This window comes from Ruegeria sp. YKSF57, from assembly GCF_059612585.1.
Genome location: NZ_JBXWQW010000009.1, coordinates 57,672 through 103,916 on the forward strand (window position 1 = coordinate 57,672; position 46,245 = coordinate 103,916).

At 61.5% G+C, this 46,245-nt stretch carries 49 protein-coding genes (1 of these 49 cut by a window edge); 22 read left to right on the top strand and 27 right to left on the bottom strand.

The annotated features are described in order from the left end of the window. From paaZ to AC2FLX_RS05680, 5 genes are all read right to left on the bottom strand, one after another. Positions 1-191, bottom strand: partial view of a phenylacetic acid degradation bifunctional protein PaaZ gene (paaZ, locus tag AC2FLX_RS05660; RefSeq protein ID WP_496810249.1) — the beginning only. The gene continues 1,840 nt to the left of window position 1, outside the view; the window shows 191 of its 2,031 coding nt (coding positions 1-191); it begins with the start codon at positions 189-191; its stop codon lies off the left edge, out of view. 134 nt (positions 192-325) lie between these two features. Next, positions 326-1,678 carry a TRAP transporter large permease gene (locus AC2FLX_RS05665; RefSeq protein ID WP_480747988.1) on the bottom strand — a complete coding sequence of 451 codons (1,353 nt, stop codon included), beginning with the start codon at positions 1,676-1,678 and terminating at the stop codon, positions 326-328. Next, the gene (locus AC2FLX_RS05670) at positions 1,675-2,181 is read right to left on the bottom strand and encodes a TRAP transporter small permease (protein ID WP_480747987.1); all 507 of its coding nucleotides are present in this window, start codon (positions 2,179-2,181) and stop codon (positions 1,675-1,677) included. Before AC2FLX_RS05670 ends, AC2FLX_RS05665 begins: the two co-directional genes overlap by 4 nt. 53 nt (positions 2,182-2,234) lie before the next feature. Then, positions 2,235-3,254 carry a TRAP transporter substrate-binding protein gene (locus tag AC2FLX_RS05675; protein ID WP_496745864.1) on the bottom strand — a complete coding sequence of 340 codons (1,020 nt, stop codon included), beginning with the start codon at positions 3,252-3,254 and terminating at the stop codon, positions 2,235-2,237. Positions 3,255-3,315: 61 nt separating this feature from the next. After that, entirely contained in the window at positions 3,316-5,361 is a 2,046-nt protein-coding gene (locus tag AC2FLX_RS05680; RefSeq protein ID WP_496810248.1) for an FAD-dependent oxidoreductase, read from the bottom strand. 103 nt (positions 5,362-5,464) lie between these two features. Between AC2FLX_RS05680 and paaG the strand changes: the two genes are divergently transcribed. The 5 genes from paaG to AC2FLX_RS05705 all read left to right on the top strand — a co-directional run bounded on the left by paaG (position 5,465) and on the right by AC2FLX_RS05705 (position 8,902). After that, positions 5,465-6,250, top strand: a complete 786-nt coding sequence (paaG, locus tag AC2FLX_RS05685) for a 2-(1,2-epoxy-1,2-dihydrophenyl)acetyl-CoA isomerase PaaG (protein ID WP_496810247.1) — start codon at positions 5,465-5,467, stop codon at positions 6,248-6,250. A 2-nt stretch (positions 6,251-6,252) separates the two neighbouring features. Beyond that, positions 6,253-6,681, top strand: a complete 429-nt coding sequence (gene paaI / locus AC2FLX_RS05690; protein WP_480747983.1) for a hydroxyphenylacetyl-CoA thioesterase PaaI — start codon at positions 6,253-6,255, stop codon at positions 6,679-6,681. Positions 6,682-6,696: 15 nt separating this feature from the next. Continuing rightward, entirely contained in the window at positions 6,697-8,007 is a 1,311-nt protein-coding gene (gene paaK / locus AC2FLX_RS05695) for a phenylacetate--CoA ligase PaaK (RefSeq protein WP_480747982.1), read from the top strand. 3 nt (positions 8,008-8,010) lie between these two features. Further along, a complete protein-coding gene (locus tag AC2FLX_RS05700; RefSeq protein ID WP_480747981.1) occupies positions 8,011-8,607 on the top strand; it encodes a TetR/AcrR family transcriptional regulator in 597 nt (198 codons plus the stop codon). An 82-nt stretch (positions 8,608-8,689) separates the two neighbouring features. Further along, positions 8,690-8,902, top strand: a complete 213-nt coding sequence (locus AC2FLX_RS05705) for a hypothetical protein (RefSeq protein WP_496810246.1) — start codon at positions 8,690-8,692, stop codon at positions 8,900-8,902. 59 nt (positions 8,903-8,961) lie between these two features. Here AC2FLX_RS05705 and AC2FLX_RS05710 read toward each other — a convergent pair whose 3' ends face one another. The 14 genes from AC2FLX_RS05710 to AC2FLX_RS05775 all read right to left on the bottom strand — a co-directional run bounded on the left by AC2FLX_RS05710 (position 8,962) and on the right by AC2FLX_RS05775 (position 20,432). After that, on the bottom strand, positions 8,962-9,720 hold the full coding sequence (locus AC2FLX_RS05710; protein WP_496745858.1) for a Phenylacetic acid catabolic protein: 759 nt from the start codon (positions 9,718-9,720) through the stop codon (positions 8,962-8,964). 12 nt (positions 9,721-9,732) lie between these two features. Next, positions 9,733-10,806, bottom strand: coding sequence for a 1,2-phenylacetyl-CoA epoxidase subunit PaaE (gene paaE, locus AC2FLX_RS05715; RefSeq protein WP_480747978.1), 1,074 nt, complete (start codon positions 10,804-10,806; stop codon positions 9,733-9,735). Positions 10,807-10,816: 10 nt separating this feature from the next. After that, positions 10,817-11,278 carry a 1,2-phenylacetyl-CoA epoxidase subunit PaaD gene (paaD, locus tag AC2FLX_RS05720; RefSeq protein WP_480747977.1) on the bottom strand — a complete coding sequence of 154 codons (462 nt, stop codon included), beginning with the start codon at positions 11,276-11,278 and terminating at the stop codon, positions 10,817-10,819. A gap of 6 nt (positions 11,279-11,284) precedes the next feature. After that, positions 11,285-12,046 carry a 1,2-phenylacetyl-CoA epoxidase subunit PaaC gene (gene paaC, locus AC2FLX_RS05725; protein ID WP_496806987.1) on the bottom strand — a complete coding sequence of 254 codons (762 nt, stop codon included), beginning with the start codon at positions 12,044-12,046 and terminating at the stop codon, positions 11,285-11,287. Continuing rightward, positions 12,046-12,330, bottom strand: coding sequence for a 1,2-phenylacetyl-CoA epoxidase subunit PaaB (paaB, locus tag AC2FLX_RS05730; protein ID WP_480747975.1), 285 nt, complete (start codon positions 12,328-12,330; stop codon positions 12,046-12,048). Before paaB ends, paaC begins: the two co-directional genes overlap by 1 nt. Before the next feature lie 84 nt (positions 12,331-12,414). Beyond that, the gene (gene paaA, locus AC2FLX_RS05735; RefSeq protein WP_480747974.1) at positions 12,415-13,407 is read right to left on the bottom strand and encodes a 1,2-phenylacetyl-CoA epoxidase subunit PaaA; all 993 of its coding nucleotides are present in this window, start codon (positions 13,405-13,407) and stop codon (positions 12,415-12,417) included. A 15-nt stretch (positions 13,408-13,422) separates the two neighbouring features. Then, positions 13,423-14,625, bottom strand: a complete 1,203-nt coding sequence (gene pcaF / locus AC2FLX_RS05740; protein ID WP_480747973.1) for a 3-oxoadipyl-CoA thiolase — start codon at positions 14,623-14,625, stop codon at positions 13,423-13,425. Positions 14,626-14,820: 195 nt separating this feature from the next. Beyond that, on the bottom strand, positions 14,821-15,213 hold the full coding sequence (locus AC2FLX_RS05745; RefSeq protein WP_496810039.1) for a carboxymuconolactone decarboxylase family protein: 393 nt from the start codon (positions 15,211-15,213) through the stop codon (positions 14,821-14,823). Next, positions 15,206-16,186 carry a Coenzyme F420 hydrogenase/dehydrogenase, beta subunit C-terminal domain gene (locus AC2FLX_RS05750; protein WP_496810038.1) on the bottom strand — a complete coding sequence of 327 codons (981 nt, stop codon included), beginning with the start codon at positions 16,184-16,186 and terminating at the stop codon, positions 15,206-15,208. The genes AC2FLX_RS05745 and AC2FLX_RS05750 overlap by 8 nt, the downstream gene beginning before the upstream one ends. Before the next feature lie 248 nt (positions 16,187-16,434). Beyond that, positions 16,435-17,175 (bottom strand): sulfotransferase-like domain-containing protein, encoded by a 741-nt coding sequence (locus tag AC2FLX_RS05755; RefSeq protein WP_496810037.1) that lies wholly within the window; start codon positions 17,173-17,175, stop codon positions 16,435-16,437. 54 nt (positions 17,176-17,229) lie between these two features. Further along, positions 17,230-18,048: an aspartate racemase/maleate isomerase family protein gene (locus tag AC2FLX_RS05760; protein ID WP_496810036.1), complete on the bottom strand. Its 819-nt coding sequence runs from the start codon at positions 18,046-18,048 to the stop codon at positions 17,230-17,232. A gap of 5 nt (positions 18,049-18,053) precedes the next feature. Continuing rightward, on the bottom strand, positions 18,054-18,467 hold the full coding sequence (locus AC2FLX_RS05765; protein ID WP_496810035.1) for a GFA family protein: 414 nt from the start codon (positions 18,465-18,467) through the stop codon (positions 18,054-18,056). After that, positions 18,460-19,548 (bottom strand): aromatic ring-hydroxylating oxygenase subunit alpha, encoded by a 1,089-nt coding sequence (locus AC2FLX_RS05770; RefSeq protein WP_496810034.1) that lies wholly within the window; start codon positions 19,546-19,548, stop codon positions 18,460-18,462. The genes AC2FLX_RS05765 and AC2FLX_RS05770 overlap by 8 nt, the downstream gene beginning before the upstream one ends. Further along, on the bottom strand, positions 19,545-20,432 hold the full coding sequence (locus AC2FLX_RS05775) for a MurR/RpiR family transcriptional regulator (RefSeq protein WP_480747966.1): 888 nt from the start codon (positions 20,430-20,432) through the stop codon (positions 19,545-19,547). The genes AC2FLX_RS05770 and AC2FLX_RS05775 overlap by 4 nt, the downstream gene beginning before the upstream one ends. Before the next feature lie 68 nt (positions 20,433-20,500). On the opposite strand from AC2FLX_RS05775, the gene AC2FLX_RS05780 reads away from it, so the two are divergent. From AC2FLX_RS05780 to AC2FLX_RS05810, 7 genes are all read left to right on the top strand, one after another. Then, a complete protein-coding gene (locus tag AC2FLX_RS05780; protein WP_496810033.1) occupies positions 20,501-22,954 on the top strand; it encodes an FAD-dependent oxidoreductase in 2,454 nt (817 codons plus the stop codon). A gap of 94 nt (positions 22,955-23,048) precedes the next feature. Continuing rightward, positions 23,049-24,131 carry an alcohol dehydrogenase family protein gene (locus AC2FLX_RS05785; protein ID WP_496810032.1) on the top strand — a complete coding sequence of 361 codons (1,083 nt, stop codon included), beginning with the start codon at positions 23,049-23,051 and terminating at the stop codon, positions 24,129-24,131. Further along, on the top strand, positions 24,128-24,709 hold the full coding sequence (locus AC2FLX_RS05790) for a dimethylsulfonioproprionate lyase family protein (protein ID WP_496810031.1): 582 nt from the start codon (positions 24,128-24,130) through the stop codon (positions 24,707-24,709). Before AC2FLX_RS05785 ends, AC2FLX_RS05790 begins: the two co-directional genes overlap by 4 nt. Next, a complete protein-coding gene (locus AC2FLX_RS05795) occupies positions 24,706-25,815 on the top strand; it encodes a mandelate racemase/muconate lactonizing enzyme family protein (RefSeq protein WP_496810030.1) in 1,110 nt (369 codons plus the stop codon). The genes AC2FLX_RS05790 and AC2FLX_RS05795 overlap by 4 nt, the downstream gene beginning before the upstream one ends. Positions 25,816-25,909: 94 nt before the next feature. Continuing rightward, entirely contained in the window at positions 25,910-27,025 is a 1,116-nt protein-coding gene (locus AC2FLX_RS05800; RefSeq protein WP_496748018.1) for a mandelate racemase/muconate lactonizing enzyme family protein, read from the top strand. A 124-nt stretch (positions 27,026-27,149) separates the two neighbouring features. Then, positions 27,150-28,253: a mandelate racemase/muconate lactonizing enzyme family protein gene (locus tag AC2FLX_RS05805; RefSeq protein WP_496810029.1), complete on the top strand. Its 1,104-nt coding sequence runs from the start codon at positions 27,150-27,152 to the stop codon at positions 28,251-28,253. A 10-nt stretch (positions 28,254-28,263) separates the two neighbouring features. Then, the gene (locus AC2FLX_RS05810; protein ID WP_496810028.1) at positions 28,264-29,544 is read left to right on the top strand and encodes an aspartate aminotransferase family protein; all 1,281 of its coding nucleotides are present in this window, start codon (positions 28,264-28,266) and stop codon (positions 29,542-29,544) included. A 6-nt stretch (positions 29,545-29,550) separates the two neighbouring features. On the opposite strand, the gene AC2FLX_RS05815 is transcribed toward AC2FLX_RS05810, so the two are convergent. Next, positions 29,551-29,769: a DUF1127 domain-containing protein gene (locus AC2FLX_RS05815; protein WP_480747958.1), complete on the bottom strand. Its 219-nt coding sequence runs from the start codon at positions 29,767-29,769 to the stop codon at positions 29,551-29,553. 256 nt (positions 29,770-30,025) lie between these two features. Between AC2FLX_RS05815 and AC2FLX_RS05820 the strand changes: the two genes are divergently transcribed. Beyond that, positions 30,026-30,865 (top strand): c-type cytochrome, encoded by an 840-nt coding sequence (locus tag AC2FLX_RS05820; RefSeq protein ID WP_496810027.1) that lies wholly within the window; start codon positions 30,026-30,028, stop codon positions 30,863-30,865. Between the two features lie 12 nt (positions 30,866-30,877). Here the strand turns inward: AC2FLX_RS05820 and AC2FLX_RS05825 are convergent, their stop codons facing one another. The 3 genes from AC2FLX_RS05825 to AC2FLX_RS05835 form a co-directional block, all read right to left on the bottom strand. Next, entirely contained in the window at positions 30,878-31,273 is a 396-nt protein-coding gene (locus AC2FLX_RS05825; protein WP_496810026.1) for a carboxymuconolactone decarboxylase family protein, read from the bottom strand. A gap of 3 nt (positions 31,274-31,276) precedes the next feature. Beyond that, positions 31,277-32,095: a cyclase family protein gene (locus tag AC2FLX_RS05830; protein WP_496810025.1), complete on the bottom strand. Its 819-nt coding sequence runs from the start codon at positions 32,093-32,095 to the stop codon at positions 31,277-31,279. 106 nt (positions 32,096-32,201) lie between these two features. Next, complete coding sequence (locus AC2FLX_RS05835) at positions 32,202-32,921, bottom strand: type 1 glutamine amidotransferase (protein ID WP_496810024.1); 720 nt, start codon at positions 32,919-32,921, stop codon at positions 32,202-32,204. A 262-nt stretch (positions 32,922-33,183) separates the two neighbouring features. On the opposite strand from AC2FLX_RS05835, the gene AC2FLX_RS05840 reads away from it, so the two are divergent. The 7 genes from AC2FLX_RS05840 (at position 33,184) to AC2FLX_RS05870 (ending at position 42,028) form a co-directional block, all read left to right on the top strand. Then, the gene (locus AC2FLX_RS05840) at positions 33,184-35,280 is read left to right on the top strand and encodes a 3-hydroxyacyl-CoA dehydrogenase NAD-binding domain-containing protein (protein ID WP_496810023.1); all 2,097 of its coding nucleotides are present in this window, start codon (positions 33,184-33,186) and stop codon (positions 35,278-35,280) included. After that, positions 35,280-36,455, top strand: a complete 1,176-nt coding sequence (locus AC2FLX_RS05845) for an acetyl-CoA C-acyltransferase (RefSeq protein WP_496810022.1) — start codon at positions 35,280-35,282, stop codon at positions 36,453-36,455. The genes AC2FLX_RS05840 and AC2FLX_RS05845 overlap by 1 nt, the downstream gene beginning before the upstream one ends. Positions 36,456-36,531: 76 nt before the next feature. After that, positions 36,532-37,722, top strand: coding sequence for an acyl-CoA dehydrogenase family protein (locus AC2FLX_RS05850; RefSeq protein ID WP_496810021.1), 1,191 nt, complete (start codon positions 36,532-36,534; stop codon positions 37,720-37,722). Positions 37,723-37,727: 5 nt separating this feature from the next. Continuing rightward, entirely contained in the window at positions 37,728-38,855 is a 1,128-nt protein-coding gene (locus AC2FLX_RS05855) for an acyl-CoA dehydrogenase family protein (RefSeq protein WP_496810020.1), read from the top strand. Beyond that, complete coding sequence (locus AC2FLX_RS05860) at positions 38,836-39,261, top strand: PaaI family thioesterase (RefSeq protein ID WP_496810019.1); 426 nt, start codon at positions 38,836-38,838, stop codon at positions 39,259-39,261. Before AC2FLX_RS05855 ends, AC2FLX_RS05860 begins: the two co-directional genes overlap by 20 nt. A 33-nt stretch (positions 39,262-39,294) precedes the next feature. After that, entirely contained in the window at positions 39,295-40,785 is a 1,491-nt protein-coding gene (locus AC2FLX_RS05865; RefSeq protein WP_496810018.1) for a class I adenylate-forming enzyme family protein, read from the top strand. A gap of 145 nt (positions 40,786-40,930) precedes the next feature. After that, entirely contained in the window at positions 40,931-42,028 is a 1,098-nt protein-coding gene (locus tag AC2FLX_RS05870) for a leucine-rich repeat domain-containing protein (RefSeq protein ID WP_496810017.1), read from the top strand. Positions 42,029-42,484: 456 nt separating this feature from the next. Here AC2FLX_RS05870 and rpe read toward each other — a convergent pair whose 3' ends face one another. Continuing rightward, the gene (gene rpe / locus AC2FLX_RS05875; RefSeq protein ID WP_496746376.1) at positions 42,485-43,174 is read right to left on the bottom strand and encodes a ribulose-phosphate 3-epimerase; all 690 of its coding nucleotides are present in this window, start codon (positions 43,172-43,174) and stop codon (positions 42,485-42,487) included. 183 nt (positions 43,175-43,357) lie between these two features. Here rpe and fosX point away from each other — a divergent pair, with 183 nt between their 5' ends. Both fosX and AC2FLX_RS05885 read left to right on the top strand, forming a co-directional pair. Continuing rightward, positions 43,358-43,777 carry a FosX/FosE/FosI family fosfomycin resistance hydrolase gene (fosX, locus tag AC2FLX_RS05880; RefSeq protein WP_496810016.1) on the top strand — a complete coding sequence of 140 codons (420 nt, stop codon included), beginning with the start codon at positions 43,358-43,360 and terminating at the stop codon, positions 43,775-43,777. Beyond that, entirely contained in the window at positions 43,774-44,619 is an 846-nt protein-coding gene (locus AC2FLX_RS05885) for an EamA family transporter (protein WP_496810015.1), read from the top strand. Before fosX ends, AC2FLX_RS05885 begins: the two co-directional genes overlap by 4 nt. 26 nt (positions 44,620-44,645) lie before the next feature. On the opposite strand, the gene AC2FLX_RS05890 is transcribed toward AC2FLX_RS05885, so the two are convergent. The 3 genes from AC2FLX_RS05890 to AC2FLX_RS05900 form a co-directional block, all read right to left on the bottom strand. After that, positions 44,646-45,326, bottom strand: coding sequence for a DUF1045 domain-containing protein (locus AC2FLX_RS05890; RefSeq protein ID WP_496810014.1), 681 nt, complete (start codon positions 45,324-45,326; stop codon positions 44,646-44,648). Positions 45,327-45,338: 12 nt separating this feature from the next. Beyond that, positions 45,339-45,815, bottom strand: a complete 477-nt coding sequence (locus AC2FLX_RS05895; RefSeq protein WP_496810013.1) for a class I SAM-dependent methyltransferase — start codon at positions 45,813-45,815, stop codon at positions 45,339-45,341. 18 nt (positions 45,816-45,833) lie between these two features. Then, positions 45,834-46,245: polysaccharide deacetylase family protein (locus tag AC2FLX_RS05900; RefSeq protein WP_496875391.1), on the bottom strand; the 412-nt coding region annotated here is incomplete at its 5' end.

The following is a 46,245-nucleotide window of genomic DNA, read 5'->3' on the forward strand; positions in this document are numbered from 1 at the left end:
TGGAACGTCATCTTTCGTAGGGCCGGGCCACCCTTGCTGCGGGCGTAGTCCAGCATTGCCTGCACATCCAGGGCCGAGTTTCCTGCAGTTGCGATTGGTTCACCAGTGATGGCCGAAGCGATGATGCGTGCGCCCGCACCGGGAGCCACCCAATCTCCGGCGGCAAAACTGGAAATCTGTTGCAAGCTCATGGGACTCTCCTGTTCCTGTCACGCGGCTACGGCGGCGTATTGATTACTATATAATTAACCGAACGATCGGTCAATAAATTGTTGTTTGTACCATACTCGAATGGCGTAGGCGAAAGCTCCGGCCAACGGAAATGTCAGTGACCTAGTGCGCCCATCTGCTGAGGCAGATACAGAACCACGATGGGGACCAGAACGATCAGGGCCAGACGAAAGATATCCGCCACCCAAAAAGGCGTCACGCCACGGAAAATCGTGCCGGTCGAGACGTCGCCGACAACCCCTTTCAGGATGAAAACGTTCAGTCCGACCGGTGGGGTGATCAGTGATATCTCGGTCACAACCACAACGACAATGCCAAACCAGATTGGATCATAACCCAGCGAAGTCACCAGTGGAAAAAAGATAGGCACGGTCAGCAACAACATCGACAGGGATTCAAACACGCAGCCCAGGATGATGTATATGCCCAGGATCATCAGGATCACGACGAAAGGCGATACGTCATAGGCAGTAACTAACCCTATGAGGGCTTCGGGAAGACCCGCGAGGTTGATGAAGTTTGAGAAGATCTGCGCCCCGATCAGAACCGAAAACAGGGCCGCCGCTGTGAAGGTGGTTTCTTTCAACACCTCAAAGGTGGAGCCGACGGTCAAACCGCCACGGAACAAGGCGATCAGAAATGCTCCTGCGGCCCCCATTCCCGCCGCTTCGGTCGGCGAAAAAGTCAGGTTCAGGGGGTGGAAGTCAAAGGCCCCGTACAAGCCGCCAATAACAAGGAAGAACAGCAGCAAGACAGCCCAGACAGACCCAAGCGCGCGGAGCCGTTCGCCCCAGCCGGCGCGTTCGCCTGCGGGGCCGGCCTCGGGGTTGCGCCACACGGTCCAACGCACGGCAAACAGGTAGAACAGGATGCCCAGAAGCCCCGGAATGATCCCTGCCATGAACAGTTTTCCTATCGAGGTTTCGGTCAGAAGCCCATAGATCACAAGGATGACCGAGGGCGGTATCAGGATACCCAAGGTGCCGCCCGCCGCGATGGAGGCGGTGCTCAATTCATCCGAATAACCATAGCGGCGCATCTGCGGCATGGCGACCTTGGACATGGTGGCTGCGGTGGCCAGTGATGATCCGCAGATGGCCGAAAAGCCACCACAGGCCGCAACGGTTGCCATGGCGATACCGCCGCGCATGTGGCCAAGAAAAGCATTGGACACTGCGTAGAGCTCGCGCGCCATTCCGCCCTTGTTCACGAAAAGACCCATGAGGATGAACAATGGAACCACAGAAAGACCATAGTCCTGGGCGGTGTCCGTGATCTGACGACCAACCATCGACATCGCGGCCTTGAGGCCGCGTTCGTCAAAGATCGAGCCGCCGCGCTCGTAAGCGAAGCCCAGCGTCCCGACCAAACCCATCGCGAAAACAATAGGCAGGCGCACGAGCACCAGAATCAGGACCAGTGCAAATCCGATCAGTGCTGCGGTCATTGGGTGTGCTCCGAGAGGTAGTGAGGTGCGAAGAAGTGCAGAAGGCCGGTAACGATCATCACAACTCCGGTGATTGCCACCGAGATCGTGATGAACCAGCCAACGATGTAGGTCGGAATGGCCAGGTATTCGGTCACATCCCCATAGTCGCGCGCGCGCTCGGCCAGGATCCAGACACGTTGCGCGGGCCAGTACATCATGATGCCGCTCGCCAGATAGATGATGCCATCACGTATGCGATCAAGCCGGAACCGGTGAAAAAAACTGTCTGTCAGATCCACGGCGATCTGGCCGTTGGTTACCGAGATGATTGGCAACACGGAAAACACCAGAACAGCCATAAAGATGCGGGTAAGTTCAGTGGCGGCTTCGATGGGCGAATTGAACACCGAGCGCAGGATCACGTCGCAGAAGGTCATCACCATCAGGATGAACAGGGCGATGCTGGCCACTATCACCGGCAGGATGCTGGCTCGGCGCACAAGGTGAATAAGGGATGTCATGAATGGTCTCCCGGAGGTTCAGGGGCGGCCGACTGCCGCCCCCGGTGATGGGCTTAGTTGCCCGCCATTTCCGACTTGATCATGTCATAGGCGGCCTGCGCATCTACGCCGGTTGCGTCGACTTCGGCGATGACCTTTGCGCGGATGTCTTCGGCAATCGCCGCGAATTTCTCAAGGTCTGCATCCGAGGCAGCGTTGATTGCATTGCCCTCGGCAGCTTCGGTTTCCTCGCGGCCAATGGCGTCGATCTCATCCCAGATCTTGCCGATCTCGCGGCTCAGCGGCTCGCCGAACACCTTCTCTTCCAATACGGCCTGAATATCTTCAGGCAGATCTGCAAAAGTGTCTTCGTTCATGATGAAGGCGAAGGAACCACGGTAAAGTCCGCCGGGCATTTCATAGACGTTTTGCGCGACTTCGGTCAGCTTGAAACCTTTGCGGGATTCGAAGGGCATAACAACGCCATCGGCCGCTTTCGATGCAAGTGTTTCATAGACCTTTGGGGCTGGAACCTGAATGCCGGTCGCGCCTAACGCCGTACCGACATCGCCACCGACACCGCCGGGAATACGGACCTTGAGGCCCGAGAACTGGTCAAGGCCGGTCACGGACGAGTTGGAATGGAGTTGGGCGGGACCATGCGTGTGCAGGGCGATCACCTTGACGCCGCGATGCTCGTCTGCGGCCTTCAAGTACTTGTCATATGTGCGCCAATAGGCAACCGAAGCCGCCTCGGCCGAGCCTTCGTATCCGGGCAGTTCGATCAGCTTGGTGACGACGAACCGCCCCGGCTGATAACCGTGGAAAATGATCGAGGCATCGGCGGCGCCATCCTGGATCAGGTCCATCTGCGCGGGCGGTGGTGCGATGCCAAGCTTCAGCTCGGCGGTCACCTGGCCGTCGGTTGCCTCTTCGACCATCTCGACAAACTTGGGCCACATCATTGCGTTGATGCCGTGGGTCGGCGGCGCCCAGCTGGAAATGGTCAGCGTATAGTCCGCCGCCATCGCCACGGTGCCGCTTACCGCCAGCGCGGCCGAAGCCAACAGGGATGAGAGCTTGGTGAATTTCATGACTGGATTTCCTCCTCCAAAACGTGAGTCATAAATGCGTTAATGGTCCTTTTTGTAACCATCAACAGGTTAAGTTGTTCTGCATCGGATCGGCGAGTTGCCACGAATTCGGGCTTTCGATTTCGAGCTTTCGCATGATTGCGGCCATGTGTTCCGGGCCATTTTTCGCGGCCAGATGCATCGGCCCGCCGCGCCAGCGCGGAAAGCCGTAGCCGTGCAATTGAACCATATCCACGTCTTCCGGGCGTTCGGCGATTCCTTCCTGCACGATCAGCGCGCCCTCGTTGGCCAGCACAGCCAGAAGCCGATCTGCAATGTCTTTTGGGGTGAACTTTCGGCGAGTGATGCCACGCTGTGTGGAATTGGCTTCGATCAGGGTTTCAACCTCAGGGTCGCGTTGGGGGAAACGTGACCCATCGTCATATTTGTACCACCCTTCACCGGTTCTTTGGCCAAACCGCCCCATCTCGCAAAGCGTATCAGCGATGGTCTCATAGCGCTCACGCGGGTTACGGGCGGGGGCTTGCCGTTTCCGATTGGCCCAGGCGATTTGCAATCCCGTCAGATCCTGCAACTCGAATGGCCCCATCGGCAGGCCCTCCGCCCGCATGGCAGCGTCGACCTCGTGAGGCAGGGCACCATCGGCCAGCAGGTATTCAGCCTCGCGCCGGTATGCTGCAAGCATTCGGTTCCCGATGAAGCCGTCGCAGATATCAGAAAGGACCGCAATCTTGCGCAGTTTCTTGGCAAATGCAAAACCAGTTGCAAGTACCTCTGATGCGGTATCAGGCGTCTTGACGATTTCCAGCAGTTTCATCACATGCGCAGGGCTGAAGAAATGCAGCCCCAAACAGCGGGCCGGGTTGGCGACGCTGTCGAAGATCAGGGTCGGATCAAGGTAGGACGTATTGGTAGCCAGAATGGCGTCTTTCGACATCGCCATTGAGAGTTGCGAGAACACGCCGCGTTTTGTGTCGAGATCTTCGAACACTGCCTCTATCGCTAGATCGGCGTCGGCTGCATCGGTATAATCACTGGTCGTGTTCAGTTTCCCGAGCATTTCTTGATACTGTTCGGAACTGGTTTTTCCCCGTTTGACGCCCCCTTCGATCAGGCCGGATACGCGATCGCGGGCGGCCAGGGCAGCCTCTGTATCGCGCTCGATCAGGGTGACCGAATACCCGCCACTTAGGCAGGCAGTGGCGATACCAGCGCCCATCAAACCGCCGCCGACAATTGCGATCTGGTTCAGGTCACGTGGGGTAACGCCGTCGATCGCTTTGGGTTTGCTGACAATCCTTTCGGCAAAAAAAGCGTACCGAAGTGCACGGCTCTCATCGGATTGGCGAAGTCTGAGATGCAGCGCCCGTTCCTTAGGCTGACCTTCGGAAAAAGGCCGCGCGACCCACTGCAGCGCTTCCAGGTTCAGGACGGGTGACTTCTGCCCCTTGGCGGCTTTTGAAAGACTGGCGACGGTCGCCTCATAGGTGTCGCGATCCAATGTGTCGGATTTACGCAGGCTGACAATTTCGGGCCGGTTCTGAAGGGTTCGGGTGAACTCCACAGCAGCTTGACGCAGGTCTCCCGACACAATCTGGTCAATTCCGCCCAAAGCGAGCATCTCTTCCGCGTCAAATATTTTACCCCTGCACGCCATGTCGATCGCAGCCTGCATCCCGATCAGGCGCGGGGTGCGCTGGGTACCGCCTGCACCGGGGATGAGGCCGACATTAACTTCCGGCAAGCCAAACTTCGTGCCCTCGGAAGCGATACGCCATGCGCAGGCCATTGCTATCTCAAAGCCGCCTCCAAGGACGTTTCCGTGCATGACGGCGACAAATGGGGTTTTACTGTCCTCAAATAACTGGACTACATCGGGCAAATGCGGTTCCTCTGCAGGGCGATCGAATTCCGACATGTCGCCCCCGGCGATGAATGTGCGGCCCGCGCAGATCAAAATGGCCACGCGCGCGCCCTGCACATCAACAACCGCTTTCTTCAATCCCGCTCGAACGGCGGTCGAAGTGGCATTCACCGGTGGATTGTCAATTTCCACCCAAGCGATGTCACCTTTGCGTTCTACCGAGATCACCGGTTTGTCAGACATATCCTTGCCCCGATTGGCTGGGAATCGTTTCGTGAAGAATTTATTGACCAACCGTTCGGTTTATGCAAGAACATTGTTGAAATAATCGCAAAGCGAGCTGGTGATGACCGATACGATTCTTACCCAAAGCCATGGGAATTGGGTTGAAATCACTCTCAACCGTCCCGACAGGCTGAACAGTTTTACCGATGAGATGCACAATGCGCTTCGATCCGCATTGGAAACGTCGCGCGACAATGGTGCGCGTGCGATACTGTTGACTGGGGCGGGGCGCGGGTTTTGCGCAGGGCAGGATTTGGGGGATCGTGATCCTTCGAAAATGGATGGTCCTCCCGATCTCGGCAACACGGTTCGCACGTTCTATGCGCCGCTGGTCCGCCTGATCCGGGCGCTGGATTTTCCGGTCATCTGCGCGGTGAACGGGGTAGCCGCGGGGGCTGGCGCCAATATCGCGCTTGCCTGCGACATTGTTATGGCAGCTGAAAGTGCAAAATTCATCCAGTCGTTTTCTAAGGTCGGCCTGATCCCTGACACCGGCGGTTCTTGGCACCTACCTCGCCTGTTGGGCGAAGCTCGAGCTAAGGGGTTGGCGCTGACGGCGCAACCGTTACCGGCAAAGCAAGCCGAAGATTGGGGCTTGATCTGGAAGGCATTGCCGGACGATCAACTCATGACCGAAGCACGTGCAATGGCCGAGCAGTTCGCTAATGGTCCGACCCTTGGTCTGGGGTTGACAAAACAGTCGATCCAGGCCGCTGCGGTCAATACGTTGACGGACCATCTTGAGCTGGAAGCGGATGCCATGAAAACCTGCGGTGAAAGCGCCGATTATGCCGAGGGCGTCACAGCTTTCCTCGAAAAACGCGCGCCGAGATTTCAAGGTAGGTGAATATGACTCCCAAAGAACGCGCAGAAGAATCGGCAGCGATGATGTGGGCCGAAGATAATGCCTCGAAATGGGCAGGGATAGAAATCACTCATATCGATGAAGGTACCGCGACGGCGGAATTGACGGTCGAGGCGCATCACTGCAACGGGCATAAGATATGTCATGGTGGCGTGACGTTTCTGCTGGCGGACAGCGCGTTTGCGTTCGCCTGCAACAGCCGAAATCAGTCCACCGTCGCGCAGCACAACGTGATCAGCTACATCGCGCCGGGGCGATTGGGCGACCGGCTGACAGCGATCGCAACCGAAGTGAGCCTGACAGGGCGTAACGGAATTTATGACATCACTGTGACAAATCAGGACGGCCGAAAGATTGCGGAGTTTCGAGGTATGTCCCGCGCGATCAACGGCACTTTGTTTGACGAAGAGTAAGGCGAGGAGGATACCATGAAGGACCTGACCCCCAACAAGGCTGATCTGGACCCGATCGAGATTGCCTCGATCGATGAAATCCGTGCCCTGCAGCTGGACCGGTTGAAATGGTCCGTCCGCCACGCCTATGACAACGTGCCGATGTACAAGAATCGGTTCGACGAGGCCGGGGTGCATCCGGATGACCTGCAAAGCCTGAGCGACTTGGCCAAGTTCCCGTTCACATACAAGAACGATCTGCGCGACAACTATCCGTTTGGCCTGTTCGCCGTGCCGCGCGAACAAATCATCCGGTTGCACGCGTCATCGGGTACGACGGGCAAGCCGACCGTCGTGGGCTATACGCAGAATGACATCGACAACTGGGCAGATCTGGTGGCTCGGTCCTTGCGGGCCAGCGGTCTGCGTCGCGGTGACATGGTGCACAACGCTTACGGCTATGGCCTGTTCACAGGCGGTCTGGGCGCGCATTACGGGATCGAGCGTCTGGGAGCGACGGTGGTTCCGATGTCGGGCGGGCAGACCGAGAAACAGGTTGGCCTGATCACTGATTTCAAGCCCGACGGGATCATGGTGACGCCGTCCTATATGCTCAACATTCTCGAACAATACAGGAAGGTTGGCATGGATCCCCGCGAAAGCTCGCTGAAGGTGGGTGTGTTCGGGGCCGAACCTTGGACTGACGCGATGCGCAAAGAGGTTGAACAGGCCTTCGACATGCATGCGGTCGATATTTACGGCCTGTCCGAGATCATGGGTCCGGGAGTGGCGAATGAATGCGTAGAGACCAAGGACGGTCCCGTGATCTGGGAAGATCACTTCTTTCCAGAAATCATCAACCCCGAAACCGGCGAGGTTTGTGACGATGGCGAGATGGGAGAACTGGTGTTCACAACGTTGACCAAGGAAGGTTTGCCGATGATCCGCTATCGCACCCGCGATCTGACCCGGCTTTTGCCGGGGACCGCACGGTCGATGCGGCGGATGGAAAAGATCACCGGTCGCTCCGACGACATGATCATTCTACGCGGGGTCAACGTGTTCCCCAGCCAGGTCGAAGAACAGGTGATGGCCACCGGCGGGATCTCTCCGCATTACCAGATCGAGCTTTACAAGGCCGGTCGCATGGACGCGATGCGCGTTTTTGTCGAAGCGTTGCCCGGGGCTGCGGACGAGTTGAGCAAGACCGCCGCCGCCCGCATGCTGACCAAGCGGATCAAGGACATTGTTGGCGTTTCCACCGAGATTATTGTAGGGGAACCCGGTGATGTCGAACGCTCTCAGGGCAAGGCCAAGCGCGTTGTCGACAACCGCGACAAGGAGTGAGGTTTGGCCCGTACAATAGCGAAAGACCACGATCAGAAGCGCGAGCAGATCTTGAAATCTGCCGCGCGTGTCTTTGCGCGCGAAGGATTCGACCGCGCTTCGATGACCCAGCTTGCGCGCGAATGCGGAATATCTAAGGCGAATATCTATCACTACTACGACAGCAAGGATGCGATCCTGTTCGACATTCTTGAGACCTACCTGCGCGAGTTGCGCGACCTGATCTGCGGGATCGAGTTGGACGGGTTGAGCAAGCCGGATCGGCTGCACAGGGTGGTTCGTGAAATACTGCTGGCCTATCAGGGCGTCGATGACGAGCACAGGGTTCAGACCAGCGGAATGTCAGCCTTGCCCATCGAGCAGCAGAAGTTGCTGCGCGGCTATCAGCGCGACATGATTGTCTTCGTGAGCAACATCATCAGTGACATCGCGCCTGAAGTTTTCAATGGCGATCCGGGCAAGCTGCGGTCTGCGACGATGTCTGTGTTTGGCATGCTGAACTGGTACTACATGTGGAACTCGGGTGCGGATAGCTCCGCTCGGGAAGATTATGCGCACATGGTCAGCACGCTGACTCTGCATGGCTTGCAGGGCCTCTGATACATCACATTGGTATGAACAGCGCCTAAAGAGGTTTGGGTTTTGGCGCGTTTCCTGCTTTGTTCGGGGCAGGAGAAACACCATGCAGAAACCGGAAAGCTTCGAAAAATTCTATTTCGCCAAAGTCGGAATGGGAGAGGCCTGCGGTTGCGCCGAACGCGTAATCGATGTCTACGAGTTCAACCGTCAGGGTGGAACCGCGCTGAAGCCAGAGCGTCTTGCAGCACGGCGCAAACGCTGGTCATTCAGATCGTTCGCATTGAAATATGGCTTGATCGGTCGACCGGCCAAGTAACCACGGCGGTGCCCAAGAACGCGGTGTGGCCGGCAGGTTTGCCGCCGACCGAACTGTTATCAGGGGCGGTTGAGGCCAAGCGTTTCAAGGATGCTCGCCGCCTCGGCTTCCCAACGCGTACGCAGTTCCGCGTTAGTGGATTTGCGCAAACCCATATCCTTTAGGCTGCTGGCTTTCTGAGAGGTGCCAGTACCAAAGCTGGCTGCAACCCGAGGCCACCAATAGTCGGCCGATGCCTGCATCTCCGAGGCGTGGCCGTCTTCGATCAGTTTCACCGCGCCTTCCATCGCCAACTCGCCATGATGCGCCTCGATGGGTGCGATCACGCGGAACGCTTCGGCCAGTGGCTGATACGAGATCAGCGAAAACTCGGCAAGCTGAACGGCCACCGCGCGGCTCATCAGCAGGTTCATCATCACGGCGTCCACCCAGCCTTCGATGGGATAGTTGAACACAGCCAGACGCATGTCGTGCTCGGACCGTGTTGCACCGATGTCTGCTGCCCGGTCCAGCCGCGCCGTCCATGGGTGATGGTTGGCATAGCGCTCGGCATCGGCCCCGAACTCGCCCATGATCCGCAAAACACGGTCGGCATTGTCGGTCTTTTCCAGAACGATCTTTGCAGCCGCAATCCGTTCCTTGATCCCCGGTCCCCGGTTTATCACGTCGGCAAAACCTGCAGCCCCCGCCAGTTCGCTGTCCACGAATGTCGCCATCAGTTTCATCAACTCAGCGCGGTAGCGTGGCGGCACGTTGGTCGGGTTGGTCAGCACTCCGCCAGCCGCGAGATAGCTTTCAATCGTCATGTCTTCGGCCATTGTCTCTCTCCCTCACTGGTCATAGTCGACGACGACGCTGTCTGTCAGCGGATAGGCCTGGCAACTCAGAACATACCCTTTCTCGACTTCGTAATCTTCGAGCGCGTGGTTTGCGATCATCTCGACCTCGCCTTCGATCACGCGGCAGCGGCAGGTCGAACAGACGCCGGCCTTGCAGGCATATGGCGCGTCCATCCGGTTTTCCAGTGCCGCGTCAAGGATCGACAGATCCTTGGGCATGGTGATGGTCTGGGTCGCGCCATCCAGCGTTATGGCGGCTTTGGTCTGGTTCGCGCTGGTTGCGGCCTCGGCGGAAACCACCTTGCGCCTGGCGCGACCGGGCTGGGCGCTGGCGAACAGTTCGAACTTGATCTGACCGTCGGTCAGCCCGTGCGCCCGCAGCGCGGCTGCGATGCCCAGCATCATCGGCTCGGGACCGCAGATATAAGCCATGTCGGTGTTTTCGATGTCGATCCAATGCTTGAACAGCTCGGCGCATTTCTCTTGCGTTACCAGGCCAGTGAACAGATCGATTTCCTGTGCGTCCGATTCGAGAATGTGGATCACGTTCAGACGACCCATATAGAGGTTTTTGAGATCCTCCAGTTCTTCTCGAAACATAATCGTGTTCACACCCTTGTTGGCATAGACCAGCGTGAACTGCGATCTGGGTTCCCGCGCCAGAGTGGTCTTGAGAATTGACAGCACCGGCGTGATGCCCGAGCCACCGGCAAAGCCGACATATTGCCTCTCGGCAGCGGCATCGAGTGGCGTAAAGAACCCGCCCATCGGAGGCATTGCCTGCAGCGTGTCGCCAACCTTCATTTCTTCATTGGCCCAGGTCGAAAACGCCCCACCATCGACGCGCTTGATGCCCACTTGAAGGATGCCTTCATCCTTGCCCGCACAGATCGAGTACGACCGGCGCAGTTCCTCGCCATCGAAATCCCGGCGGAAGGTCAGGTATTGGCCTTGGGTAAAATCGAACTCCTCCGCCGAGCCGTTCACCGGTTTCAGCGTTACCACGACAGCGTCGCGGATGGTCTTGTGGATGTCTGTGACTTCCAGATCGTGAAAGCGCGCCATCGGCTCCTCCTCAGATGCACTTGAAATAGTCAAAGGGTTCCAGGCAGTCTGTGCAGCGCCAATGCGCCTTGCACGGGGTCGAGCCGAACTGGCTGACCTTTTCCACCGCCTTGCTGCCGCAATGGGGACAGCGTTCCGGCCCCCCCGCCGGTTGCGGCGGGGCAATGCCATATTCTTCAAGCTTGGCACGACCCTTGTCGGTCAGCCAATCAGTTGTCCACGCGGGCGAAATTCTGGTTTGCAACCTGATTTTGTCGATGCCGTGGTCACGCAGGGTGGTTTCGATATCCATGCTGATCACGGATGTCGCCGGGCAACCCGAGTAGGTGGGCGTCACGGAAACGGTCAGCGTGTCGCCGTCCCATTCAACATCGCGCACGATGCCCAGATCGACGACCGAGATCACCGGAATTTCAGGGTCAGGAACGGCGTCAAGCCATTCCCACACCTGTTCTGTCGAGGCCCGCACCATCGGCCTTTACCAGCTTGCGCCGGGATAGGCGCGTTGCAGCCACTGCATCTCGGTCAGCAGGTGGCCCAAATGCTCGGTATGCATACGCCCGTCGCGTCCACCCTTTCGGGCAAAGCGGCTATCCGGGATTGTCAGGGTCGCTTCGCCCAATACGCGCTCAACCAGCGCATCGAATTCTTCGCGCAGGCTGGCGGGGTCGGGTGCAATACCCGCAGCTACCATCTCGGCATCCACGTCATCGCTGGCGAACATCTCGCCGACATAAGGCCAGAGGTAATCCAGCGCCTCCTGCATCCGGGCGTGACTTTCTTCGGTACCGTCGCCAAGACCGACAACCGTGTCGCCCGAGCGTTCGAGGTGATAGGCAACCTCTTTGCTAGCCTTTGCGGCGATTGCCGCGACACGTTCGTCCGACGATGTCATCAGACGGCCCAGAATGATCGAGTGCCACGCATCGAACAGGAACTGGCGCATCAGGGTGCGACCGAAATCACCGTTCGGCACCTCGACCATCAGGACATTTCGGAAGTCCCAGGCGTCGCGCAGAAAGGCCAGATTGTCGGCAGTCTTTCCCTCGCCCTGAATCTCGCCCGCAAGGCCCAGCCACATCTGGGTCTGGCCGATCAGGTCCAGCGCGGTATTGGCCAGCGCGATGTCTTCTTCCAGTACCGGTGCGTGGCCACACCACTCGCTGACGCGGTGGCCAAGGATCAGGGTATTGTCCCCCATCCTCAGCAGGAATTGCAGAAAGGCTTCGTCGCGGGTCATCACATCGCCCCCACTTCATCGGGGATGTCAAAGAAAGTCGGGTGGCGATAAATCTTCGATTCCGACGGCTCGAACAGCGGACCCTTGTCGCCGGGCGCAGTGGCGCTGATATGCCGAGCCTCGACCACCCAGATCGAAACGCCTTCGTTACGGCGAGTATAGACGTCGCGGGCGTTCTTGATTGCCATTTCTGCGTCCGGCGCGTGCAGGCTGCCTACGTGACGGTGGCTCATGCCGTGCTGGCCGCGAATGAAGATTTCCCACAGGGGCCATTCGTTTTTCATGATCAATTCTCCTCCTGGCTGGGCGCGGGGTGTGAAACCGGTGGCTGAAAACCGGGCGCCTCGCGCTGCAGATCGTCCATTTCGTTACTCGGCTGCCACCTTGGCGGCAGCTTTCTTGCGGGCATGTGCCAGCAACCCATCGCGGACCCACTCGCCATCGTCCCAGGCCTTACGGCGCGCAGCCATGCGATCGACGTTGCAGGGGCCGTTGCCCTTGAGCACGTCGAAGAATTCGGACCAGTCGGGGTCAGAAAAATCGTAGTGGCCACGTTCTTCGTTCCACTTGATGTTCGAATCCGGCAGGTCGAGGCCCAGATATTCGATCTGGGGAACGGTCTGATCCACGAACTGTTGGCGCAACTCGTCGTTGGTCTTGACCTTGATCTTCCAGGCCATCGATTGCTCGGAATGCACCGACTCCTTGTCGGAGGGACCGAACATCATCAGTGCCGGGAACCACAGACGGTTGACCGCGTCCTGCGCCATCTTCTTTTGCTCGGGCGTACCAAAAGCCATCGCCATGATCGCGGAATACCCCTGACGCGCGTGAAAGCTCTCTTCCTTGCAGATGCGGACCATCGCGCGGCTGTAGGGGCCATAGGACGTACGCTGCAGCGCCACCTGATTGATGATCGCCGCGCCGTCGACAAGCCAGCCCACAGCGCCGATATCGGCCCAGTTCAGTGTGGGGTAATTAAAGATCGACGAGTATTTCATCCGACCCTCGTGCAGCAGTCGGATCAGTTCGTCCCGGCTTTCGCCCAGGGTCTCGGCGGCGGAGTAGAGGTAGAGGCCGTGGCCCGCCTCGTCCTGCACCTTGGCCAGCAGGATCGCCTTGCGCTCCAGCGTTGGCGCGCGGGTGATCCAGTTGCCTTCTGGCAACTGGCCCACGACCTCGGAATGAGCGTGCTGGCCAATCTGACGGATCAGAGTACGGCGGTAATCATCCGGCATCCAATCCCGCGGTTCGATCTTGATGTCGTTGTCGATCTTGTCCTGAAAGGCGCGTTCCTGTTCGGACATTTCCTCGCGCGATTTCACCCCTGACGAGGCGGTCTTGATCATCTGTGCATACATCTGGGCTCTCCTCCCTTACACACGTTCAAGTATCAGGGCCGCGCCCTGACCAACTCCGACGCACATGGTGCACAGCGCATAGCGCCCGCCGGTGCGTTTCAACTGATAGGCGGCGGTCATCACCAAACGCGCGCCTGACATGCCCAAGGGGTGACCGATTGCAATGGCCCCGCCGTTGGGATTGACATGGGGTGCGTCATCGGCCACGCCAAGCGCCCGCAAGGTGGCAAGACCTTGCGATGCAAAGGCTTCATTCAATTCTATCACATCCATCTGCTCGATGGTGAGTCCTGCGCGGGCCAGAATCTTACGGCTTGCAGGTACTGGGCCGATGCCCATGACACGCGGTTCCACACCCGCTACCGACATGCCGACGACACGCGCGATCGGGGTCAGTCCGTTCTTGGTCGCTGTGGCTTCGTTGGCCAGCAGGATCGCCGCGGCACCATCGTTGACACCCGAGGCGTTGCCAGCCGTTACCGTCTTGTCGGGGCCGTTGACGCCCTTGAGGCCGGACAGTTTTTCCGCGCTCGTACCGGGGCGGGGATGTTCGTCGGTATCCACAACGATCAGTTCACCCTTGCGCTGCGGAATGGTGACCGGGGTGATTTCCTCCCGGAACACCCCGGCCTCATGCGCCGCGGCCCAGCGGGCCTGGCTGCGTGCGGCAAATTCATCCTGATCTGCACGGCTGATCTGATAATCTTCGGCAACGTTGTCGGCGGTTTGCGGCATCGAGTCGGTTCCGTACATCTCGTGCATCTTCCGGTTCACGAACCGCCAGCCGATAGTGGTGTCGTAGACCGCGTTTGACCGGGTAAAGGCGCTGGTCGCCTTTGGCATGACGAATGGAGCGCGCGACATGCTTTCGACACCGCCGGCCACCGCCATGTCATAGTCGCCTGCCTTGATCGCACGGGCCGCCATGCCAACCGCGTCCATACCGCTGGCGCACAAGCGGTTGATCGTGGTGCCGGGTACATCGACAGGAAGCCCCGCCAGCAGCGCCGCCATGCGGGCGACGTTGCGATTGCTTTCACCGGCCTGGTTGGCATCGCCATAGATCACGTCATCAAGGCTGGCCCAATCCACCTGCGGGTTGCGCGCCTTCAGGGCTGCCAGTGGGATGGCGGCCAGATCGTCGGTGCGAACCTGGGACAGAGCGCCACCATAGCGCCCGATCGGGGTACGTTGAGCGTCGCAGATGAAAGCGTCCATGCGTCAGAAACTCCAGTCTTACGTAGGTCGTCATTAAGTGACCGCTTGGTCGGGTAATACGCCTGGAAATGATTCGCGGCAAGAGAAATGTAACGTGTTTACAGCTTTTTTGAGAATTCGGTAACATGTCAGTGGAAGCAAACAGAAAAGGCCTGCCTGACGGCAGGCCTTGTGAATCTTGGGTATTCCCTTGACTCAAGCCATTTCGGCTTCGCCCAGCACCTTGCGTGCCACGCGGAAACATTCCAAGGCCTGTGGGACACCACAGTATATGCCTACGACATGGATGATTGCCCGAATCTCGTCCCTGGTGACGCCGTTGTTGATCGCGCCTTTGCAGTGGATTTCCCATTCGTGCATCTTGCCCAAGGCTCCGATCATGGACAGGTTCATCATTGACCGGGTCTTGGCGTCGATGACATCGTCACCCCAGCCAAAGCCCCAGCACCACGCGGTCATCGCTTCCTGAAAGGGGCGGGTGAAGTCATCTGCGGCGGCGAGGTTCTTTTCCACATACTCCGCGCCCAGCGTCGCTTTGCGTTGTTCCAACCCCTTCAGGAACAGGTCTTCGTCAAACATGTCATTCATTCGTCGTCTCCGTATTGTGCAACATGGTCTCGGCAAACCGGCCCGTGCGGGTGCGGTGTTCGGCACCATGTTCCTCGGCTTCACTCCCGGCGTCCAGAGTGTCGATGCGCAGGCCGGCGTGGCGATAGACCGGCACGTCGGCCTTGCTCATTCCGCGCAGACGGGCGGCAATCGCGTGTTTCTTACTGACTTGATGGGGTTGAAAGTTGTCGAAGTCGCGTGGTGTAAGGCGTTGATCTTTAACAAGATCACCATCCGTAATCGCAGCATCGAACAGGTCTTGTCCACGCTCGGTCCTGCAGATCACACCGTTGAAACCGGCATCCTCTCCGGTTGGAGACCCTCCGGGCCAGATATCGGCAGCAGCCAAGTCAGCTGCCTCGCCAATGGCGTCCGGGCACAGTTTGCAGCGGGTCTGAATGCCCCATCCGGCTTCGTCCGCCCACATATCCAGATAGGTTTTCTCGAACGCGCGTCCGTCCTTGGTTTCGATCCGGGTCGGCCCCGGATTGCCATAGCCGCGATAGCGGAACAGGGTCAGGTCGTCTTCGGTCAATCCGTATTCGTTCAGTAGGGTTTGGCTTTTTCTCAGATCCGAGGCGCCGCCGCAGACCATGACCAGCATCGCGACCAGCATTTTGTCAATTCTCGGGTCGGTTTTCACACGCTCCCGGATAGCACCCGCGTCACAAGTTTTTGCAATGATTGCAAATGGTTGCTGCCTGTCCAGTGCGATATTCAAGCCGGCCAGAGTGTCGCTGGGACCATAGCGGGAACCGGCGCGTGCGACGACGGCTTCGGGCGTCTCGCTGATCACCCATTTGCTGCGCATCGGGGCGTCCGGGTCGGCGGCGCAATGCAGGATGAACCGGGCGCGTCCTGTTCGCAAAAGCCATGAACCAAGGGCGGTTAGTACACCCCCCGTGGCGGCGCGAAACCTTGTGTCAGGATTACCGGCCCATGCGCGGGTCATAGAGGTATAACCGCCCCAGATCGCGTCCTGATATGGCGCGTCAGAACCGTCTGCGCTGCAGGTTGCGCCGGGGCAGGCGGTGAGAATTTCGTGATCTTTTTCAATACCTTACGCCATCTGTACAGGCCGCAATCTGCCTTCTGGTGTCATCGCCATGACCCACCGTTCCGGTGCGATGGACTGGCATAGGCCGCAGCCGATGCAGAGGCCGGTTTCGACCACTTCGCGGATGGATTTTGGGTGTCGCATCAGGCGGTTAGCCGGTGATTGTACAAGTGGTCATAGTGCGGCTTCATCCGGCGATGCACCTGTTTGACCCGGTCGGGGGCGTCGTTGATGGAGATATGCTTGCGGGGTTGCGGTGTCAGGCCGGTGGACTTGGCCAGATTGCCGTGGAACGAGCCGCCGTCCCACCAGCTGTGAGCCGAGGGATCGCCGCCCGCCTTCCATGTCAGGGCTTTTTCGATGAATGGTATCCCCATGGAATTACAGAACTTTTCCGTAATCGCATGTGGGTTTTCCAGCAGGTCGTCGCTGTCGATCACCGGGGGCGGGGCGCCGTTCAGGGCGGTCAGCAGGTCGAACAGGGCGCGCTGTTCGGGAAAACCGACCTCGCCCTCGGCAAAGTCCGGCCATTGCTTGTACATCGAGGTGATCGTCTTGGCCGGGTCACGGATCAGGAAGGCGTGAGTGAAGTGCGAGAGAAACTCGGCATCCCACATGTGATTGATATAGTGAGGAAAAACCTTGATGAAAACCGGACCTTTGCGGGCGCGGTCCTGAACGTCTTCCCAGACGCTTTCGAGGGTCAGGCCCGGTGTCGTCTTGTCGCCGGGCTGGAAGCGGTGCCACAAAGGTTCGTCGCCCTGATACCATGCTTCGCCAAACGGTTCGTGCAGGCAATCCAGATCGCCGCGCTGGCGCATCATCCATTCAAAGGCGGTCGAGGTTGAGCGGGGGACGGCCCAGAGGGCAATGATTTTGTGCATTTTGTACCGGTTCCAAAGGCTATGGTGAGCGAAATGTACAAGTCGTTCTGGCGGTCAAAGCCGCCTGAGCAACCGCCCGCGCGGCATCTCGGGCGCGATTCCGAGCGACTTGAAGATGCGCCAGTAAAGCGCGATGTCGTGGCCGATCACCGGTTTGCCGAGCGCCGATTCCAGCTTGTCCGCCAGATGCAGCGGGCGTTGCGGCAAACCGCCAGGGCCCGTTCGGAAATTGCACATTCCGTTAATCAGGATCGCGTCTGCCTGCGGGGCCTTGTCGGCGACATATTCGAAACTTTTGAGGGCCAGATCACCGTCGAACACCCAGCGGTATGAATTGACCTCTTCCTGACTGGCGAACCAGCCCTGATCGTGAAAATTGCCGGCCCAGAGGACATCGAACCCGGCCTCGCGCAGGAACCCGACGGTACCCTGCCACCATTCCGGCCAGTGATAGGCGGCGTTCAGCGCCACCTTTTCCACGTTCATCTCGCGCAGCGCCTCGACCATGGCGTATCCGGCCATGTGAAAGCGGGTGCCGTATTTGTCGGAGAGGTCCTGACAATGCTGGCGCACGCCTTCGACGCCCAGACCGCAGGCATGCACCCAGTTTGAACCCACCTGGCCGCAGACATCAGCGCCGTTGCGGGACATGCAGTGGACGAAATCTTCCATCATGCCGAAGTTCCGTTTGCGTTGGTCCAGCCCGTGCACATAGTCGGGGACATGCAGCATCCAGCCATGCACGCCGACAGTTTCGGGGCACATGCGCAGGAAGTCCGAGGGTGCCGCGTCATAGTCGAAGGGCGGGCTGGTGAAGCCCACCTGATGTGGGAACAGTTTGTGTTCGGGCTGCCACTCGGCGGGCATCAGCATGGGGTCTACTCCTGGTCGGCGGGCTCGGCCTGAAAGCTCTGGTGCTTGGGGATGTTATCGGCCAGATGCAGCCATGGAACGGCGCTGGCCATGACGACATGGGCGTCGGGGGTGTAGCCGGAGGCGTCAGTCAACGTCGCCGCGTGGATGTGGATCTCTCCGGGCCATTTGTCGGACCGGAAATAGAGGCGCGCGCCGCATTTGGGGCAGAAGCCGCGATGGGTGCCGGGCGAGCTTCCATAGTGGTTGATCGCACCGGTCCATGTGACGGTTTCCGGGGGGAGGCCGACAAACGTGGTGAAGGGGGATGAGGTGGCTTTCTGGCAGTCGCCGCAATGGCAGGACAGGCGGCGGGTGACCCGGCCGGACGAGGACCAGTTGACCGCGCCGCACATGCATTTGCCACTGAAGTCAGCCATCCACGGCCTCGCGCATCCATTGTTGCAGGCGGGCGATGGAGTGTTCCGACATCACGCCGCAAGCCGGGTCAAGGACCAGCGGGCCGGGGCGGTATCCCTTGGATTTCAGGCCCCTATGCACTGATTCCACCAGTCGGATGTCTTCTTCGACCGTGGTTTGGCGATCCTGTATCGCCAGCCGCCGGATCACCTCGCTGTCGATGCCGCCTTCGGTGTACCAGCCGCGCCAGACGGTGCAGTGATCCACGTCTGTCGCGCGCCAGTGATAGGTGTTCAGCACGTTGCCGGGATAGCATTGAAACGAGAACATCGGCCACAGGAACCACGACCGGTAATCGCCCGCATGCGGCACGCTGAGGTCGATGGGATAGGTCATCGCCTCGAGGCTTTGGCATTCGGTGGTGTGGCGCAGGACATAGCCGGTTTCGGTCGGCTGGATATCATAGGTTTCGGGTTTGATCACACCGGTGGCGAAGGTCGGGTGGTTGGTGGGGCAATGGTAGCATTCGGAATAGTTTTCGACCGAGACCTTCCAGTTGCAGTTTTCGGGGATTTCCACCCATTCCAGCGGGGCAAGCGCATCCACCTGGGGGACGAATTCGCGCAGTTCGTCGCGCACGCCGGGGTACCAGTCGTCCATCGGTGCGGCGTCGTTGTCGAGATTGACGAAGATGAAGCCGTTGAAATCCTCGGTGCGTACCGATGTCAGGCAGATCTTTTCCCTGTCGAACCCCGGCACCGCCTTGGTGTTGGGGCCTGCGCGCAGCTCGCCGGTCAGCTCGTAAGTCCAGGCGTGATAGGGGCAGACGACGACGCGGGTGGTGCCGGTGCCGGTCACCATCTCGTGCGCGCGGTGCTGGCAGACATTGTAGAAAGTGCGGATTTCCCCGTCGCGTCCACGGATGCAGAACAGGCTTTGCCGGGCGATTTCAAAGGTGAAATAGTCGCCCGGATTGGGAATGTCGCTGACATGCCCGGCATATTGCCAGGTGCGTGCCAGCAGGCCGTTCATTTCCTGCTCGAATATGGCCGGGTCGGTGTAATAATGCGCCGCCAGCGAGTGGGTCAGGGGGGCGTTCATTCGGGCTCCTCCGCGTAGATGCCGAGTTGATGTCTGCGTTTGTGAAAGCGTTCGACGCGTTCGACGATTTCGTCGCTGGAGACCGCGATCACGAAGGACAGAAGCGTTTCCAGCAGCGCGATGGTCGAGACGGACGAGGGGAAGAATTGCGGCGTGTCGGCGGCCACGACAAAGCCGTGATGGGCGTTCAGGACAACGGGGCTGGCCGGGCTGTCGGAAATGCCCACGACGGTCATGCCCTGTTCGCGGGCCAGCTTCACCGCCTCGATCACCTCGGTGCGGTAGGGTTTGCAGGTCATCGCGATCAGCACGTCCTGTTCGTCCGCCCAGGCCAGATCGTCGACCGGGGTCGAGCCGGGCCGGGGAATGGCGTGAAACTGTTTCATGCCGGTCGAGGCGAGGTAGGTGAAGTTGCGGGCATTGGCGTTGTTGACGCCAACGCCGAGGGTGAAGACCTGCCGGCAGTTCCAGATGGTTTCGGCGGCGGTGTGCAGGCGTTCGGCGCTGATGCCGGCAAAGGTTTCCTCGATATTGCGGATCGCCGCGCCGATCATGTCGGCGTAAAGGCCGCCCAACTCGCCCGACTTGCCGATGTCCTGCAGCCAGCGGGCGCGGTCGGGGAATGTCGCGGTGCCCCGGCGAATCGCCTCGCGGAAGGGGGCGCGGAAATCTTCGTAGCCGTCAAAGCCCACCTGGCGGGCCATGCGCACGAATGTGTTGGGTTTGACATTGGCGGCTTCGGCGATCTCGCGCACCGTCGAAACCCCAACGTCTGAGGGGTTTTCCAGGACGTAACGCGCCGCTTTCTGCGCCTCGGGTGTCAGGGTGTCCCACTCTTCGGTGAGGCGGTCCAGGACAGAAGATGATACATTTGTGTCATTCATGATTGACGATGGTACATTTGTGGAATTAGCCTGTCGAGCAGAAACGCGACTCGTGAAGTGGAAAAATCATGTCTCAGCAAACCCTGCCCGCCCATGCGCGCGTGGTGATCGTCGGCGGCGGTGTCATGGGGGTCGGTCTGGCCTATCATTTGGCGCATGAAGGATGGACCGATGTTGTCCTGCTGGAAAAGGCCGAGCTGACCAGCGGCAGTACCTGGCATGCGGCGGGGCAGATCACCCATTCGACCAGTTCCTTTGGTCTGGGAAAATGCGTCGATTACAATATCGGGCTTTATTCCGGCAAGCTGGAGGCCGAGACGGGTCAGGCGGTGACATGGCATGGCTGCGGCTCGTTCCGGCTGGCCTACACGCAGGACGAGATGGACTGGCTGCGCCACACCCTGTCGGTGGGCCGTTCGCTGGGCTTCAACATCGAACTGGTGGTGCCGGAGCGGGTGGCCGAACTGCACCCGTTCTACAATCTTGACGGGGTTCTGGGTGCGCTGCACACGCCCGATGACGGTCATGTGGACCCGACAAATGTCACCATGGCGATGGCGGCGGGGGCGCGGCAGTTGGGTGCCCGGATCGTCCGCCATTGCCGCGCCACCAACATCACGCAGGACCGGAACGGCGAGTGGGTGGTCGAGACCGAGAAGGGGACCATCCGCTGCGAGCATGTGGTCAATGCCGGTGGCACCTATGCCCGGCAGATGGGTGAATGGTCGGGGCTGCAACTGCCGATGACCTCGATGACGCACCATTATTTCGTGACCGAGCCGGTGCCGGAATTCGAGAACCTCGACCACGAACTGCCGGTGATCCGCGATGACAGGAAGGTCTCGGGCTATATCCGGATGGAGCAGAAACGCGGGCTGATCGGGATCTACGAAAAGGAGAACTCGAACTCGGTCTGGCATGACCATTGCCCGTGGGACTATGAAAACTGGCTGTTCGATGCCGATTACGACCGGGTGATGCCGTGGCTTGAGGAAAGCCTGAACCGGATGCCGATCTTTGCCAATCTGGGCATCCAGCGCGAGGTGCATGGCGCGATTTCCCACCCACCCGATGGCAACCCGCTGATCGGGCCTGCGCCGGGGGTGAAAAACTATTGGTGCTGCTGCGGCACCCAGATTGGCATCGGCTGGGGCCCGGGTCTGAGCCGTGAACTGGCGCGGTGGATGGTGCATGGCGCGGCCGATATCTCGATGCGCGACTATGACCCGCGCCGTTTTGGGTCCTATTCCACCAAGGAGTGGCAGGTGACCAAGGCGCATGAGGATTACAAGCTGCGCCACGAGATCCCGTTCCCACATTTCAATCGGTTGGCGGGGCGTCCGATCAAACCCTCGCCCCTGTACCAGCGGCTGAAGGAAAAAGGCGCGGTTTACGAGGAGGTCTATGGTCACGAGCGTCCACGCTGGTTCGCGCGCGACGGGGTGGAACAGCGCGATCATTACTCGTTCTGCCGAACCGTGGTGCACGACATGGTTGCCGCTGAATGCAAAGCGGTGCGCGAGGCGGTGGGGATCATGGATATTTCGGCCTTTACCAAGGTCGAGGTGACGGGGCCCGACGCCGAGGCACTGCTGGACCGGCTGGTTGCCAACCGCCTGCCACAGAAGACGGGCGGCATCGCCCTGACCCATATGCTGAACCGCCGGGGCCGGATCGAGCTGGAAACGACGGTCGTCAAGTTGGGCGAGGGGCGGTACTATCTGGTTTGCGCGGCGTTCTTCGAGCAGCGCCTGCTGGATCATCTGAACCATCAGCGCGCGAAGGAAGACGTCGATATCATCCTGCGCTCGAACGATTGGGCCGCGCTGACGCTCAACGGGCCGCGCGCCCGTCAGGTACTGGCCGCCTGCACCGATGCCGACCTGTCCAATGCGGGCTTCAAATGGCTGACCGCGCAGGAAATCACTGTTGCCGGGCACCGGCTCTGGGCTTTCCGCATGTCCTATGCCGGGGAGCTGGGTTGGGAGTTGCACATCCCCCGTGACAGCGCACTGGCGGTTTACGATGCGCTTTGGGCGGCAGGCGGGCCGCATGGCATTGCCGATTACGGGTCTTTCGCGATGAACGCGCTGAGGATGGAAAAGGCGTTCAAGGGTGCGGGCGAGTTGACCAACGAGGTAACGCTGGCCGAGGCCGACGTGTTGCGGTTTGCGCGTGCCGACAAGAACTATCTGGGCAGGGACAGGACCCTGAACACCGACCTGCCCTGGGTCTGCGCCTATCTCGAGATCGAGCCGAACGGCATCGAGGACGGTCATGGCGGCGAGGCGGTGCTGCTGGACGGCAAGGTTGTTGGCTCGACCGCTTCGGTTGCCTTCGGCCATACGGTCGGCAAGATCCTGGCCTTTGCCTATGTCAAGCCGCACGCCAACGTGCCGGGCACGGACGTACAGGTCGTGATTGCCGGCAAGCCCCGTCAGGGTCGCATCCTGGGCGAACCCGCCTATGACCCGCAAAGCCTGCGCCCCCGCGCCGATGCCGTGATGGAGCATGCGGGATGACCCCGTCGTTTCATCTTTTTGCAGATACTCCGGGGGGTGACCGGGAACGGGACGGGGGCCAGCGCCCCCCTCTGCCCGCGACAGGAGCGCTGCGATGACCATCCCGGCAACGATGAAAGCCATGGTGCTTACCGGGCACGGAGGCCTGGACAGATACGAATGGCACGAGGACTGGCCCACGCCGGAGCCGGGGCCGATGGAGGTGCTGATCAGGGTCGGGGCCTGCGGGCTGAACAATACCGACGTCAACACCCGCACCGGCTGGTACTCCAAGGCGGTGGACGAGGCCACCACGGGCGGTGCCTATGCCGAGGTGGACGATGACGACAGCACCTGGGGCGGCGCGCCGCTGACCTTTCCACGCATTCAGGGCGCGGACGCGGTCGGCACCGTGGTGGCCACCGGCGCAGGGGCCGATCCCGGCCTGATCGGCAGGCGCGTCATGGTGGCTGGCTGGCTGCGCGACTGGGACGACCCGATGAACCGCGACAAGGCGGGGTATTTCGGCTCGGAATGCGATGGCGGGTTCGCGGAATACACCAAGGCGGATATGCGTGGCGTTGCCCCGATCGAGTCGGATCTGAGCGATGCGGAACTGGCGACCTTCATCTGTTCCTATGTCACCGCCGAGGGCATGATCGACCGGGCAGGGGTGGGGGCGGGCGATACCGTGCTGATCCCCGGCGCGTCCGGAGGGGTTGGCGGCGCGCTGATCCAGCTGTCGAAACTGCGTGGCGCGCGGGTGATCGCCATGGCCTCGGAGGCCAAGCACGGCGAGGTGGCCCTGCTGGGGCCGGACCGCATCCTGCCCCGCAGCCCCGACAACCTGAAGGCAGCCCTGGCGGGGGAAAAGGTGACTGTGGTCGCAGATGTGGTCGGTGGCCCGATCTGGCCCAGGCTGATCGACGTGCTGGCGCGCGGCGGGCGTTATACCTGTTCCGGCGCGATTGCCGGGCCGCTGGTCGAACTGGACTTGCGGACATTCTATCTGCGTGACCTGACCTTTACCGGCTCGACCGTGAACCGGCCCGAGAACTTTACCGACGTGGTGAGATATATCGAGCAGGGCAGGATCATACCCGTGCTGGCCGCCACCTATGCGTTGCGCGATCTGCGCGCGGCGCAACAGGCCTTTATCGACAAGACCCATACCGGCAACATCGTGGTGATCCCATGACATCGCTTGACGACGTGCTCGAAGCCGCCCGCCTGCTGCATCAGAGTCATCCCTCCCTTGCCGCCTATGCGCCCTGGCCGGATGACCTGATCCCCAGCGGATTGCAGCCGCGCCATATTCCGGCGGTGCCTCTGGTGTCGGAATTTCCCCGGTCCGGCGCGCCACAGACGCAGGCGCTGGTCAATGCGGTGAAAGGTGCCGCGCATCTGGCGCATTGGAGGCGGGTCTATACCGAGGCGGAGGTCGGTGCCGACTTTCGCAACCGGTACGGTTTTTACGAACTTTTCGGTCCGACCGGGCATTTCCACAGCCAGAGCCTGTGCGGCTACATCGCGTTCTGGGGCGAGGGGCTGCACTATGACTGGCACAGCCACGAGGCAGAGGAACTGTACCTGGTTCTGGGCGGCGAGGCGCTGTTCAAGGTCGAAGGTGACGAGGCGGTGACCGGGCCGGGGCAGACACGGTTTCACCAAAGCTGGCAAAGCCATGCGATGATCACGACCGACCATCCGATCCTGACCTTTGTGCTATGGCGCGGCGAGGGCATGGCCGGGCCGCTGAGGATGGACGTGGCATGAAGATCACCCGCATCCGCGTCTATCAGACCGGCCTGCCCTATGTGGGCGGGGCCTATGTCTGGGGTGCGGGCAATGCGATCGAAACCGCCGTGGCCTCGGTCGTGGTGATCGACACCGATGCCGGCCTGCAGGGCTGCGGCGAATTCACCCCCTGCGGCGAGAATTACATGGTCGCCCATTCTCAGGGCGTTCCCGCGCTGGCCCGTCTGGTGGCGGCGAACCTGCTGGGGCAAAACCCGTGCAACGTGGCGGGGATCGAGCGGCGGATGGATCATCTGGTGCAGGGGCATGGCTATGCCAAGGCGCCCTTTGACGCGGCGTGCTGGGACATCCTGGCGCAATCGCTGAATGCGCCGCTGCATGCGGTCTGGGGGGGCAGGCTGACCGACGGTGCGCCGATGTACCGCGTCGCGCCGCAAAAGGGCACCCGGGACACCATTGCCGAGATGGAACGCTACCGCGCGCAGGGATACCGCCAGTTCCAGATCAAGGTGGGCGGCGACTGGGCCGCCGACATCGACCGCATCCGCGCGACCGTGCCGCTGCTGGAACCGGGTGAAAAGGCCATGGCCGATGCCAATCAGGGCTGGCGGGTGGATGACGCGCTGCGTGTGGCGCGGGCGACGCGCGATCTGGACTACATCTTCGAGCAGCCCTGCCGAACCTATGAGGAATGCCTGCAGGTCCGGGCCCGGATCGACCTGCCGATGAAGCTGGATGAATGCGTGACCGGCATGGCCGTCGCACAGCGCATCGTGGCCGACCGCGCCGCCGAGCTGGTCTGCCTGAAGATCTCGAACCTGGGTGGTCTCAGCAAGGCGCGCCGCGTGCGCGACTATCTGGTTGAAAACCGAATTCCCGTTGTGGCCGAGGATACCTGGGGTGGCGAGATCGCCAGCGCCGCGCTTGCGCATTTCGCCGCCACCACACCGCCCGAGTATCTGCACAACACCACCGACCTGATGAACTACAACACCCGCTCGACCGGCATCGGCGGCCCAGAGGCGCGCGACGGCAAACTCTACGCGACAGACGAGCCGGGGCTGGGAGTCGTGCCCGATTTCGACGCGCTTGGTGCGCCCATCGCCGATTTCCATGCGCCATGATGCTTCATCTTTTCAGAAATACTCCGGGGGTGAATGGCCCGGAACGGGCCAGAAGGGGCAGCGCCCCGATGTCCCGCCAACCAGAGAGACCGGCATGAAGATTACCCGCATCACCGTCTATCACGTCAATCTGCCGCTCGAGCATCCCTATTGGCTCTCCGGCGGGCGGCTGAAATTCGAGGTGCTGGACGCCACCCTGGTCAAACTCGAAACCGACGAGGGCCTCACCGGCTGGGGCGAAGGAACGCCTTGGGGGCACACCTATGTGCCGGCGCACGGGCCTGGCATCCGGGCAGGGATCGAGACGATGGCGCCATTCCTTCTCGGGCTTGATCCGCGCCGCGTGCTCGAGGTCGAGCGGGCGATGGATCTGGCCCTACCCGGGCATCTGTATGCAAAATCGCCGATCGACATGGCCTGCTGGGACATTGCCGGGCAGGCGGCGGGGCTGCCGATTGCCGATCTGATGGGCGGCGGGTCGCGGACGCCCGCACCGATTGCCTCGTCGGTGGGCGCCAAGACCGTCGAGGAAACCCGCGAGGTCATGGACCGTTACCGGCAGCGCGGCTACCATGTGCATTCGGTCAAGGTGGGCGGCGACGCCGAACGCGATATCGAACGCATCCGCGACGTCGAGGCGCACCGCCCGCGCGGCGAGCGCATCCTCTATGACGTCAACCGCGCCTGGACCCGGCAACAGGCGCTGCGCGTGATGAAGGCAACCGAGGATCTGGGCGTGATGTTCGAACAGCCCGGCGAGACGCTGGACGATATCGCCGCCATCCGCAGCAAACATGCGGCCCCGGTCAGCGTGGATGAATGCCTTGTCACCCTGCAGGACGCCGCCCGTGTCGCGCGTGATGGTCTGGCCGAGGTGTTCGGCATCAAGCTCAACCGTGTCGGCGGGCTGACCAAGGCCGCCCGCATCCGGGATATCGCGCTGGCCCATGGCATCGACATGTTCGTGATGGCGACGGGGGGCTCGGTTCTGGCCGATACCGAGGCGCTGCACCTGGCCGCCACCATCCCCGACCACAACCTGCTGGGCATCTGGGCCTGCCAGGACATGCTGACGCTGGACATTGCAGGCGGGCGCGGCCCGCGCAATATCGACGGACACCTGCACCTGCCCGAGATCCCGGGTCTGGGCGTTCACCCCGACGAAAAGACGCTTGGCCGACCCCTCGCCGTTTTTGAGGAAAAACCATGATCCGCGGCTACATCTGGCCCCAAATATCCTGGGGGGTGAATTGGCCGCAGGCCAAGAGGGGGGCAAAGCCCCCCTTTCCCCCGACGGCGCGCATCGCGCGGCGCAAAACCTGCAAGGTTCTGTCATGAAGCTTACACGCATATCCCTGTGGCATGTGCCGCTCACCAGTCATCAGGCTTATTACATGGCCGATGGCAAGACCTGCGACACCGTCGAAACCGTGGTGCTGGCGCTGGATACCGATACCGGCCTGACCGGCTGGGGCGAGGTCTGCCCGATCCCGCATTATTTGCCGGCTTACGCGCGCGGCGTGGCGCCCGTGGTTCAGGAAATGGCGGAAGTGTTGCTGGGGGCCGACCCGGTGGGGCCCGAGGCGCTGATGGCGCGGCTCGACAAACACCTGCAGGGCCACGCCTATGCCAAATCGGCGCTGGACATTGCGCTGTGGGATCTGACCGGGCAGGCGGCGGGGCTGCCGCTTTTTGCTCTGCTGGGCGGGCGGCGGGCGGATACCATGCCGCTTTATCATTCGATCACCTGCGTCGCGCCCGAGGAGATGGCGAGGATCGCGCAAGAGGCGCAATCGCAGGGGATGGCCCAGTTTCAGGTCAAGCTGGGCGCCGACAAGGACTGGCAGACCGATGTGGCGCGGCTGCGGCTTGTGCGCGAGGCGGTGGGCGGCGGCCCGCTGGTCTATGGTGACTGGAACTGCGGCGCGACCTCGCTGGACGCGTCGCGCGTGGGCCGGGCGGTGGCGGATCTGGACGTGATGCTGGAACAGCCCTGCGCCACGATCGAGGATTGCGCGCGGGTGCGCGCGGCGACCGGGCTGCCGATGAAGCTGGATGAAAGCGCCCATGACACCGCCAGCCTGCTGGCGGGACATGCGCAGGGCTGCATGGATGCGGTGGCAATCAAGCTGAGCAAATTCGGCGGTCTGTCGGCATCGCGTCGCGCGCGCGATCTATGCCTGCATCTGGGCGCAAAGATGTGTATTGAGGACACCTGGGGCTCGGACATCACCACGGCCGCCTTGTTGCATCTTGGGGCGGCAACCGATCCGGGCCGGTTGATGAATGTCTGCGACCTGTCGGGCTATGTCGCGCCGAGGCTTGCCCCCGAAGGGCCGGTGCGAATGGCCGGGCGCATTGCCCCGCCCGCGGGCATCGGCCTGGGGGTGACGCCGGACCGGGCGGCGCTAGGTGAACCGGATATGATTTTGGACTAAGGAGGCCACCATGCTTACGAAACTCAGCCAGGCCGACTGGATCGAACGCGCAAAGGCCGTATTGCCGGGCGGGGGGTTTGGCAATTTCGACCCTTCGAAATTCATTCGCGAGGGCAAGGGCAGTCGCGTCTGGGACGAGGATGGCACCGAATATGTCGATTTCCTGATCGGGTCCGGCCCGATGTTGTTGGGGCATGGGCACGAGGAGGTCATGGAGGCCGTTCTGGAACAATTGCCCAAGGGCATGACGTTTTTTGCCAACAACGCCAAGGGGGTGGAGCTGGCCGAGGAAATCTGTTCCGCCGTTGCCTGCGCCGATCAGGTGCGGTACGTGTCCTCGGGTGGCGAGGCGGACATGTATGCGATCCGGCTGGCGCGCGCCTTTACGGGTCGCGACCGGATCGTGAAGTTCGAAGGCGGCTATCACGGCATGAGCGCCGAGGCGCAGATGAGCCTGGCGCCGACGCGGCTGGTGAATTTTCCGCAGGCGGTGCCGGACAGCGCCGGTATCCCCGAAAGCGTGCGCGCCGAGATGCTGATCGCGCCGTTCAATGACCCGGACTATATCCGCTCGCTTTTGGCCGAGCATGGGGAACAAGTGGCGGCGATCATCGTCGAGCCGTTGCAGCGCATCATCCCGCCCGCGCCGGGGTTCCTGCAATTGCTGCGCACGGAGGCCGACAAATATGGCATCGTGCTGATCTTCGACGAGGTGGTGACCGGGTTCCGGTTCTCGTATGGCGGCGCGCAGGAGCTATACGGTGTGACCCCGGATATCGCCACGCTGGGCAAGATCATCGGCGGCGGCTTCCCGTTGGCCGCGATTGCAGGGCGGGCCGATATCATGGCGCATTTCGACAAGGCCACAGTAGGGGCCGAGAAATGGCTGATGCAGCTGGGCACGCTGTCGGGCAACCCGGTTGCGGCGGCGGCGGGTCTCAAGACGATGGAGGTGCTGCGCCGCGAGGGGCAGTATGACAGGTTGCGCGCGAACGGGCGGCGGCTGATGGAGATGGCGGCGGCCGCGCTGGAGGCCCACGGCATCGCGCACCGGATCGTGGGTGACCCGACCCTGTTCGAGATCGTGTTCACGGGCGGAGAGGTTCGCGACTATCGCGACGTTATGGCGGCGAATGCGGGCAGAGCGACGGTATTCAACGCGGTTCTGATGCAGAACGGCATGTTCAAGTCGGCCGGAAAGACCTATCCGTCGCTGGCCCTGACCGAAGCGGATTTCGAGCTGTGCGAAGTGGCCTATGCCAAGGCTGCCGAGGCGATTGCCAAAGCGTGAAGGCGATCAGATCACGTCGGCCAGAACGAGGCGGATGATATCCTCGCGCCGGATGCCGCGCGCTTCCAGCTCGGCATCGGACATGGCGTAATAGGCGTCGATCTGGCGGACCTTGGAATTCGCCTCGCCGATGCGCATCAAGGCATTCCAGATGCCGACAAAGATGTCGCCCAGAATCGAGGCCAGTGCGGGCAGGCTGGTGGCGTTGGCCGAGGAATGCGCCATGGCGGGTCGTCCTTTCGAAAGAATTCCGGTTTGGTGACCTAAGCCAGTTTGCCCGGATTCGATAGGGACGGAATGGAATGGCAGATGTGCGTTTGGTGCAAATCTGTGTTTTCGATGCCTGTTTTCGCTCCGCCCCGGCCGGCAGGGACTCGTTGACAAAAACGTGATCTGAAGATACATATTAAAATTGCAATGTATTGAAGTTGCGGGTTTTTGTCGCGTGAAACCGGCGTGGCGAAAGCAGGGGGGAAATAAAATGATCAAGCTGTCGCATGTTGTTGCGACGCTGGGGATGTGCGCGGGTATGGCCGTGGCAGAACCAAGCGTGGAACGTGGCGAATATCTGGTTCAGGGGCCGATGGGCTGTGGCAACTGTCACACGCCATTCGGAGAGCAGGGGCTGGATTTCAGCCGCGATCTGGCCGGGCGTGTTGTCGAAGAGACCGAGCATTTCACGGCGATCTCGGCCAATATCACACCCGCCGGGCGGGTTGCGGACTGGAGCGACGAGGAGTTGGGTCGCGCCATTCGCGAGTGTCTGCGCCCTGACGGGTCGCTGATCGGGCCGCCGATGCCCTGTGCCGTCTATCGCGGGATCGGCGATGACGATCTGGCGTCCATCGTGATGTACCTGCGCACGGTAAACCCGGTCGATCACGACGCGGGCAAGTCCACCTACAATATCCCGCTGCCACCTGCTTATGGACCGCCGGTCGAAAGCGTGACCGCGCCAAACCGTGCGGCGACGGCAGAGTATGGGGAATACCTGGCATGGGCGGTTGCCCATTGCGTCGAGTGCCACTCGCCGATCGGCCCGGAAGGCCCGGTCATGGATGCCGGAAATCTTGGGATCGGGACCTATGAGTTCATCGGACCATGGGGCAGCGTCACGGCACCCAACATCACCAGCCATGCCGACGGGCTGGCGGGCTATTCGGATGACGAGATCAAGACGATGGTCACACAGGGCGTCCGACCGGACGGCAGCGCCATGGTGCCGCCCATGCCCTATCCTTATTTTGCCCGGATGAACGATACGGATCTGGATGCGCTGGTGGCCTATTTGCGGGTCATGCCGCCCTTGCCGGACCCATGAGAACCCGCGGATTCAGGCCTTGAAGGCGTCGTCGACCGGAACCTGCAACCCGGTCACGATGCCGTTGGTCTGCATCGCCATGCCGATGACGGCAAGCAACTCGCCATACTGTTCGGGGGTCATGCCCTTGGTCTTTGCCGCCGCCGTGTGGGAATGGACGCAATATTCGCAGCCATTGGCGGTCGAGACCGCGACATAGATCATTTCCTTGACCAGCGGGTCCAGCGACCCCGGCCCCATGACCTGTTTCAACCGGTCCCAGGTGGCTTGCAGCAGTGCCGGGTCATGCGCCAGCGCGCGCCAGAAGTTGTTGACGTAATCGGTGTTGCGGGTCTTGCGGATATCATCGAAAACGGCCAGCGCCTCGGCGCTGGCCTCTTCGTCCGACAACAGGCGAACGGTTGCCATGGGTTACACGAGCGCCAGAATACGCGCCGGGCCGCCAGAGCCGCCGCGATGGGTGGGCGCGCCCACGATCAGGGTGGCGCCACTGGCGGGCACTTTCGCGAGGTTGGCCATGTTCTCGATGCCATAGCGGTTGGTCGGCAGCCATGCGTAATGGGTGGCGAAATCGGCCGATGGCCCATGATCCAGCGACAGCGTGTCGACGCCCATCGCCACTGCGCCGGTTTCCTCGATCAGCATTTGCGCGGCTTCGACGTGGAAACCGGGGAAGTGCATCTTGCCTTCGTCATCGGCGTTGCGGTATTCCGGGCCGCCGGTTTTGCCTTCCCAACCGGAATGCATCGCCACGCAGGCGCCATCCGGGATCGGACCGTTGGTGCTGATCCAGGCTTTGATGTCGTCCGGTGTCACCTGCGCATCGGCGTCCTGCGCGGCCTTTTCGTGGATGTGCACCACGCAAAGCGGGCAGACCAGGTTCGACACGGGGATTTCGTCGATCGACTGGCCGTCCGCCGAGAAATGCAGCGGCGCGTCGATATGGGTGCCGGTGTGTTCGTTGACCGCAAGATTGAACAGGTTGAACCCGTGTTCCTTGAAGTTGAAGGCCTGCGTCGCTTCGATGCCGGGCGTGCCGAAATAGGTCGGGAAGTCGGCGTCGTATACATGCGTCATGTCGACGACGTCACTGTGGCTCATCGCGCGGACCGGGCTTGCGGTGGCGGTTCCCAGCGCCGCGCCGGCTGTTGCCACGGCACCGGCCTTGAAGAAGGATCGCCGCGACAGCATCCGGTCCTTGACGGCGTTCATCACACAAATATCGCACATTTCATTGCTCCCTGTTGAGTTTGCTGCTGCGACAAGCCGGAGTCACCTGCCCCGGCGTGAGCTTAGCACATTTTCCACAAAGTCAATGTTTTACAGAGGGGGGGGGTCAGGTGTCGGCGGCGCGAGCCTGCTGAAAAAACCGCGCGATGCTTTCCGCATAGCCTTGTTGATGCACAGGTTGGCTGAGCGAGGTCAGGGCCTTGTCGCATAAGGTCTGACCGATCAGGGGACGCATTTCCTCGGCCAGGGCGATGACAAAACCCTTGTCCATTTCCGGGTGCTGCTGGGTGGTATAGATGTGCGTACCGATGAAGAAGCCCGAGCTTTCGCAGGCATCCGATGCGGTCATGTTGCAGGCGCCGGGCGGCAGTTGCGTGACCTGTTCCTGATGGCAGCCATATAGGTTGATGTCCTCGGGCAGCTCCTTTGCCCAGTCCGGGCGGGTGAGCAGGCGGTTCCGGGTCACGCCATAGACCCAGCCGGCGGGATTGAACCCTACCTTGCCGCCCAGAGCCACCGCGATGGCCTGATGCCCGAAACAGGCGCCAAAGAGGGGCTGGCGTCGGTCATGCATGTCACGGATCAGTGTGAGCAGCCTGCCGACCCAATCCTCGCTATCGCGCACCGAGGCGGGACTGCCGGTGATCAATGCCCCGTCGAACCGGGTGATGTCGTCGGGAAAGATGCCGTCCTTGACCGAAAAGACCTCGACCGTCCAGTCCGGGCGGGCGAGATGGACCAGACGTGCGAACGTCTCGCCGTCTTTCGGATGCGCCTGCGCGAAATCGCTTTCATCCGTGTTGGTCATCAAGATTGCCAGATGCATGCCTGTTGGTCCCGAACCTGTCTGTTGCCCCTTCTATGCAGGCTGCATCCCAAGGGGGCCAGCGAAAAATCCGGGTCTTGGCACCAGGTGCAGCCGGTTGCACCGTGGCCGGTTCGACGCTGCGTCGGTTTCCGGAATGCGGCTTGATCCGGGATCGCCAAAGACGCACTCTTTTTCGAAATGGAGATCCCCTGCCTATCCCGCACAACGGTTTTGCCGTCCTTGCGCCGGATCGTTGGCAGGCAACAGGAGGAGTGGCCGGATGTCCGAGGCCGTCGAATACGAACGTGTTGGGGAAATCGCGGTTCTGGGGGCCGACAACCCGCCGGTGAACGCGCTGGGCGTGGATGTGCGCCGGGGTCTTCTGGCCGGGATTGAACGTGCCGAGTCAGACGGGGCCAGGGCGGTTCTGATCTATGGCAAGGGGCGCACCTATTTTGCGGGGGCGGATATTCGCGAGTTCGGCAAGCCGCCGCAGGACCCGTGGTTGCCCGAGCTGTGCGCGCGGATCGAGGCATCGCCCTTGTTGGTGGTGTCCGCGATCCACGGTACGGCGCTGGGCGGTGGGCTGGAGGTGGCGCTGTCGACCCATTACCGGATTGCCGTTCCCTCGGCCAAGGTGGGCTTGCCCGAAGTGCATCTGGGCATATTGCCCGGCGCGGGCGGCACCCAGCGCCTGCCGCGTGTGGCGGGGGTCGAAGCGGCCCTGGACATGATCACGACGGGCCGGCATGTCCCCGCGACCGAGGCGCTGGAACTGGGGGTGATCGACAAGGTCGAGGACGGAGACCCGCGTGAAGTCGGGCTGGCCTATGCACAGGCATTGCTGGATGCCGGCGCGCCGCGCCGCGCGGTGTGTGACATGCCGGCACCATCGCCGGTCGATTTCGATGCGGTTTACCAGCAGGTCCTGAAGAAGGGGCGCGGGCAGCTGTCCCCGGCCACTGCGGTGCGGGCGGTTCAGGCGGCCTGTGAGGCGGACAGTTTCGAGGCGGGCATGAAGCGGGAACGTGAGTTGTTCAGCGAGCTGATGAACTCGGACCAGCGCGAGGGGCTGATCCACGCCTTTTTTGCCGAGCGCGCGGTGGGCAAGCTGCCGGAGCTCAAGGGGGTCGAGCCGCGCATGTTGCACGAGATCGGCGTGATCGGCGGCGGCACCATGGGGGCAGGGATCGCCACTGCGGCACTGCTGTCGGGCCTGCCGGTGGTGATGCTGGAGATGTCGGCAGAGGCCGCCCATGCCGCCAAGGGCCGTATCGAGGCCAATCTTTCGGGCGCGCTGAAGCGGGGCAAGCTGAGCCAGGAGAAGTTCGAACATCTGTTGCAGGACGCTTTGACGCTGGCGACGGATTACGACGCTTTGAGCAATGTCGATCTGGTGATCGAGGCGGTTTTCGAGGACATGGAGGTCAAGAAACAGGTCTTCACCCGGCTTGATGCGGTCTGCAGGCAGGGTGCGGTTCTGGCCTCGAACACCTCGTATCTGGATATCAACGAAATCGCAGCGATGACCAAGCGGCCCGGCGATGTGATCGGGTTGCATTTCTTTTCTCCCGCCCATGTCATGAAGCTGTTGGAGGTGGTGGTCGCCGACAAGACCGCTCGGGACGTGGCGGCAACAGGATTTGCGCTGGGCAAGCGGCTGGGCAAGGTGTCGGTGCGCGCGGGTGTTTGCGACGGGTTCATAGGCAACCGTATCCTGAGCACCTATCGCGCCTGCGCCGATCATATGATCCTGGACGGGGCCAGCCCCTATCAGATCGACAAGGCGCTGACCGATTTCGGCTTTGCCATGGGACCCTTCGCGGTGGCCGATCTGGCCGGGCTGGACATCGGCTGGGCCGTGCGCAAGCGCAAGCGGGCCGAGGGGATGGACCCGCGTGCGCGTGACAGTTCCTACGCCGACAAGCTGTGCGAGGCGGGGCATTTCGGGCAGAAGACCGGCAAGGGATATTATGTTTACGAGGCCGGCAGACGGGGCGGCGTGCCCAACCCGGATGTGCCGCCGCTGATTGAGGCGGAACGTGCCGCGCAGGGGATCACCCCGCGTGAGTTCAGCGACGCTGAGATTGTCCGCCGTTACATGGCGGCGATGGTCAACGAGGCGGCCAAGGTCGTGGGCGAGGGCATTGCGCGCCGCCCGCTCGATGTGGATGTGACGCTGCTCTATGGTTATGGCTTCCCGCGTTATCGCGGCGGTCCGTTGAAATGGGCCGACCTGCAGGGGCTGCCCGAGCTTTTGACCGATATCCGGCGCTATGCCCAGGAGGATGCCTTTTTCTGGCAACCCGCGCCGCTTTTGGAACAACTGGTGGCCGAGGGCCGCACATTCGATGATCTGAACAAGGAAGCTCAGTGATGAAACAAGCCGTAATCGTATCGACCGCCCGGACCGGGCTGGCCAAGTCCTTTCGAGGGTCGTTCAACATCACCCACGGCGCCACGATGGGTGGTCATGCCGTTGAGGCGGCTGTCGGGCGCGCCGGGCTGGAGGGTTCGGAAATCGAGGATTGCATCATCGGCTGCGGCTTTCCCGAAGGCGAGACCGGCAACAACATCGCGCGGCAGATCGCGATCCGGGCAGGACTGCCGGTGACGGCCTCGGGGATGACAGTGAACCGGTTCTGTTCGTCGGGGCTGCAGACCGTGGCGCTGGCGGCGCAGGCGATCACCGAGGGCGGCTCGGGGCCGATGGTGGCGGGCGGCGTCGAAAGCATCTCGATGGTGCAGCCCAAGATCCGCCCGGTGCCCGAGGCCTGGATTGCCGAGCACAAACCCGCGATCTATATGGCGATGATCGAGACCGCGGATATCGTGGCGGATCGCTATGGCGTCAGCCGCGAGTATCAGGACGAATACTCCCTGCAAAGCCAGCAGCGTATTGCCGCCGCGCAAGCCGCGGGCAAGTTCTCCGACGAGATCGTGCCGATGACCACGACGATGGCGGTCAAGGACAAGGACAGCGGCGAGGTGTCCATGCGCGAGGTCACGGTCGACCGTGACGAGTGCAACCGCCCCAACACGACGCTGGAGGGGTTGGCCAGCCTGGAACCGGTGCGGGGGCCGGGCAACTTTATCACCGCCGGTAACGCCTCGCAGCTCAGCGACGGGGCGGCAGCGGTTGTTCTGATGGAAGCCAGGGAAGCCGAGAGGCGCGGGCTGGAGCCCCTGGGCGCGTTCAAGGGATTTGCCGTGGCGGGGTGTGAGCCCGACGAGATGGGCATTGGCCCGGTTTTTGCGGTGCCGCGCCTGCTGGAACGGCACGGGTTGAAGATCGACGATATCGACCTGTGGGAGCTGAACGAGGCCTTTGCCAGCCAGTGTCTTTACAGCCGCGACCGGCTGGGCATCGATCCCGAGAAATACAACGTCAATGGGGGCTCGATCGCCATTGGTCACCCCTTTGGCATGACCGGGGCGCGGATGACCGGGCATATCCTGCTGGAAGGCAAGCGGCGCGGCGCCAAGTTGGGTGTCGTGACCATGTGTATCGGCGGCGGCATGGGAGCGGCCGGGTTGTTCGAGATATTCTGAAGCGGAGCGGCAACGGCACGGCCCGCCGAGGGCCGGGCGGCATCGCCGGAATGGGCGTCGCAGGAGGAGAGCGGGGATGGATCTGAACTATACCGATGAGGAACAGGCCTTTCGCGCCGAGGTGCGTGCCTTTCTGGCCGAAAAGTTGCCGCCAGAAATTTCGGCCAAGGTGCGTGCGGGAGAGAGCCTGGGCAAGGAAGGTCATGACTGGTGGCATGCGACGCTGAACGAGAAGGGGTGGCTGAACTTCAACTGGCCCGTGGAATTTGGCGGAGCGGAATGGAACGCGGTGCAACGCCATGTTTTCGAGGAAGAATGCGCAGCAGCCTATGCGCCGCGCATCGTGCCCTTTGGTCTGTCGATGCTGGGGCCGGTGCTGCAGAAATTCGGATCGAAGGCGCAGCAGGACTATTTCCTGCCGCGTATCCTGAATGGTGAGCATTGGTGGTGTCAGGGGTATTCCGAGCCGGGGGCGGGGTCGGATCTGGCCTCGCTCAGGACCCGCGCGGTGCGCGACGGCGATCATTACGTGGTCAACGGGCAGAAAACCTGGACGACGCTTGGGCAATATGCCAACTGGATCTTCTGCCTTGTGCGCACCGATCCCGAGGCCAAACAACAGGAGGGGATCTCGTTCCTGCTGATCGACATGGCGACGCCGGGGATCGAAGTGCGGCCCATCGTGCTGCTGGATGGGTCTCCGGAAGTGAACGAAGTGTTTTTCGATGATGTCCGGGTGCCGGTGGGAAACCTTGTGGGGGAAGAGAACAAGGGCTGGACCTATGCCAAGTACCTGCTGACGCATGAGCGCACCAATATCGCAGGCGTGGGTTTCAGTCAGGCGGGGCTGGATGCGGTCAAGCGCATCGCGCGTCAGGAATGTGCGGGCGGGCGTCCGCTGATCGAAAATCCGCATTTTGCCGCCCGGCTGGCGCGGGTCGAGATCGACCTGATGGCGATGGCGACGACCAATATGCGGATCATCAGCCGGGCGGCTGCAGGGCAGGCACCGGGGGTCGAAAGCTCGATGCTTAAGGTGAAAGGGACGGTCATCCGGCAGGAGATCAATGACCTGACCCGCCGCGCGGTGGGGCCATATGCGATGCCCTTCCCGTCGGAGGCGGTGGCGGGTGCCAACGATCCCGTGGGGCCGGATTATGCCGGGCCGGTGGCGGCGCAGTATTTCAACAACCGCAAGCTGTCGATCTTTGGCGGCTCGAACGAGATACAGCGCGGGATCATCGCCAAGGTCAAGATGGGGGGCTGAGCGTCATGGATTTCAACCTGACACAAGAACGGCGGATGCTGCAGGAGACGATGCGGCGGTATCTGTCGGACAAGTACACCACTGCCACCCGCAACCGGATCATTGACAGCGACGCAGGCATGAGCGCGGAGGTCTGGGCCGGACTGGCGGAACTGGGCGTGATCGGTGCGCTGTTTTCCGAGGCAGAGGGCGGCTTTGGCGGTGCTGGATTTGATATCGCTACCGTGTTCGAAGAGCTGGGCCGCGCCGGGGTGGTCGAGCCGGTGCTGGATACCGCCCTGCTGGGTGGCGGGCTGATCGCGGCGCTGGGCAACGACGAACAGAAGGCGCTGTTGAGGGATGTCATCGCGGGCGGGCTGCATCTGGCTTTGGCACATGGCGAACCGTCCAGCCGCTATGATCTGAGCCGGGTCGAGACCTTGGCCCGGGAGGATGGTGACGATGTGGTTCTCAGTGGCCGCAAGGCCGTCGCGATCAATGCCGAGACTGCCGGGTATATGATCGTTTCCGCACGCGAAAGCGGTGGGTTCTTCGATCTGGACGGGATATCGTTGTTCCTGGTGCCCGCCGGGACCAAGGGTTTGAGCCTGACCGGCTACCCGATGTTCGCGGGTGGTCGCGCCGCCGATGTGACGCTGGACGATGTGCGTCTGCCGCGTACAGCGCGTCTGGGTGCCGCGGGGCAGGGGTGGGCGCCGCTGGTGCGGGCCGTGGCCTCGGCCAATGTGGCACTGGCTGCTGAAACGCTGGGCGCGATGGAAACGGCTGTAGATCTGACGCGGCAATATCTGTTGACGCGGCACCAGTTCGGTCGACCCATCGGGACGTTTCAGGCGTTGCAGCATCGCTTTGCCGACATGCTGATCGAGCTGGAGCAGGCGCGCTCGGCCGTCATCAATGCGGCGGGGCATCTGGTGGCCGAAGATCGCGACCGCCAGGTTGCCGCCGCGCGCAATCTGATTTCCCGTGTCGGGCGACTGGTGGCCGAAGAGACCATCCAGATGCACGGGGGCATCGCAATGACGCAGGAATACGAGCTGGCCCATATCGCCAAGCGCATTGTCATGGCCGATCACCGGTTTGGCGACGAGGATTATCATCTGGAGCGGTTCATTGCACTCAGCGCGGCATGACGGAGGGCGCCTGAACGTCAGGCGTTCGGGATGCCAGAACGCAATCGGGTTCGAGATTGATCTGAGCGATGCGGAAGGTCATGCGCGGTGCCATCTGGATATCCGACCTGACCACCTGAACAGTCAGAACGTCCTGCATGGCGGGATCATCGCCATGCTGCTGGACGTGGCCTGCGGCAACACGGCCTCGGCCTGGTTCGACCGGGCGGAGCATCCGATGGTACTGACCATTTCGTTGAACACCAGCTATGTCGCAGCCGTGAACCATGGGCGGGTGACGGCGGTTGGGCGGCCTGCGGGTGGTGGGCGTAAGCTGGCCTATGTCAATGGCGAGTTGCGTTGCGAGGATGGGCAACTGATCGCAACCGCGCAGGGGGTGTTCAAGCGTCACGCGCTGGCCAAGTGACGGTGAGCGCATTGCCGAAGGGGGCAGACAGCGATGGAAAAATGGCACGATTTTCCCGACGCGCAGGCGAAGCAGCGCCCGGACGCCCCCGCATTCGAAGATAATGGCGGCGCGTTCTGGACCTATCGGCAGCTGGATGACGCCATCGCCGATGCGGCGGAGTTGCTGAAGGATCGCAAGGTCAGGCCCAACGACCGGGTGATGATCCTGGCCGAAAACTGTTGCGCGGCGGTGGCGGCGTTGTTTGCCTGTTCACGGGTCGGGGCCTGTGCGGTCCCGATCAATGCGCGGCAGACCGATTCGGAAGTGCAGCGGGTGGTGGAGCATGCGCGCCCGGCCGTCACGCTCATGACTTCGGCGGCGTCCCCGGACGCGATGAGCCACGCCAACCGATTGGGGGCGCAGGCGGTGACAGGGGCGTTCGGGACCCTGCACGTGACAAACCAGTTCCCAGGCCAGCCCGATGCGGAGCTTGAGGGCGTGGCGACCATGCTGTTCACGACCGGTACCACCGGCGTGCCAAAGGGCGTGATGCTGACCCATGACAACCTGCTGTTTGCCGGTCGGACGGCGGCCCGGTTTCGGGGCATGACCGAAAGGGACATTGTTTATGGCGTGCTGCCTTTGACGCATGTATTCGGTCTGGCCTCGGTGGTCACTGCGGCGACTCTGGCCGGGGCGTTGGTGCGGCTGGAGGCGCGGTTCACGGCGGCCCGGACCTATGAGGTGCTCAATTCGGGGATCACACAGTTTTCCGCCGTACCGCAGATGCATGCGTTGCTGATGCAATATGCAAAGGAACAGGGTTTCGACCATCTGCCCCGCAACACGCTGCAATATGTCTCGTCCGGTGCGGCTCCGCTGGACCCGGCGTGGAAGCGCAAGGCCGAGGCGTTTTACGGGGTTGCGATCCAGAACGGCTATGGGTTGACCGAAAGCACGGCGGCGGTGTGTGCCTCGCGTAACGAAATCGGCGATCCGGATATCTCGGTCGGCCCGCCGCTGGCCGGGATCGAGGTGCGGCTGGACGAAGCCGCTGCAGGCGCCAGAGACGGTGTGGGCGAAGTTCTGACGCGCGGACCAAATGTGATGAAGGGATATTTTCGCAATCCCGAGGCAACAGAGGCTGTGCTGGAGGATGGGTGGCTGCGGACGGGCGATCTGGGGGTTCTCGACGACCGGGGGCATCTGCACATAGTGGGACGGTGCAAGGAGCTGATCATTCATGGCGGGTTCAACGTCTATCCACCCGAGGTCGAGGCGGCGCTGAACGATCACCCCAGGGTCATTCAGTCCGCCGTGGTGGGCCGCGTCGTGGAGGGCGACGAAATGGTGGTGGCCTTTGTACAGGTCGCGCCAGGGGATGCCCCGACACCGGAAGAATTGCTGACTTTCGCGGCAGGCCGACTGGCGGGATACAAGTGTCCGTCTCAGATCGTCATCACGGAGGCCCTGCCGGCGGCCCCGACCGGAAAGATCCTCAAATACAAACTGCTGGACGTCTTCGCGGATCGACTGAGCTGAGGCCAAAGTGACGGATGCTGCCAAGCCGACTTGAGCTTGACCCTACGCCGCTCTGCAACTCATCTGAACGGATGCCACAATGACAACAAGATCAGTTGGCAAACCATCCATAACGTGAACTTCGGCCGTGGGATGGAAACGCAACATGAAGCGAAATTTCATTGGATATATTGTCGGGATGATCGTTTCGACCACGCCTGTTTTTGCTCAAGAAACTGAAGTCGACGAGCTTTGCGTGGATTACTTTGGCGTCGGCGCCCTCGTTGAGGAAACGTGCCGTCCCTTGTCGGGGCCAAAACGAAAAATCGGACCATCTGAATTGAATTCGGCGCTGTCGGATGGTGTCGCCAACCTCAGGATTGTCTCAGACGACAACCCTGAAGAACCCTACGATCTTGCGCCGCTTTCGAGCGCAGGAAGCGTACATAGTCTTGAGCTTTTTCGCGTTGGTCCGGTCGATCTAACGCCGCTTCAGGACATGAAAGGTTTACTTCGCCTTGACCTGTCAGCCGATGCGGCGGTTGCTTTGGACCAATTGACAACCGAGCTGCCGGAACTGGCAGAACTCAGAATCTATGCCCCACGCCGCACAATCGACCTAGGCGCGTTGTCCAACATGCCCGCATTGCGGGTATTGTATGTCAAGGCAGCTGCGATCACCGGACAACAAAATCTGAGCGATCTCACCCGGCTTGAGCGCGCGACTTTCGAACTCGCGGAAAACACGGAATTCTCTTCACTTGCTGAGCTTGACCAACTGAAGTGGCTCGAAATCTCCGGCACGCTCGGTCGCACAGTGCTGCATGATATCGAATTCGTTGCGCCACTTCGTTCACTGACGCATCTCGATCTGTCTACCAACGATATCGAAGATTTGCGCCCGCTTTCAGGGCTGGAAGACCTCAAACTTTTGATTTTAAGCTACAATAAAGAGCTGTCCGATATCAGCCCACTTTCAAGTCTGACGGGTTTGACCGTACTTCAACTTCGAGATACGCAAGTGTCTGATCTCGGTGCTTTGCGAAATATGAGCAAACTCGGTGTTCTTTGGCTGGACCGCACACCAGTGTCAGATATCAGCGCTCTTGCAGGTTTGAAGAGCTTGTCTGGCTTGGAGCTTAGCCGTACGCAAGTGACCGATATTGCCCCGCTGAGCCAGTTGCCTCTTCGTCATCTTAGTTTGCGGGGCACAGATGTAACCGATTTCTCAGCAGTTCCGGCAGGAGTTAAGCTCAAAAAGTGAGAAACGAGACATCGCTGTCGAGATTGGTCGCGTGCAGGAACCAGTTCTTTTATGGCATTCATTGGGTTGAGTTCGTCGACGCAACCATTGGCGCGAATGCAGCGAACGACAGGCTTGTCCGCATCTTTCCAGTCCGGTTCCGGCGCAGTGAATGACGGTAACGGAAACGGCGGCGGCTCGTGTCCGCCAATGACCGGTTCGGGGACTCCTGTGGGCTGGCGAACTGTTGGCACTGCAGACGTGCAGTCCGGTAGCGACTTTCTGCGTTCGAACACGCGGTACCTGCACGTCTCTCCTTCGTCCGCTTGGGCGAATTCCGGTCAGGACTGCTTGACGCTTGGGGTAGAATTGCCAGACGTTCCCGCCTTGGCTCGGCGCCCGGCCTCACCGGGCGACATTTCTCGCAAGAGGGACTGCGACGTGCGGGAGCGCTCCGGGTTCCCGTGATCCTTCGAATTAGGCCCCGACGCCCTCGGCGGCCGCGCGGATGGCGCGGATGTTGGTGCCGTAGACCTCAGGGGCCGAAACCGAGCCGCCCTTGAACACCGCCGATCCGGCGACCAGAACGTCGGCCCCGGCCTGTGCCACCAGCGGTGCGGTCTTCGGGTCGACGCCGCCGTCTATCTCGATATGAACCGGGCGGTCGCCGATCATTTCTCGCAGGCGGCGGATCTTGGTCGTCATGTCGATGAATTTCTGCCCGCCGAAGCCGGGATTTACGGTCATTACGCAGATCAGATCGGTGAGATCCAGCAGGTGTTCGACCGCGTCTGCCGGAGTGCCCGGGTTCAGCGCCACGCCCGCTTTCATGCCTGCGCCACGGATGGCCTGGAGGGTGCGGTGGGTGTGCGGCCCGGCCTCGACATGGGCGGTCAGCACGTCTGCCCCGGCATCGGCATAGGCCTGGATGTAAGGATCGACCGGTGAGATCATCAGGTGCACATCCATCACCGTTTTCACATGCGGGCGGAACGCCTTGACCGCGGGTGGGCCGAAAGTCAGGTTCGGAACGAAATGGCCGTCCATCACGTCGACGTGGACCCAATCGGCCCCCTGCGCCTCGATAGCCTGAATTTCCTGTCCGAAATTGGCGAAATCGGCGGAGAGGATCGACGGGGCGATCTTGATCTTGCGGTCAAAGCTCATCGGAGACCTCGTGAGTGGTAAGAGTCGCAGCGCATATACAAGCGATCAGGCGCGAGGGATAGACCTTGTCCGAAATCACCGACCGCGACGCGATTGCGTGGAGCCTGCGGCAAGAGTAAGGATGGATCATCCCCGTGGTTTCGCGAGGCTGGCAGGAGGTGTGGGTCAGATGGATTACATTGAATGAGCAGCGGGCTGTCGCATGTGACATTCATCGTGTCCGACCTCGACCGGATGCAGGAAATTCTGGAAACTGTGTTCGAGGCGCGCTGCGTCTATGACAGCGGCGAGGCGCAGTTTTCGCTGGCGGAAGAGCGGTTTTTTCTGATCGGGGACGTCTGGGTCGCGATCATGAAGGGCGATCCGTTGCCCGAGCGCAGCTATAACCACGTGGCCTTTGCCATTGCCGAGGACCAGTTCGAGGAGCGCCGCAGGCGGATCGAGGCGCTGGGGCTGGACCTGCGCCCGCCGCGCCCCCGTGTCGAGGGCGAGGGGCGGTCGCTGTATTTCCACGGGCCGGACAATCATCTGTTCGAATTGCACACCGGCACGTTGCAGGAGCGGCTGCAACGGTATGCCAAGGGGAGGGAGGCCGGAGCATGACCGGATTTGTTTTTGCGGTGGTCCTGCTGGCGGCGCTGCTGCATGCGACATGGAACGCGCTGGTCAAGGGGGGAGCGGACAAGACCGCCAGCATGGCGGCGGTGGTCATGGGGCAGGGGGTGTTCGGCCTGTTGCTGCTGCCCTTTGCCGCGCCCATCGACTGGAGCTGCTGGCCTTATCTGCTGGCCGGGGTGGCATTGCATCTGGGATATCAGTTGTTTCTGATCCAGGCCTACAAGATCGGTGATCTGACACAGGTCTATCCGATTGCCCGCGGGGCCTCGCCGCTGCTGGTGGCGCTGGGAACGGCGTTGTTTTTCGGAGCGGTTTTCAGCCAGGCCGAGCTTGCCGCGATGGCGATGATTTCGATCGGTATCGCCTCGATCGCGCTGGTGCGGCGGCAGGACGGAAATTTCAACATGCGGGCTGCAGGGCTGGCGCTGGTCACCGGGTTGTTCATCGCCTCGTATTCCATTGTCGACGGGCAGGGCGCGCGGATTGCGGGCACTGCGCTGGGCTTTTTCGGTACCCTGACAGTGGCGAATGCGGTCGGGTTTGTGGTGGTCGCCCGCGTGGCGCGGCCCGGTCTTCTGAGGCGTGCGCGCAAAATCTGGCGCCTGGCCGCCTTTGGCGGGGCGGCTTCGTTCACGGCCTACGTTCTGGTGGTCTGGGCCTTCACGCAGGCGCCGATTGCATTGGTAACGGCGCTGCGTGAGACATCGATCATCTTTGCGCTGGTTCTGGGGGTGACGTTCCTGAACGAAAAGCTGGACCTGAAGAAAGTGCTGTCGACGGCGCTGACATTGTCGGGCGCGATCCTGTTGCGCATCAGCCGGATATGATGGCGTCAGGCGGGAAACGTCTGCACTCAGCCTGAGAGGGGAAAGCGTTTGATCAGGCGAAACAACCCGTCCTCGGTCTCGCCGACCAGAGCGATGTCCCGGAGGCGGAATGGGCTGGGCAGCACCGACCCGATCCGGCTTTGCAATTCGGCCTGAACCGGAGAGAGCAGCGCCTTGGGCAGTTTCCCCGTGAGTGTGATATGAAACCGGAATGCGCCCATTACATACGGATAGCCCCAGGTTTCGAGGTTTGCTTGCAGCGCGGGTTTTAGGCCTTCGCCGCGCCTTTGGCGTTCGGCTCCGTCAAGGGGCGCGCGAAAGCGGTCGAGGTCGCGCACGCAGGCAGCGGCGAGAGCGTTCAGATCAGCGGTGTCCCCAACCGGGCACAGGGCCAGAAAGCGGCCCATCCGCACAAGTTCCAACCCTTGTGCACTGACCGTGGGTCGGGTTGCCGCGAAATGGGCGCAAGCCTCCTTCAACTCGGATGTGCTCTGGGGTGACGCCAGTCGAAACGGGGGTTTCAGCGTCGCGTGAAGCCCGTATTTACGCGGAGTTTCTGTGATATCGGCGATATCGATGCCGTCCAGGTACGGATGTGCGACATGCGCTCCGCTCGTGATGTCCCGGCCGAGCCAGGCGGTGGCGGCGCTGGACCATTCCTCGCCCGAGGGTGGCAGGTAGTAGATTGCGTAGCGACTGAATGTCATGCCGCGTCCTTGTCAGGTGCGATAGAACATATACCTGCCCGGTGCGATGGTCGTGGGGCCTGTGATCTGATCGAACCCGACCAGAGGTTGCCCCGAGATCAGCAGGCCGCCGGGGACCATCACTTGCGCGATCAGTGGGCTGAGGCGGGCGGCCTCGGCCACGTCGTCCTGTTTGATGCCCATGCCGAAATCGTAATGGGCCAACGCGATCCGCCGACCTTCGGTGACGAGGCGCTGCAGCATCGGTTCGGCCTCGCCCTGCAGGAAATCCTGTTCCGGCGGCACGCAGGAGGGGTGGCACTGCAGCACCCGGTCCATCACCCAGATCCGGCGGTCGGGCAGGATTTCGCGCAGGTGATCATAGGTGCGCCCGTTCCCCAGCCCCATGTCCAGAACGTCGCCCTCAAGATCGCGGATCTGCCCTGCGGCCCAGTTCAACCCGTCGCGCTGGGCGGTCAGACGGCGCAGCATGGAATCCAGTCGGCTCATCAAGGTCTCCTTGGCGTTTCAGTCGCGTGGCGCGGTCCAGATCCGGACCGGTCCCTGCATCAGGCGTTCGATCAGGCCCTGGGTAAAGGCCCAGATGTCTTGATCATGCACGAGGTGGTGGGTCAACAGGCCGAAGGGTTCGGTATTGTCCACAGTCCCCGTGCGCCGGGCCTGAAGCAGGCTCACAAGTTGGGCGATCAGCGTGTCGGGATCGGCCAGGCTGCGTGTCCCGTGCCAGTCGATCGGGTCGAGATGGGTGTTGACCTGCTCCAGTCCCGGCGCGGGATGTGTGGCCGTGCGCGGGGTGGACGTGGACAGAAAGCAGTATCCCAGTGCGGGAAGCTGTTTGACGACCTGGGGCGCGATGCGGTTCCAGGGCGGCACGAACATCGGCATCAGGGCCGGGCCGAAGAGCGTGCGCAATCGGGTC

Bases quoted from the DNA above. Each gene is read 5' to 3' on its own strand.
- AC2FLX_RS05665 (WP_480747988.1), bottom strand. From the start codon at position 1,678: ATGACCGCAGCACTGATCGGATTTGCACTGGTCCTGATTCTGGTGCTC.
- AC2FLX_RS05765 (WP_496810035.1), bottom strand. From the start codon at position 18,467: ATGGCTGACTTCAGTGGCAAATGCATGTGCGGCGCGGTCAACTGGTCC.
- paaA (WP_480747974.1), bottom strand. From the start codon at position 13,407: ATGTATGCACAGATGATCAAGACCGCCTCGTCAGGGGTGAAATCGCGC.
- AC2FLX_RS05755 (WP_496810037.1), bottom strand. From the start codon at position 17,175: ATGCACAAAATCATTGCCCTCTGGGCCGTCCCCCGCTCAACCTCGACC.
- AC2FLX_RS05680 (WP_496810248.1), bottom strand. From the start codon at position 5,361: ATGTCTGACAAACCGGTGATCTCGGTAGAACGCAAAGGTGACATCGCT.
- paaK (WP_480747982.1), top strand. From the start codon at position 6,697: ATGAAGGACCTGACCCCCAACAAGGCTGATCTGGACCCGATCGAGATT.
- AC2FLX_RS05790 (WP_496810031.1), top strand. From the start codon at position 24,128: ATGACATCGCTTGACGACGTGCTCGAAGCCGCCCGCCTGCTGCATCAG.
- AC2FLX_RS05675 (WP_496745864.1), bottom strand. From the start codon at position 3,254: ATGAAATTCACCAAGCTCTCATCCCTGTTGGCTTCGGCCGCGCTGGCG.
- AC2FLX_RS05890 (WP_496810014.1), bottom strand. From the start codon at position 45,326: ATGACATTCAGTCGCTACGCAATCTACTACCTGCCACCCTCGGGCGAG.
- AC2FLX_RS05770 (WP_496810034.1), bottom strand. From the start codon at position 19,548: ATGAACGCCCCCCTGACCCACTCGCTGGCGGCGCATTATTACACCGAC.
- AC2FLX_RS05795 (WP_496810030.1), top strand. From the start codon at position 24,706: ATGAAGATCACCCGCATCCGCGTCTATCAGACCGGCCTGCCCTATGTG.
- AC2FLX_RS05710 (WP_496745858.1), bottom strand. From the start codon at position 9,720: ATGGCCGAAGACATGACGATTGAAAGCTATCTCGCGGCTGGCGGAGTG.
- AC2FLX_RS05845 (WP_496810022.1), top strand. From the start codon at position 35,280: ATGAAACAAGCCGTAATCGTATCGACCGCCCGGACCGGGCTGGCCAAG.
- paaI (WP_480747983.1), top strand. From the start codon at position 6,253: ATGACTCCCAAAGAACGCGCAGAAGAATCGGCAGCGATGATGTGGGCC.
- paaE (WP_480747978.1), bottom strand. From the start codon at position 10,806: ATGGCGCGCTTTCACGATCTGGAAGTCACAGACATCCACAAGACCATC.
- AC2FLX_RS05885 (WP_496810015.1), top strand. From the start codon at position 43,774: ATGACCGGATTTGTTTTTGCGGTGGTCCTGCTGGCGGCGCTGCTGCAT.
- AC2FLX_RS05805 (WP_496810029.1), top strand. From the start codon at position 27,150: ATGAAGCTTACACGCATATCCCTGTGGCATGTGCCGCTCACCAGTCAT.
- paaG (WP_496810247.1), top strand. From the start codon at position 5,465: ATGACCGATACGATTCTTACCCAAAGCCATGGGAATTGGGTTGAAATC.
- AC2FLX_RS05865 (WP_496810018.1), top strand. From the start codon at position 39,295: ATGGAAAAATGGCACGATTTTCCCGACGCGCAGGCGAAGCAGCGCCCG.
- AC2FLX_RS05840 (WP_496810023.1), top strand. From the start codon at position 33,184: ATGTCCGAGGCCGTCGAATACGAACGTGTTGGGGAAATCGCGGTTCTG.
- paaC (WP_496806987.1), bottom strand. From the start codon at position 12,046: ATGACCCGCGACGAAGCCTTTCTGCAATTCCTGCTGAGGATGGGGGAC.
- AC2FLX_RS05750 (WP_496810038.1), bottom strand. From the start codon at position 16,186: ATGACCCGCGCATGGGCCGGTAATCCTGACACAAGGTTTCGCGCCGCC.
- AC2FLX_RS05745 (WP_496810039.1), bottom strand. From the start codon at position 15,213: ATGAATGACATGTTTGACGAAGACCTGTTCCTGAAGGGGTTGGAACAA.
- AC2FLX_RS05780 (WP_496810033.1), top strand. From the start codon at position 20,501: ATGTCTCAGCAAACCCTGCCCGCCCATGCGCGCGTGGTGATCGTCGGC.
- rpe (WP_496746376.1), bottom strand. From the start codon at position 43,174: ATGAGCTTTGACCGCAAGATCAAGATCGCCCCGTCGATCCTCTCCGCC.
- AC2FLX_RS05800 (WP_496748018.1), top strand. From the start codon at position 25,910: ATGAAGATTACCCGCATCACCGTCTATCACGTCAATCTGCCGCTCGAG.
- AC2FLX_RS05895 (WP_496810013.1), bottom strand. From the start codon at position 45,815: ATGAGCCGACTGGATTCCATGCTGCGCCGTCTGACCGCCCAGCGCGAC.
- AC2FLX_RS05705 (WP_496810246.1), top strand. From the start codon at position 8,690: ATGCAGAAACCGGAAAGCTTCGAAAAATTCTATTTCGCCAAAGTCGGA.
- paaB (WP_480747975.1), bottom strand. From the start codon at position 12,330: ATGAAAAACGAATGGCCCCTGTGGGAAATCTTCATTCGCGGCCAGCAC.
- AC2FLX_RS05785 (WP_496810032.1), top strand. From the start codon at position 23,049: ATGACCATCCCGGCAACGATGAAAGCCATGGTGCTTACCGGGCACGGA.
- AC2FLX_RS05825 (WP_496810026.1), bottom strand. From the start codon at position 31,273: ATGGCAACCGTTCGCCTGTTGTCGGACGAAGAGGCCAGCGCCGAGGCG.
- AC2FLX_RS05820 (WP_496810027.1), top strand. From the start codon at position 30,026: ATGATCAAGCTGTCGCATGTTGTTGCGACGCTGGGGATGTGCGCGGGT.
- paaD (WP_480747977.1), bottom strand. From the start codon at position 11,278: ATGGTGCGGGCCTCGACAGAACAGGTGTGGGAATGGCTTGACGCCGTT.
- fosX (WP_496810016.1), top strand. From the start codon at position 43,358: ATGAGCAGCGGGCTGTCGCATGTGACATTCATCGTGTCCGACCTCGAC.
- AC2FLX_RS05815 (WP_480747958.1), bottom strand. From the start codon at position 29,769: ATGGCGCATTCCTCGGCCAACGCCACCAGCCTGCCCGCACTGGCCTCG.
- AC2FLX_RS05810 (WP_496810028.1), top strand. From the start codon at position 28,264: ATGCTTACGAAACTCAGCCAGGCCGACTGGATCGAACGCGCAAAGGCC.
- AC2FLX_RS05670 (WP_480747987.1), bottom strand. From the start codon at position 2,181: ATGACATCCCTTATTCACCTTGTGCGCCGAGCCAGCATCCTGCCGGTG.
- AC2FLX_RS05870 (WP_496810017.1), top strand. From the start codon at position 40,931: ATGAAGCGAAATTTCATTGGATATATTGTCGGGATGATCGTTTCGACC.
- pcaF (WP_480747973.1), bottom strand. From the start codon at position 14,625: ATGGACGCTTTCATCTGCGACGCTCAACGTACCCCGATCGGGCGCTAT.
- AC2FLX_RS05850 (WP_496810021.1), top strand. From the start codon at position 36,532: ATGGATCTGAACTATACCGATGAGGAACAGGCCTTTCGCGCCGAGGTG.
- AC2FLX_RS05830 (WP_496810025.1), bottom strand. From the start codon at position 32,095: ATGTGCGATATTTGTGTGATGAACGCCGTCAAGGACCGGATGCTGTCG.
- AC2FLX_RS05835 (WP_496810024.1), bottom strand. From the start codon at position 32,921: ATGCATCTGGCAATCTTGATGACCAACACGGATGAAAGCGATTTCGCG.
- AC2FLX_RS05760 (WP_496810036.1), bottom strand. From the start codon at position 18,048: ATGCTGATGCCCGCCGAGTGGCAGCCCGAACACAAACTGTTCCCACAT.
- AC2FLX_RS05775 (WP_480747966.1), bottom strand. From the start codon at position 20,432: ATGAATGACACAAATGTATCATCTTCTGTCCTGGACCGCCTCACCGAA.
- AC2FLX_RS05855 (WP_496810020.1), top strand. From the start codon at position 37,728: ATGGATTTCAACCTGACACAAGAACGGCGGATGCTGCAGGAGACGATG.